The sequence below is a fragment of the Novosphingobium sp. PhB57 genome (assembly GCF_004342985.1).
GTDB lineage: Bacteria > Pseudomonadota > Alphaproteobacteria > Sphingomonadales > Sphingomonadaceae > Novosphingobium.
The window spans coordinates 1-56830 of sequence record NZ_SMBO01000015.1; the positions used below are offsets into that span (position 1 = coordinate 1).

Sequence of the window (56830 nt, forward strand, 5' to 3'; positions counted from 1 at the left end):
CGCCTGCGCACCTCCAACCCGATCGAGCGCGCCGTCCAGCAGGAACTCAAGCGCCGTACCGTCAAGGTCAGGGTCTTCCCCAACGACGAGGCGCTTCTGCGCCTCGTCTCCGCTGTTCTCGTCGAAATCGACGAAACATGGGCCTGCGACAACAAGGCCTACATCAAATGGGAATGCCGGGATGCGTGATCCCAACCCGATTCAATTTCCATACGTGAGGTTGCTCAATCACTTCTCGCCTCGGCGCGGCCTGGGCGCCAGAGACGCTCTACGATCCCAAGGCCCGCAAGATGATGGTCTATTACACCACGCGCGACGGAGCCGGGACGGAGCACATGGTCTATTCCTATGCCGACGACGCGTTCACGACGCTTACCCAGCCACCGCGTCCGCTGTTCACGTACCCGAAGGCCAATGTCGGCTCAATCGATGGAGACATCAGCCGCGTCGGAAAAAAGTATCGCCTGTTCTATGTCGCTCACGAGAAGCCCGGCCATCTTCGCCAGGCCGTCTCCGACAGGATCGACGGCGGCTATCGTTTCGATCCCAAACCCGTCGATCCCGAGACCGTGGGAACCGAGGCACCCAATCTCTGGCGCCGGGCCGGAACGAACACCTATGTGCTGATGTACGACGTGTTTGGAGCCAGGCCGAACAACATGGGCTTCTCCGAAACGAGCGACTTCAAGCATTTCCGCAACCTCGGCCGGTTCAACGACGCCGGCTCGCCGATGAAGGCCACCAACTTCGCCGGTCCGAAGCACGGCGCGGTAATGCCGATCACGCCCGGCGAAGCCGCGCGCCTCGAGCGGCATTTTGCAGGGGGGTGATGGATAGAAGCGAGGTCGGCTCGCGGTATCTTTCCCATGGTCCTGTCAAGTCGGCAGCTTATTCAGGATCCGATTTTTTGCTCCAAGCGTGGACAGGCTGCCTTGGCTTCCTGAAAGGCGAGGACTGTCGCAAACCGGGCATCCATTCATCAATACTTGACTGATCGTTCCATAACGCCTATCTGGCACTTCATGGCAAGACCAAGGGAATTCGATCAGGACAAAGCGCTGAACGCAGCCATGGCGGTATTTCGCGAACATGGCTTCGAGGGCACGTCGGCCGGGATGCTGGTCGATGCCATGGGCATTGGGCGGCAGAGTCTTTACAACACCTTTGGCGATAAATGGCAGCTCTACCAGATGGCGCTGCGCCGCTATGCTGCCGATGAAACCGGCGAGCATATCGCCATGCTGCAAAGCAAGCCGCGCGCCATCGACGGTATCCAGACGATGGTCGACCGGGTGGTCGACAATGCCCGGGATGCCTGTCTCGGCGTCGGCTCGATCTGCGAATTCGGCCGTAGCCGGCCGGAACTGGTCGCCATCCGCGACGCTGCCGACGCTGCCATGCGGGCAATCCTGACCGATACTATAGCGCGCGCGCAGGCCGAGGGGGATGTTGCCCAGGATGTGTCTGCCGATACGATCGCTTCGTTCATCGTGATGAGCTTTTCCGGTTTGCGGATTGCCGCGCGGGCCGGTGCGGGAGACGAGGACTTGCGTGCTCTTGGCGATCTGGCCCTACGCGCTTTGCGATAGGCGCCGGGCGTCTTTTTATTTGCCTAATTATGGAACGATCATTCAACAAAAGGATACGGAAAATGAAAGCCATTGTGATGACCGGAGTGGGCGGGGCGGACGTGCTTGATCTTGCTGACGTTCCCGATCCGCCTGCCACACCCGGAGCGGGCGAGGTTCTCGTCGAGATTACCGCTGCCGGGGTCAATTTCATGGACATCGGCGTTCGCCAGGGCATGGCTTGGGCGGAAATGCCCAATCCCAAGATCCTGGGTGTGGAAGGTGCAGGCCGCATCGTCGCGGTGGGCGCGGGTGTTGCTATGGCTGTCGGCCAGCGCGTCGCCTGGGTCTACGCCCCGGGCAGCTATGCCGGGAAGATCATGCTGCCGGCGGAAGCGCTCGTGGCCATCCCCGATGGGCTGGATGACAGAACCGCAGCCGCGATCATGATGCAGGGGCTTACGGCCAGCCATTTCGCCACGGATTTCCACTCTGTGCAGGCAGGCGAGATCGCCCTTGTTCATGCGGCGGCGGGCGGACTGGGGTTGCTGCTGACCCAGATCGTGAAACTGCGGGGAGGAACCGTTATCGGCCGCGTGTCGAGCGCGGACAAAGTGGCCGCCGCCAGGGAAGCGGGCGCAGACCATGTCATCGTCGATGCCAAGGGGGATTTTGCCTCGCAAGTGCTGGCGCTGACCGGCGGCGAAGGCGTGCATGTGGTTTATGACGGCTCCGGGCCGACGACATTTCAGGGATCGATCGATTCTCTCCGGCGGAGCGGGACCTTCTGCTGGTACGGCCCCGTTCTGGGCGGCCCTGGCCCGATCGATCTCCTTGCCCTGCCCCGCAGCATCAAGCTCGGCTACGCAGTCTTCTCCGATCATATCCATAGCCCCGAACGGTTTCGGGAGCACGCCGCGCGCCTGTTCGATTGGGTCCTGAAAGGCGATCTCAAGGTGCGGTTCGGCGGCGTCTACCCGATGGCCGATGCGGCCCAGGCGCACCGCGACATGGAAAGCCGCGCGACCACCGGCAAGCTGCTGCTGATCCCCTGATTTTCCTTACCATCATTCTCAAGAAGGACTTGCCATGAATATCGAACCCGCGATCAGGACTGCGCTCGTCTTCGGCGGGATCACGCGGCATCGGCGCTGGAGCCGTCAAACGACTGGCGCAGGACGGTTATTCCGTTGGCTTTACTTACGTCAATAGCGAAGAACAGGCCGGGGCGCTGGCCGAGACGATCGCCGCGCAAGGCGGCGAGGCACTGGCAATTCGCGCCGATAGCGAAGACACGGCCGCGATCACTGCAGCCGTTGCTTGCTTCGTCGATCGTCTCGAAAAGATCGTTCTCGTCAAAGGCGGCTTGTTTCGCATGAACACGCTCGAGGCGGTGGCGCCCGATGAACTGGACGTCATGCTGGCAGTGAACGTCCGCGGCGTCTATGGCGGCGGCGCACATCGTCGGTGGCGGAGGCATCGTCATGATCAGCAGCGATGTCGGGATCTGCATCGTCATAACCATTTGCGACGTGCGCAAGCCGGACAAGGCCGCAGTGGAGCTCGTCGAGTCTATCATGGAACGGCTTGTCGACTTATCCGGCCATTCCCGATTCCAATCAGTTCACGTTCTTTCCCTTACGAGAGACGGGCCAGCGCGATCGATCGGTAGGTCCGCATAGGTCTACGTTTCAATCGCCTGTCGCTTAGACTTCTAATTGGCCTTTCGATGGTGCCGAAAAGACGGTAAGCGCAAGATCTGAGCGGGCGATCTGCGTTAACAGCTACCAGCAAAGCCTAGCCGGGCAAGCATGAACTGGATGTCGCAGCTGCCTCGTCGGTACAAGCGGGAGAAAGCGCATTTTTCCGCGCACATGCGGTGGCGTTGAGATCCTTGCCCTCTCGATGAGTTCGGTGAGGTAGGCGCGAACGCCAAGCTCGATCTCGGTAGCATAGATGGTCCGTGCAAATGCATTGATAGTTTCGCACTGCATGCGCAGCGCTTCCCACTTGCCCAATATCCCGCCCCCAGTTCCCCTGGGCGCCTTACAGGTCGAGAGGCAGGAGGTACCGGCGGACTAATGAGTGGATCAGACTATGGATGAGCCCGTATGGCTAAGGCTGGGCTGGGGTGGGGACAGCACTCCGCGGGCGTCATGTCGCAACTGGCTAGTCGTTTTCCGCAATTATGAAGGGCCACCAAGTGCCGTCGTCGTCGTAGGCATGCTCGGCCCAACTTTCCGTCAGATAGCCGTCGCCGATGTGGACGGGGGCGTATTCTGCTTGTTCCTCGTCTATTTCGTGAAGCACTACTGTGCCTCCGAACACGAATCCGCCGGGAGGCATGGATTTGAATTCGCAGGCGTTAGGATCGCAGACTTCGTCCACGAGGTGGATGAGGTCATCCGAGGAACAGGCAAAGATGCCGACAGATACTTTGTTGCGCTTCACGCGAACTATCCAGACGCCGTTAGCCAATCATCCGCTCCCTCTGATCCTCACGGTCTTATCAAAACCCGCGGAGATTGAATGTCAAATCCTTGGGCAGAGGGTTATGGACAATTCGATGATCAGGCCCTCGTGCAATGGAGGAGTACGGTCATGGAACCCTGCCGACTGACCGCGCCGTCCGCGCCGATCTCCGCGCTGGAAACGGCGCAGGGATTTCTTCCCGTGCAGCAACGCTGCGGTTGTTCTTGATCCAAAGTTGACTAGTATCAGGCGACTATGAAGACCGATCTCGACCATCTTCCTGAAGACAAGCGCACCGACCTGAAGCGCGTGGTGAAGATTATCTTCTCCGAATTCGAGGACGTTTTGGCTCTCGCAATGCAGGGCTGGAAGAAGCAGGGGCGGATCATGAAGATCATCCTCTACGGCTCGTACGCGCGCGGCGACTGGGTTGCGGACCCTGTAGGTCGATACTATTCGGACTACGATATTCTTGTGGTGGTGAATGACGAACGCCTTGCCGACGAAGCCGAATACTGGGGCAAGGCCAAGGATCATCTGAACCGGGCCTACGATATAGCCCATGTGATCTCCGCTCCGGTAGGACTGACGGTCCATTCGATGGCGGACGCCAACTTTCAGCTTTCGCGCGGACGGCCTTTCTTCGTCGACGTCGTGCGCGAGGGTATAGTGCTGTATGAACTAGAAGCGCAGCAATTCGAGTTGCCGAGGCTCCTTGATACTGGCCTCGCGCACGTAGAGGCGGAGAACCATTTCAAACAGTGGTTCGAAAGCGCGAGCGCCTTCCTTCGGGCCGCTAAATTTCTCATTTCCGATGGCGCCGGAAACCAGGCGGCGTTCCTGCTTCATCAGGCGACCGAGAACTTTTACCACACCGTGCTTCTTGTGCTGAAACTGTACAGCCCCAAGTCGCACAACCTCAAATTCCTGCGGGGTCGAGGAGAGGATATCGCTCGCGACCTGATCCCCATTTGGCCTCGCAATACCAAGTTCGCAAACCGGTGCTGGGAACTGCTCTATCAGGCCTATGTCAAGGGTCGCTACTCGCCCCACTACGTCATTCGGGACGTTGAATTGGAGTGGCTTGTGGAGCGCATCGAACTGCTGGAAACCGAAGTGAAGGCGATCTGCAAAGAACGTCTCGGCAAGATGTCTGATTGACATCCAGCCGCATGCGTTCGGTGTGCTTCAATCACGAATGCATCTCCATATCGCTGTCGTTGTCAGAAAACGCCGGTTTCGCGCGGGTTTCCGGGTTCCGGCGGGGCTCGCTATAGCCGTGATGGCGCACAAAAGGAACCCTTTGTTCCCCCTCTGTCCGCCATTCGTGAGCAAATAGCCATATGCAGGGTCCGAACTGCGTAAGAGCACATGGCGTGTTTGGACCACGTTCGGGTCGCTGGGGAATGCTCCCATGTCTCCGCTTGGTTACCATCCACGATAGGCGACGAGGCCGCGCTAGCGATCGCGGTTGGCGCGGTCACGCGGATAGGCGAGGGGCGAGATGGTCCCTTGGTCCCGCTTTTAACGGTCCCGTGCAAAGGGCTCCCAGCACAAATTCGGATGCTTCCGTCCGCCGTCTAGGTGATAGCGCCTGCCCGCCTTTCGCGGACCGTCCACCACGACGCCATCATCATTTCCACGGACACCAATTCCCAGATGCTAACGACGAATAAAAACCCCGGTGAATACTCCAATACCGCAGTCAAAAAGCCAGGCCCAAAGCCCCGTCCCGTCATCCAAAGTCCTGTTCCCTCCGCTACGGATTGGATCGAGCCCGCGACCTTCGCAGAGGCCCTCCGTCTGCACATGAGCCGGCATGCGGAATCCTTCCTCGCTTTACACCGCTCGATCATCCGTCCGGGTGAAGATTTCCATCCCGCTACGATCAAAGCCTGGGCGGCAGGCCGGCGGGTTCCTCGCAACGCGGGTAGCATGGAGATACTCGCTCGTATCGAGGCGCGGTACTCGCTGCCGACCGGATATTTTAAAGCCAAGTTGCCGCATCCTGGAAGAGCCTGCGCGGGCCATGATTTGCCCGGCATCCACCGCGCAGAGCAGCGGCGTTTGGCTTGGCACCTCCCTGACGATTTCAACAGGCGTTCGGCGGCTGAGAGGGCTGAGATTTTGCAATGGGTCCGCACCGTGATCATCACGGGTTCGACCGAGTATCGACGATTTCAGGCTGAAGCCATTAAGCTTCGTTACGGCCTGCGATTTCCTGCGCTGACTGGCCGCAGTGCGCCGCGCAACTCCCGAGCCGAATTGAAGTCTGAAAGCCGCGCCGAGACGGAAGACACCGACTTTGTGTCTGCCGTCATCGATGCACCACCGCAGCTTGCCATGGAGATGGCAAATCTTGTCCGCTTCAAGACCGCCACCCTCACCGATATCGGCTTTCGCAGGAGCGGCAAATGGAACGAGGAAACGGTTGCTCAAAAGGCGGAACACATCGGCCTCATGTTCGGGTCGATGGCATCAGCGCCAGGCGGGGCGGTGGCGGGCCTCGGCGTTCCGCTATCTAATCTGACCTTAGCGCTGCTGGTGTTTCCCCGTATCTGGGACTGGTACGTCCAGTGGCGTGAACGGCGTCGTGGCTTTTTTACACGCTGGGAAGTCGATATGCTTCGCCTTGGCATGTCGCTCGTAAAGCAGGAAACCGGCTGGCTTCGGCAGATGCCGGGGCTCGCCGAAAGGCTCGTACCGATCGAAGGAATAGTAGACCAATCTGAGGTCGACAGCGCTCGGATAGATTGGGCGGGAGCATGCGACCGTCTACACGGCCATGCCGCTGCCCGTGCCAAGGAAATTGAGCGTGTGGCACGCGTTCACAGGGACCCCTTCGAACCAATCCTGCCGATACTCGAAGCCGACAGCCCGGTTGGTGAATACCGCAAGATTGCGCAGGAGATTTTGCGCCTCTCACCAGATCCAGATCGGCATCCGCGAGCGGCGGCCGAGGCCGCGCGATCGTTCCTCCTGATCCGGCTCGGACTGCACCTCGGCCTGCGCCAGAAAAACCTCCGGCAACTTCTCCTTTGCAGTCGTCATCAGGTACCGCGAACCGAACGCCAGTTGGAAGGCCTCAAACGCGGCGAGATCCGGTGGAGCGAACGAGACCGGGGATGGGAGGTTTTCATCCCTGCCGTCGCATTCAAAAACGCCGGGTCGTCCTTCTTTGAGGGGCGGCCATTTCGCCTCATTCTGCCCGACTTAGATGGCCTCTATGGGAAAATCAGGGAGTATGTCGATCGCCACCGCCCTGTGCTTCTCAACGGAGCCTCAGACCCATTCACGTTCTTCGTCAAAACGGCCAAGGCCACGAGCCGTGATGCGGCATACGATCAAAACACTTTTTACGAGGCGTGGCGCCTTGTCATCCAGCGATATGGTGTCTTCAATCCCTACACGGGCAATGGCGTGATCAAAGGGCTGCTGCCGCACGGTCCTCACAACATCCGAGACGTCCTGGCGACGCATATTTTGAAGCAAACCGGCTCGTATGAACGCGCCAGCTACGCGATCCAGGATACGCCCGAGATGGTCGCGAAGCACTACGGTCGATTTCTGCCTCAGGATAAATCCGCTCTCGCGGCTCAAATTTTGAACCAGGTTTGGATGGCCGCTTAATTGAACCGAATAAGGCCGGTATGGGGGCGGCTTTGCCCATAGCAGATGAGCCCCCCGATCGACGCACTAGCGTCATCTACCCCAACTCAGTCCGACAGTTTCAGATAAATCAAAAAGGCATATTGCTGATCTCGATTTTCATCGATCGGCTACCTGAGTTCCTTTAAGTGCCCTCGAACGATTCCGAATACCTTGAGAGCCTGACGCGGAAGTTTTCAAGCGCAGGAATATTTGGCGGTCCTGCGGGTGAGCGTGCGAATGGAAGGCTATAGTGGGCCAAGCGGTGGACGATGCGATGGTGGTTTCCGAATCTTCTGCGGGGCGGCGGCATTGCCTGAGCAAACCGCTTGCCGCAATATAAGGCAGAGCGTTCAGGACTTCGCGCATCTCCGTCGTACGGCGGCAACCTCCGCGTTTAGCCGGTGGGATGAATGGTGCCGTAAGTTCCCACCCTCGGTCTGTCATATCACTGGAATAGCGCAACCCCTTTCGGCTATACACCGCTCGGACAATACCCGTCCATGTTATTGATCAATCCAATCTTTCGCAGCGCGGCGTGACGCATAAACAGCTGGTATTCCTTGAGAGCTCTCGGAGTCACGCTCTGATATGCGAAACCGCTTTCCGGCGTTCAGCTCCAGCCCACAGCCTGTCACAACGATTTTGACAATTCTTTATAATAAGTTCTTTGCAGGGCCGCGGCCGCCGGTAAAGCAAGCATGTTGGTGAGCCGACCGATGGGGTGGGCAGTTTAGGAAACGATATCCGCATGAGAGTCCTGCGCCTCCGGAAAGACGACTTTTACGTCCCGATACTCCGCCTGTTGGACTCGTTGGGCGGTTCTGCCTCGATTGAAGAGATGGAACAGAGGCTTGTGGAGGAGTTTGCTTTTAAAGACGCAGATTTAGCCATCGTGCACGAAAAAAGCGGGGCGCCCATAATTCCTAATAAGATCGCGTGGTCCCGGAGCTATCTCAAGCAAGCAAACCTTGTAGCAAATGAACGGCGCGGAGTCTGGGTCCTCACCGAACAAGGACGGAATGCCCTTTCCTACGGCGAAGAGGCTGTTCGTGAGCGTGTCTCCAGCGCTATGCGGGTGTATAACGCGCGCCGGAAGGCGGTGGCTGAGGCTGCTACTCTTGAAGAGGCCTCGCCGGAAGAACTTCTTTCCGATGATGTTGGGGGACCCGAACAGCCAGTCGAATGGCGCGAACAATTGCTCACCGCCCTCAAAAAGATGGAGCCATCTTCATTCGAACGGCTTTGCCAGCGACTCTTGCGCGAGAGCGGATTCGTAAAGGTCGAGGTGACCGGCAAATCGGGCGATGGTGGTATAGATGGAGTCGGAGTACTCCGCATGAACCTGATTTCTTTCCAGGTCCTTTTCCAATGCAAGCGCTACGCAGGTGCGGTTTCCTCACCGACGGTGCGCGATTTTAGGGGGGCGATGCAAGGCCGCGCAGATAAGGGTCTCATCATCACGACTGGCAATTTTACATCAGATGCCCGCCGTGAAGCGACGAGAGACGGCGCCCCCGCAATCGATTTGGTCGATGGAGAACTTCTCTGTCAGTTGCTACTTGAGCGCCGCCTCGGGGTGGTTGTTCGCGAAGTCCGCACTGAAGAAGTGAGCCTCGACGAGACCTTCTTGGCCTCGATTTAGGCCAACTCCGGTGCGGGAAAGCTATATGCCTCGAATACTCAAGCTTTTGAGGTATATATCCGATCTACCTAGCCGGCGATGTGGCGGAGGCGTGGTGATAGGGCAGCCGGGTTTTTCGATTTTTCTGTCAGGGGCGCTGAGCGTGGCGGGAGATCCATTGGAACGATTGGCGGCTGTTGTGAATATCGAGATTTTGCATAGACCGTTGGTGGTAGCCTTGCTCCGCAGTATTTGGAAGATCGAGCGCCCGCCGTTCGAACCAATGTCGATGTTCAAGATCTTGATGGGTTTCTACCAATGCGGCGAGCATAGAAATACTGTCCCGCATTAAGGTGCAGCACTAGCTTAGCACCACATCGTTACAAGTTAAGTTGGCGCATGCCGGAAAAACTAGCGCCGGACATGATATGGCCTACACACCCGGCGCAAAGCGGCCTTCGCTTTACTCGTATTTTGTGATCTCAATCACTTCGACCCCAAGGCTGTTTCGGAGCGCTTGAAGGGCAGGCGGAAAATCCTTGCCGACGACCAAGACGGCATCAACCTCGTACTGCCCACCTGTGAACCCGCGTTCCGCTTCCATCACCGAGCGATACTTGACACACTGAAACAGGCCTCGGGTCATGTCCACGTCGTTCGAGATGTTCGACTTCACTTCCACTGCCAAATGTCGTTGACGGCTTTTGAACAGAACATCGATCCTGTCACCCGATAGAAGTGGGGCCTCGGACGCACCCACCGGCGTCCCTTTTGGTAGGTCTACCACCTGTGGATTTAGCCTGACATGCTCTTTCAATTTGCGGTGCTCCTCGCCTTCTCCTCCGCCCCCACCGCGCCCGGCCTTCGCTCTTTCAATGATCTGGGAAGCGTCCATGGTGGCCGGTTTTAGATTGCAGGCCTTGAGCACTTCCGTCCAATAGGGAAAGGCATAAATGTTATGCCAGTATCCTTCTAGAAACGCGCGCCGCTCAGCGAGCGACAAGCTTTGATATTCGCGCACTCGGTCCGCCAGAAAGCCTTCAAATCCGCTTCCAGGGAGCCGACGGTTCTGATTAATAACGAGCGACTGAATGTGAGGAATTTGCCCCCATTTCTTTTTGCGGGACATCTCGTCGAGGGTGGCGCCAACACTACCGAGAACCCAGTTAAGATTTCTCGGATTTGGCATTCCCATTTCGTTCGCGAGCGCTTCATAGAATATAGGTTTTCGCGTGCTCGCTTGGCGCACAAGAATGGGCAAAGCCTGACGGGCTCTTTGTTGATACAATTTATCGCCGAACATGTTTTCTGTTTGCGATGCCGTTTCGCCCATTTCCTGAAATTCCAGTGACTGATTTTTCCGTTGGAATCATACTTTATACCGGTGAATTTTTCGTTTATTCTCTGCGCAGGGGTGCCATCGGAAGTGATCAGGGATGTAATGAGGCGGTGGTGGCTCAGCTGACTGCCGACGAAAGAGCACCATCAAAGTCCGCAGTATTATTCAGGAAGCGTGCCGATGAGTGCGAATAATATATCTATACCGTTTTTCATTTTTGATATGTTGAGGGGTTATACGGAAAATCTCTTGATTTTAAGTGATGTAAATCCATATGCGTTCCGCCTTAACGGCAGAATGTATTCAATGCATGCATCGGAGATTCACGATTCCGGCGAAGGGCGAATCAATCACGATGAGTGGCGGATTCAATTGCAAAGCTCTATTAAACGCAAGCAGGTCGAGCGTGTCGGTCAGGGCTATTCTATTCTTTTTATAGGCTTCTTCCCTGATGGAAAAACATTTTCAGCATGGGAGCCCGAACGCATAGCTAGTTTGAGTTTAAACGGGACAGGATCAATATATATTCCGTTTTCTCATAAGGCACGTGTGGCGCAAGTTGGAGGTGCTGTTCATACTGTAAACGCGAGAAACTTGGGGCGGCCCTCAGTCGAACTCACGCTGCCTTCCGAAGCCCTTGGCTTCTACATAGAAAACTACCTGCTGCTTCACCAAGTGAGTACTGAAGAAGAACTTCTACAAATTATCGCCGGAAGTCAAAGTGCCGTGTTCTCAGATGTCTTCACGGGAACTGAGGTGACCGAAGTGGTGCTGCATGGCCAGCGCCGACGTGTCACGGTCACGCGTACGGCGTACGCTCGAAACCCAAAATTCCGAGAAGCGGTTTTGACCGCGTACGGACATAGGTGCTGCGTATGCAACCGTCAGCTCGGCCTTGTGCAGGCAGCCCACATCGTACCTCATCAGCATGTCGAATCTTCCGATGATGTGTCAAATGGGTTGGCGCTGTGCATTGAACACCACAAGCTTTACGACGACGCTCTCCTTTTGCCACGAGCGGGGCAAGTCTTCCACCTGAACCTGCACCGGGTTGAACATCTCAAAAACATTGGACAGGTTGAAGGCCTGGATCAAATAGAAGCTCTAGCCGCCACCAATTATAGGATACCGGTTCGCGCGTCGGATAGACCAAGCGACGGCAACTTGGAGCGAGGAATGCGAATCCGATTAGGAACAGACATTTGAACGTGCTTTGGACATGTTCCGGGTCCTCTATCGGCGTGAACTACAGATCCAAACTCAGAATTTATGCATGATCGCAAGATACTCACGCTCAGGCAGTGGGTGAACGCGCAAAAACAGACGAAAAATCGTAGGATTTCACCTTTTTTCCGGAATTTAGTTTAATTTTCGCAAATTCTTCGCGACTAGCCCATGTTTGGGCCGCCGAGTTTAGGTTTTTTTCGCATGCGAAAGTCAGTTTTTTCGAAATCGGGAATCGGTCGATGAGGTCGTTAGTGACGTGGAACCCATCGCCAAAGCTACGCCAATACTTATAGAAGATATCTGAAGCAAGCACCTGCAGTAGGATAAGTGATGTGTCCTCATCATTGGTCTTGACGGGGATCACGCCGGGCGCTTTCCCCTCGTACTCTCGAATGCCAATGAAGTTTCGAGCGACTGCGCCAACTGCGAACGCTCCTCGCCCGATCCTCGACATGAACTCCCGCACAGTCTTGCCACTAGACGCTTCCTCTAGGTAGCACGCGAGACTCTGATCCACCGGACGGGGAATTTGTCGCTCAAGATCAAATCCACGACAGTCATAAAATTGGGGCGTGGACGCCATGAATGTGGCACGCTCCGTCGACGACCACCGCAGAAGTGCGCTGGACTCGACGATACCGTCCCTCGGACCGCCGAGATTGAGGATCGTGCAGCGCTGACTATTGGCCTTGTTGGTATTTCCGCTTTCAGGCTTTCCGGCCTTAAAGAGGTAGTCCGGCATATTGTCATAGCTGGACGCGCTCAACGGCAAAGCAGAGTCACGAATTATGCGACGGAGATCGACGAAATCCCGGCTGAAGCACACGGACACTGGGAGGATCAGCCCGACACGTGCACCATCGCCGTGCAAAAGCATATTATCTAAAAAGTCGGCATAGAGGTTCTTCCATCGACTGCCGCGCTCATTAGTGACGAAAGGCGGATTTCCGACGAAAGCGGCGTCCACGAATGTTCGCGCCTGAACCCACTTGAGGAAGTCAGCCTGCTCAAGGTTCACGGTCTTGAATCCGATCTCGAATATTCGCTCGAGGTCGGCGATCTGTGCAGCAACAAAATCAAGTGCGGCGCGGTTTAGGTCCACCCCATCGAACTTAAGGTGACGGGCTTCGGTGGGTCCGATCCCGAAGTTCGAAAGGCTGCGCAACAGGCTAAAGAAAAACATGCCTGCACCGATTGATGGCTCAACGAAGGTCGTGCGGTCGACAAATGCCACCGCAGACGCTTTATCAGTCACCTGATGGTGGCGCCAGAAAAGACGCCAAAAGTGATCAGCGACGTCAGCCGGCGTGTAGTAGGATCCGCTCGATTTGCGGCCAGCTCCTTCATTCGAAAGCGCAATCTCAGCGCCCTCGAGGTTCTCGAGCACATCGTCTAGCGCGTCCGTCCAAGTTACCAGTTTCTGCAATTCATTCGTCATTTTTCGTTCCATACTGGAATCATGCCCGGTCCGGAGCGTTCTGTAAACGTTCTGGGATCACGCCTATCCTCTTTTCCGTCTAGCCTGATGCTAGGGCAGCATTCGCAGGACGATGGAGAGGCGTTCACGCCATTTTTGCGGGATGTGCGGCTTGTCGCCGGAATAGATCGCCAGCGCGTCGAGGAAGGGTACGGCCACCGCGTCAATCCGTTCCCCCCCCGCAGGAAGTTCGACGTGCCCCAAAAGCGACATCTGCTCAACGTCGCGCGGGAAGAGGAATACGTTCTGGATTATTGAATAACTGCGTCGCTGGGCTTCGCTCTTCAAGCAGTCCTTATACCAGATCTGCTTCGCAACATCATTCACGCCGGGCACATCGCGGAGCGCTGGCGGCATCGCCGGCCTATAGTACTTTGCATCCCCGATCAGTAGTTCGTGATCATTTAGTTCGGCGACCAGATCGGGGATAAATGTGTCGCTTTCCGTCCTTTGCCCGCCCGCCGAAATCCATCGAGGTTTGGGGATGAAAGGCTTCCAAATTTCGACTTCATTTCCGAAGACGCGACCGCACGCGACTTCCCAGATGTGGTAGAACGAGGATGTGCCGAAAAGACTTAAGCCAAGTTCCGTTTCAATCTCGAGAGATTCGATAGTCGCCAGCATCATGGCTAGCAGGTCCATGCCTCTCTGGGAGTATGTCACGCGCTGTTCGATGGCAAGGCGCGCTTTACATTCCTCGATGGAGGGCAATGCCTCAAGGCGTTCCACGGCTTCATGATCAAGGACTATCGGCTCTAGATCGAGTAGCGGCGCATACTCTCTCGATAGACGTTCTAGTAGGTAGCAATGAAGACGAGTTGCGAAATTGCTGTTGTCGGACTCCGAGCGTCGGGTAATCGTATCCAGATATACCGGACGCCCACGAGACATGACGACATCGGTGGATTCGATTGTGCGACGCCAATTTATCTGACCGCCACCGTTGACTTCGTGGGAGATTTCCGTCCGTCGGAGGAGCCCATGCGCTGCGAAGTCCCGGATCAGCCAGTCCGCAGCGGCCAATGTGCTCACCGGGCCTTTATCAGGGCTTTCGTTCAGATATGGTGACGGTTCGTGGTGTGTTGGTGCCCATTGGCGATAGCGCCGCATGGCACGAAGCGCATGTCGATGAACGTCCTCGGGAGATCTCGACGCGTGAACCTTGGGGAGCGCGGCCATGGTCCGCCCCCTGAACACGATCGCGCCGACGAACCGAACCCGAAGTCCGCTTTGGCCAGGACCAATCGCCCCGTTTTCGAGCAGACGCGTTCGCAATTCGTCGTCCTCAGTATCCGGCCAGATATCCCCCTCGCGGAGCCATTCAACCTGCTTATCAGTCGTCACCGAACTTGATGTCCTGGACAAAAATATTCTCGCCGCGCCGGTAGGCGCTAACCAACGCACCGAATGACTTTGCCTCTCCGGCGAACAGCTTACCTGGCGCAGTCCGCATGACGTCGTCGCGAAGATACTGAATTATCTTATCCTCGAAAGCCTTGGGTTTAGCCAAGTCTTTCCTCGTCATGAAGAACGGGCCGATCAAACGGTCCTCGGCGATACCCTGCCTTGCCAGATGGATATTGATGGCTTTCCGGAACTTATTCCATTTGATCGGGCCAGTAGTGATGAACGGAAGGCTCATTTCCCAGTCCTTCACCACCTCTTCGCCGTCATCGATACCAAGATATTCCATCGACCACCGGCGTTTGAACGCGGAATCCATCGGGAACACCCCTTGGTCTGCGCTGTTCATAGTGGCCCAGATATACATGTTGGATGGGATCCACACGGGGCCCAGGTGACCATGTGTCGCCAGATAATCCTGTGCCTCCTGAGGGAGGGTTACCTCATATTTTCCAGTCCCATCATCATCTCTGTCCAACATCTGGAATGCGTCGGCGAACACCGCACTCGCATTTGCACGATTGAGTTCTTCGATCACCAGACAGAAGTTATGTTCCGGGTGGCTGAGCGCCTTTGCTAGGAGCCGGAGAAACGGGCCCGGCATATGCCGATAATCGATGATGGGCTCCAAGCTGGGTGCTGGCTGCTTCTGATCAGCCTGGAAGAACTGACCTTCGGCAGCTCGATAGATCGGAGTTGGCCGATACGCCCCCATGAACATGCCGCTGGTATATTCCGGGAAGAAGGTGGTCCGCTCGAACAGCTCCTTGTCCGGAAAATACCGTTCCAGGCCGGACTTCAAGTTGTGGCTTTTCCCGGTTCCGGGCGCGCCGTAGAAGATGCGGTTGTGCGGCAGATCGTCCTGGATGGCATTGATAGGTGCCGTGAACTCATTGTCCGCCGAAATCTCCGCCTCAAGGTCGCTTGGTTCTTCTTCGGTTTCAGTACCCCACTTAAAAATGAAGGGCATGTTGTGAAGAAACGAAGCCAACATTTCGGGCACGAACGCGCAGCGAATATAACCGTTTTTTGTCCGATCGGCGGCGAAGCCGGTCCTAGCCCCATCCGCCATTAGCGTGCTGGATACCCACACTCGAGGATTTTTAACGACGTTGGTTCGAGTTGAAGCATCCCATGCACAAAATAGAGTTAGGTCATCGCGCTGATAGATGCCCAACAACGCGCACCTGGGGCTGCCACTAGGCGAACGGGAAAAATCATCAATATATTGATGATCTCCTAGCTGAATACTTTTTTCGGCGGGATTTTTACGACCTACTTTAATCGGACTAAAAACATATAATAGCGATTCTATGGTCTCACCACTTTTTTCAATCACGATGTGGTGCAGTTTTTTGCCGCGCACCTCTTCATATGATTTTATATTCCAGCCGGACCCCGCGAAAGCTGACCGTATAATGGCGACCTGATCATCATATGAAATGCCAGCAGGATCATTGCCTACCTCAATCGAGCCATCGGCATTAATTTGACTGAGGTTGTCCACGTTCTCTCCCGAATTAGACATGGTTCATCAGGTGTTTGACCATTGCCTCGCCAAGAAGGCAAGGAACTGCATTGCCGATCTGCTTCTGAACCGACCGCCGGGTGCCATGGAACTTGTAGTCGGCGGGGAAGGTTTGGATCGCCGCCGCCTCGGGCGCCCGGAGGCGGCGATTGTTCCAATGGAATGGTCCTACCCACGGCCCTGGCTGTGCAGCGATCGTGATCGAAGGTTCGTCCGGGTGGAGCTTGTAGAGGAAGTTCCAGAAACGACCTCCACGACGGAAGGTGCGACCGGAGTAGCCCGTCAATTCATCCAGCGCCATGTAGTTGCGCCCAGGGGGCACGTTTCGCAATTCGTGCTCGTAAGTTCCGCCGCAAACCATTTCCGAGGGTTCGAAATAGCGAGAAGAGTTGAACGGCTTGAGGAAATCCTTCACGCCAAGATGCGGCGGAAATCCGTCGGCAGGATCCGAAGACCTCAGTCGTTCCGGATTCGGGATAGCCGTTTTGCTACCGCGCGTCCCGAAGATGAAGACGCGCTTCCGCTTCTGGGGGACACCATAGTCAGCCGCGTTCGCAAGCGCGACCGTGCATGTGTATCCTAACACTTCAGCGGCGGCAACAAAAGCATCGAGCGCCTGTTTGTTGGTTGGGTGACGTAGGCTTTCCACGTTTTCGAGCAGGAAGCCTTTCGGATTGGCCTCGCTGACTACCCGCAGAAATTGGGAGAGCATGTTGCGAGGATCGGCTTCGACCAAACGATTTTCGTTTCGGACCCAGTAGCCGTTCTTTGAGAATGGCTGGCAGGGAGGGCCGCCGATCACGATCGTGTCGCCAGTGTCATTTCTATGTTGATGAAAGTCAAGGGTCGCAACATCAGCACACTCAATGAGCGTGCTGGCGTCGGAGTTTAGGCGGAGCGTCGTTGCCGCATCCTTATCGAACTCCACCGCACGGATGATCCGCGCTCCTGCGGCCTTGGCACCAACATCGAGCCCTCCGGCCCCCGAAAACAGGCTAATACACTTCAAAATTTTAGACTCTCTTGGCCGACGTCATAATGTCCGGGCTTATAGGGTTAAACGTGGGTTACCGCCAACGATCCTGGTAGAGAGTTTTGCAGTTTTTACCGGTATCCCCGAGAATCTTAGCCCCCAGGCATGGTATTGAAAGAATCCATGAGCACAGCACCTCCGGCTTGTGATTCGGCGTCAAGGCCGAACCCCGGTTTAAATCGGCACAAGTGTTTGAAAACGCTTTGAGGAGAAGGAGAATGATCGGTCCCCGATCGGCGCTTATCGGGACCTTGCCTCTTGCTATTGCTCGTTGCAATTCAGTGGTGTGAGCGAAATTGAATAGGGTCGTACTTCAGCACCGATCGAGGCCGTATCGGAAATCCGCTCTTTCAGAGCGAACCGCTCAAACGATCTATTTTTCAGGACACGGTTCACGCCGTTCTCGTATCGAAAGGATCAATGAAACTGAGTGTTATGGGGGAAGTGTGTTGCGCTTGGGCATTTCGCCCATACGCAGTGTCAGCCTTTTAGGCTTAGTTGGCCGCCGCAGCTGCCAAGCTGGCGATGCGCTCCTGACAAATGCTGGCAACGATGCTTGTGAGCACCTCGACCCGCTCCACCAGCCAGTCCAGGTCATCCGCTTCGATCTGATAGTGCTTCGAGTAGCGAGCTTTGATGTAGGCGTCTTTCAGCTTTTCGAACCGCTTCCGGTCCTCACGGTGCTCCCGTGGCCAAGCTTCAATCAATCGCTCGTCCAGCTGCTCCGCCATCGATCGAAGGGCAGACAGACGATGGGTGTGCGGCGTGTACAACGTAAGTGTGAGGAGGACGCCGTGGTAAAGCCGCTCAGCGGCTTGATGCAGTTCGAATGCCGCCTTTTTTGCCCAACCTCGCGCTGCCGCTTCCCGACCTTGGATGAGGAATTCATCAGCGCTCGGCAACCAGTCCTCCGCATACTCGCGGGCAAGCGCCAATGCATCGCTAGGCGATTTTGGCTTGGGTTGGGCCAGTTCATCATCGTCCGCCTGATAGATAACGACGCCCTCACGGGCGATGTCGGTAAAAAAGTAGCGGCCTTGGGAAAGGGCATCATTCACCTCGCCCAACGTATGGACAATGAAATTCACGGGCGTGCGCAGAACGCCGGTCACGTCCCGTTCCCGAATCAGCCTCTCGTCCGCATGGCTCCAATAAGTGCCAGTATCGACGAGCTTTTCGTGACTGACGATAATCAGCAAGTCGAAATCGGATCGGTATCCTTTGGCCGTGTGCGGCTCCTCGACCCAGCCACCGCGCGCGTAGCTGCCGAACAGAATGATCTTGAGAATCCGCGCCTGCTTCTTCCAGGTCTGCTGGGCGAGCGCGACGGCGTCGCCAAATTCCTCGAAGATGAGCTTTACCACAAGCTCCAGTTCGCGGCGTTTTGCCGAGGGTAGATGATCGAGATCGGTTCTCACGCTGTTCCCATAGCAAGCCAAACCGGGCGATGCACCCTTTCGCATGCATCGCCCGGCGAAGGCTTACCCTTTCCTGTTGTCGAATTGCTCAAGGGCGAGGGCGATCTGCCGAATAGCGATGCCCATGTGCCGGCGGAACGTGCGCCGCGAAATATGCAGCCTCCTGCATATGCGGTCCGTGCTCCAGCCTCGGCCGACCCGCAACCTAAGAAGGATGATGGAAAGCCGGGTCATGCGAGGCGCGGCAATCAGCCAAATCTCGCGACTTTCCTCCCTTTCCGCGTCCAAGAGATTCTGTCGGATCTCGTAATCATCGAACATAGCCGGCCCCCTTCGCCGAGAGGGCCGGCGGTGCCGCGCCGAGCCCCGCCGAACACAAGGCGTGAATCAGATTGCCTATGTCCTCGGTCGTCTCTTGCAGGTCACGGTCATCCAAATGAGCGTACCGGCTCGTCGATTGTATCGACCTATGGCCGAGCAGTTGCCCAATCATCGGCAACGTTTCCGACATTGCAGCGGCGTGGCTGGCGAAACTGTGCCGCAGATCGTGGATGCGCAGGCCTTCGAAGCCGGCCCTCTTGCAGAAGGCGGGCCAGAAATTTTTGATATCGAGGGGCTTTTGAGATCGCTCGTTCCAGAAGACATGGGACCGCCCCTCCACGCGTGGCAGGCCATGCAAAAGCTTTTGAGCCTCCGCACCTAACCAAACCGTTCGAGGTCCGGTCTTGGTGTCAGTGAGTTTCAGCCGGGCCCCCACAATTTCCGGCCATAGCAGCCCGGTTATTTCGCGGCGTCGGCACCCGGTGACCAAAAGCAGATGTATCGCGGCGACATGCATAGGGGCGCGCGCTTCCTCCAGCTCGAGGGTGGCACCGAGAGCGCGAAGTTCTTCTGGCCGGAGAAAGCGAGCGAACCGCATTTGTCCGTAACGCTGAATGCTGACCGTGGGATTGGTGGACGCAGGACGTATTCCCCATTCTTCAGCTTTGTTGAACACCGTCCTGAGCACGTCCAGCGCGCGGTTAGCTCCGCCTCTCCCAGCACGCTCGGCAACATCCGCAAACCAGAGCGCGACATCCGCCCGGGTAACCTGGTCCACCGCACGCTGCCCGAACGCGCCGTCGAGATATCGGCGACGGTAAGTGTTATGTGTTTTTAAGGTGGAGGCCTTCCATGTCGGAGCCATGCGTTCCCAATACTCCTGAAGAAACGCGTCAAAAGGTGGGATGCGCCTGGCTTGCTGGCGGTCCCCAGCAGGGTCCTGACCGGACCGCGCCCGCAGCAGGATTTGCCTGGCAATATCCTTAGCCTTGGCCTGTGACAGAAGCCGAACGTTGCATAAGGTTACGGTGCGCAGACGCCCCGCCATTTTCGTCTGGACGATGTAGACCTGTCTTCCAGACGCGTAAGTTCGAATGCCAAATCCCGGCAGTTTCTCGGCCCAGACGGTAGTTCGGTGTTTGCCAGCAGGCCGCCGTCCTGCGAGTTTAACGCCAACGTCGGCGAGGCTGTCGCTGACGATCTTTTGCAAGGTAAGGGCGGTCATATCGCCACCCCCAGCGCGCGCGCCATCGAGTGAGAGACGCGTGCCGCCGCCTCGTGAACCAGTTCATCGGCAAGATGGGCATAGCGGGCGGTCGTTTCCGGAAGCTCATGGCCCAGGATTCCGCCGAGCTTCGCAAGGGAGATCCCGCGCCCGATGGCGACTGATGCAAAACTGTGCCGAAGGTCATGCAGGCGAACATCCCTCAAGCCGGCTCTTTCTCGTATGAGTTGCCAGTGTTTATCCAGGCGCGCCCGGCTCAGACGATCGCCGAAGACCGCGCCGCTAGTCTCCCGACCGAGCCGGTCAAGAACATCGATCGCTGGCCTATTCAGATAAAGACGCTTTGGCCCCGTCTTGCTGTCGGGCAAGTCGGCAAAGTGAGTTCCGATCCACTCCCACCGCAAAGCCGCAACCTCGGATCGTCGTGCGCCGGTATAGAGGAGAATCCTGACAGCGGCCGTAGCATCGGGCAGGGCTGCTTGCGTCTCGCAGAGGGCCGTAGCAAGCTGCGCATACTCCCGTGCGGACAGATAACGCTCCATCGGCTTGCGCTTGAATCTCGGCACACCGCGACATGGGTTGCTTCCGATTTCGCGATATCCGAGGGTTTCGGCGTAACCCAGCATCACCGATAAAATGGGGATCGCTCGGTTGAACGCCCCCGTAAGGCGCGACATACTGTCTCTCCACTGGATGACATCGGACCTCTCGATGGCTCTCAGACGAAGATCGCCGAATGTCGCAACCAGCCGGTTCGCAATGTAATATCTGTTGGCGCGTTGCGTGGTGGGCTTCCACCGAGGCGAAAAGTGATTCCAGAAAAGCTGGGCGAAGGCATGAAATTCAATGTCATCGCCCGCGCGCTTACGCCCGCCGAAATCAGGCAAACCATCAAGAGCGGCGTCGGCCAGTAGGGCCTTGGCTGCCTTACGGGCATCTGTGGCCGACAGTTCGCCGACCTTACCGAGTACGGCTCGACGGGTGCTGCTGCGATAGCGGTACTGGACGATCCACCTCTTTGCGCCCGAGGGGCTGTGGCGCATCCCGAAGCCGGCGAGATCGGTATCCCAAATAATGCCCGCCACCCGAGATTTTCGGCGCGCGACATTCCCGTTGAGGTGGGCCCTTTCAGCCTCCGAATCGGCACCGAGATCATCGGTTGTGAGGGCGAGCAAATGGCCATTTGGAGCCTGCGGACTGCTCCCGCTTGACCCTCGGAAGGCCAGGGAACAAGTCCCTGGTTCTTCGTAAGTTGTTGTTTTTACTGCAGGCGAAGCCTGCGTTCGGTGTGCTTAAGACACGATGATGCCACCGTACTGCTGTAGACGGATAAAGTATCGATTTCGCGCGGATTTCCCGGCTCCGGCCGTGCTGGCGACCCGAGGGCGTCCGCTAGGCGAGCAGCTGCTTGCGCGGAAACGGTGGCTCGGATCTGCCCGATGGATATCTGCCGAGGAAGCGAGATCAAGTGCTAACCGAAGGGTCAGTGGGTGAGCGCGTCTGGTGTGTTCCACGCAGCGCTTCGATCACCTGGCGCATCGTTTCGGTGTCGCGCACGTTGAGATCGCGCTGCGGGTAGGGGACTTCGATGCCTTGCTCGCGCATGAGGCGCCAGAGCGCCTTCAAGACGTCGGACCGCACATTTCCGACGCCTTCCTCGGGATCGGTGATCCAGACGTGGATCACGAAGCTGACGCCGCGCTCCGCGAAACTGTCGAGCCAGACGGTAGGCGGCGGAGCGGCCAGGACGCGCCTTACCGACTTGGCGGCGTCCAACATGAGATGTTCCACGCGTTCGATATCGCAGGCGTAGGGCATGACCACGGGAACCTGGATACGCACGTTCTTGCTCGAATAGGACCAGTTCTCGACCTGATTGATCATCAGGTTCTCGTTCGGGATCAGGTACTCCTTCTGATCGCGCGTGGTCAGCGATACGGCGCGGATGCCGATGCGGCGGATCTGGCCGAAAGTGGACATTCCGGCGGCATCCGTGATGGTGATGACGTCGCCGGGCTTGATCGACTTGTCCATCAGGAGGATGATTCCGGCGATCAGGTTGCCGAACGTCTTCTGCAGGCCGAAGCCGATGGCAAGGCCGAAGGCGCCGGAGAACACCGTCAGTGCGGTGAGGTCTATGCCCAGAACGTCGATGCCGACGAGGATCGCGATCGTCCAGATCAGCAGGCTGACCAGCTTTTCCGCCAGCAGGCGCTGGGTCTGGTCGAGCCCTGTTGCCGAGCGGAGCACACGGCTGGAAAGGCGGCTGGCACCCCAGGCGATGGAGATGACCAGCCCCAGCACGAAGAGCAGGACGACGAGATCCCAGACCGAAATCCTGCTGGAGCCGACCTGCACCGCCAGCCGGTCCAGCGTGTCCACCAGATCGCTGAGAAAGCCGCCGTGCGAGGTGACTGCGTTCTTGAGGCCGTCCGCTCCCGCCAGCGGCTGGTCTGCCCCCGTACGGCCTGCCGCATGGGTCGCAGCCTCAGCCGTGCCGCTGGGCGACGGCGTCGGGCTGGGCATCACCATGCGGACGACCGGGTTGGTCATGTCGCCGAGCCGGTCCGCTTCATGGCCGCGAGCGCCTGTTCGAGATCGGCAATGAGATCGTCCGTGTCTTCCAGCCCGACGGCGAGGCGCACGCCGTAGTGGTCGGACGGCTCGTGCTGGCCCGGAGGCCAGGGCATGATCTCGCGGTGCCGGGTCGGTTCGATCGGCACGACCAGGCTTTCGAATCCGCCCCAGGAATAGCCGATGGCGAAGAGGTTCAGGGCGTCGATGAAGCGGTTGCGGTCGGCCATGGTGCCGCCGTTGAACACGAAGCTGAAGAGGCCGCAGCCGCCAGTGAAGTCACGCCTCCAGATGTCGTGGCCGGGCGAGCCGGGCAGCATCGGACAGAGCACTTGCGCCACTTCCGGGCGAGCTTCCAGCCAGCGCGCTATCTTCAGCGCGGATTCGGCTTCCTGGCGCAAACGCACGCCCAGGGTGCGCAGCCCGCGAAGGGCCAGTGCCGCATCGTCGGGCGAGACGACGATGCCGAGATCCTGCGCGCGTTTGCGGAGCTTCTCATAGAGTTCCTCGCCCGCGCTGGCGCTGCCCATCATCAGGTCCGAATGGCCGCCGACATGCTTGGTGAGCGCCATGACGGTCACGTCCACGCCCTTTTCCAGTCCGGCAAAACCGAGCGGGCTGGCCCAGGTGTTGTCCAGAACGGAGACGGCGCCTTTCGCGCGCGCGATGCGGGCCAGTTCGGGAACGTCGCAAACTTCCATCGACAGGCTGCCCGGCGCCTCGATCAGGACGGCGCGGGTCCGTTCGCAGAACAAGTCTTCGTAGGCGGGAATGTTGAGCGGATCGTAGAAACGGGTCTCGATCCCGAAGTCGGCAAGCATGCCGGTGCCCATCGAGCGGGTGGGATCGTAGGCATTGTCAGTGATGAGCACGACGTCGCCCGGACGGAGCAGCGCGAGCATGACTCCGGCGATCGCGGCGACGCCCGAGGGATAGATGACCGTACCGTGGGCACCGGGCTCGATCTTGGTCAGGGCCTCGCAAAGCGCCCATTGCGTGGGAGCGCCGCGGCGACCGTAGAAGAACCGGCCGTCTTCGTTCCGGCGCGGGCCTTCCGCGAGTGCGGCGGTGTTTTCGTAGAGATGCGTGCTCGCGCGCCAGACCGGCGGGTTGACGACTGCGCCGGTCCACTCCTTGCGGCGGCCTCCGCCGACCAGCTTGGTGAATGGGGCGAGGTCGTCGAAATTGTCCAAATCGCTCAAAGTGCTCTCCGCTCTTGCGCTTCCAGCACTACCGCCCCGCGGGGCGGGGGTCGAGAGGCAAGACGGCCAGCGGACGCCGTGATGGCGCCGGCTGCTTCATGGCGGCAGGTGGCCGAAGCGGTAATTGGCCCGCTCAGGCCCCGGCATGCCTGAGAATCAGGCGAGGCGGCGCATCGGGGAATTGGGATCCTGCCCGATGTCGCGGGCGGCTTCGACTTCACGGGCGGCGATCGTGGCATGGTCGCGCGGGCCGGTGTCGAGGCGGATGGGGGCGAGCCGGACAGTCGCGGGATCCGGACCTTCGCCCGGAACGCCCAGCGAGAACACGCGGCGCTCGGCATGGCCATGCTCGTCCACGAGGCACAGGCGCACGAGCGGCACGAAGAGGCTGGCCTGTCCCTGGCGCATCACGCGAATCGCGTTGAGCGGCAATTGCAGTTCGCCCTTGAACGTGCGCGTTTCGCCGGGGGCGAGCGCTTCGAGGGTGTGGCGCAGCGGCAAGGCGGCAGGTTCGGGCGCGAGCTGCTCTACTTGCGATAGCGAGGCGTGGGCGGAGATCATGTCGCCTAGCACGCGCCAGGGCTCGGCAAGGCCGCTTTCCGGCGCGGCCAAGGTCAGGCGATATTGCAGCGTGGCGTAGACGAGCGACAGGCGCAGCGTCACCGGTTCGAAATCGACTGCGATCACGCCCGGACCGGACGGCGCCGGGGCCCTTGCCGGCGCCGGATTAGGGGTCGGTATCGCAGCTGGTGCCGGCTGCGACGGCGATTGCGGCCCGGGATTGCGCAGCGGCTGCACGCGGGGGGCCGGCGAAACGGGGGCTACGGGGTCGAGCGCGGCGATGGCGGCGGCTGCGACGGGGGCATCGGCCGTCTCCTGGACGATTTCGTCCTCGGGCTCGGCTTCAGGTTCGAGACCGGCTTCTTCCCAGGCCGTGGCAGGTGCGCGGCGGCGGCGAAGGAGCAGGAAGACGCCGACCCCGGCCGCGACCAAGGCAGCGGGGATGGCCAGCCACCACTCCGGCCAATGCGGCGTGGCTGCGGGCGGGCCTGCGAGGTCCGCTTCCGGCGCGGCGGAAGGCTGGGCCGGCAGAGCGGCGCTTTCGCTCGCTGTCGGCGTGGGGGCGGGTGCCAGCGCCGGAGCCGGAGCCGGCAACTGGGCCGAGGGGGTGACGGCGGGTGAGGGCGCGGCGGCGGCGGGTTCCGTGCGCGATGGCTCCGCCGGACGAGCGGGCGTGGCCGTGGCGGCTGGCTGGGTCGCACGCGGCTGCGGGCGGTCGCTGGCGCGCGCGGCGGGCGGCGGCGGGGCGGCGATGGTCGGCACCGGTGTCGGCCGCGAAGTGGGCGCTGCGGCGGGGGCTGCGGCCGGTACATCGGGAGCGGTGTCGCGCGGAGTGACGGTGGGGTTCTGCGGGTCCACCGGACCTTGCGGGCGCGGCGCGCCCTGGCCTTCCTGCTGGCCGGGCGGCAAGCTCCAGGTCGATTGCGCGAAAGCCGTCGTCGGTCCCGCCATGAGGCCGAGCGCAAGTGCCGCGCGTGAAAGTGGTGTCGCGAATTTAGTCACATCGGCCCCGCATCAAACTCCCAGCCCCACATTAGACCATGCGCTGAACCCGCGGTTAATGCTCCGCTCCAGCGCGGCGAGACGTGAGCGATCATAGCCCAATGCGGGGCGCGCGGGCAATCGCGCCCTTGGCGCATTTCCCCGCCGCACTTGCGGCGGCCCGCATTGCAGGGTCGGATGTCCGTCACGGTTCCGGTCCCGGTCCCCGTCGCCGTCTCGGTCGCATGGCTTGAAGCGCAGCGCCGGGGCACCTATCAATGGCATCATGACTGACACCACCATGACCCCGCTGCATCTGGGCCAGAACAGTGCGCTGCCGACGTCTCCCGAAGACGCCGTGCTGGACTACGTGCCGAACCCGCGCCAGGGCAGCCTCTATCTGGTGCGCTTCGCCGCGCCGGAATTCACCTCGCTCTGCCCGGTTACCGGCCAGCCCGATTTCGCGCACCTGGTGATCGACTATGCACCGGGGGAAACCATCGTCGAATCCAAGAGCCTCAAGCTGTTCCTCGGCGCGTTCCGCAACCACAACGGCTTCCACGAGGACGTCACTGTCGGTATCGGCCAGCGCCTGTTCGACGAGATGAAGCCCCATTGGCTGCGCATCGGCGGCTACTGGTATCCGCGCGGCGGCATTCCCATCGACGTGTTCTGGCAATCCGGCGCGGCGCCGGAAGGGCTCTGGGTTCCCGACCAGGGCGTGCAGGGCTACCGCGGTCGCGGCTGACCGGCTCTGTCAGTCCATGCCGGGCACCGGTTTTTGGTTCCGGTATGATGAGCAGGGGCACCGGCTTGTGCCGACGCCCCTATGCCCCGAGCTTCCCCTCAGGGTTTCGCGAGAAGTTGCCCCCACGCTTCCCAAGGTCCGTGCCGGGTTACGTAACGCTATCTGGCGGCGAACTGGACGCCGTTCACGCGCCTAAGATCGACAGTTCCCTTGCCAAGCGAGGCCATCTGGCGGTTGCTCAGGCACTGGGCGTAAACCGTGGGCGCTTCCGCCTTCAACGCGGCTTCCGTAGCCAGGGCGTCATCGAGGCGTGCGGTACATTCGGCGCGCGATTCGTAAGTTTGCACAGGCGTCGATAGCCTCTCGCAAGCTGATCCGTCATCGCTGCAGCCAAACAGGGCGAGGGCAATGAGTGTAGCGCTCATTCGTCTCTCCTTTCGAAGGGGATAACGGGCGCCCGGCCGAAAATATCCCGCAAGCGACGGGAAAAGAGTCATTTTCGAGGCTGGAACCTCTGCCGGTCTCATGCGTAGGAAACGCCTTCATGGACCAGACAAAAGCCAAGCTCATCATCCGCCCCGCCACTGTAGCCGATGCACCCGCGATCGCGCGGCTCTCGGTGAAAGTCTACGGCAAGGCCGATGCCTTCACCCGCGCCGAGATCCGGGGCCAGGTCATCAATTTTCCGGAAGGACAGTTCGTTGCCGAATATGACGGCAAGGTCGTCGGCCACTGCGCGACGATGATCGTCACCGCCGCCCAGGCCTTCCGCCCGCATACCTGGGAGGAGATCAGCAACGGCGGTTATGGCCGTCCGCCGTCGGACGATGGCGACGTGCTCTACGGTTTCGAGGTTTGCGTGGACCCCGATTACCGCCGCCTGCGCATCGGCCAGCGGCTCTATCGCAAGCGCAAGGAAGTCTGCCAGTATTTCGAGCTGAAGGGCATCGCCTTCGCCGGGCGCATGCCGGGCTATTCGCGGCGCATGCGCCAATATCCCGACCCGGCCGACTACCTCCAGGCCGTGCGCGACAAGAAAGTGCGCGACCAGGTGATCCAGTTCCAGATGAACGAGGGTTATGAGCCGCGCGAAATTCTGCCGGACTACATCCCGAACGACAAGGAAAGCGGCGGCAACGCGGTCCTGATGTACTGGACCAACCCGCTCGCCCCGCGCGATACGGGCAAGGCGGTGCCCGGCTTCAAGGAGCGCGTGCCTTCGACCGTGCGGGTGGCCACCGTCCAGTTCATGATGCGCAAGATCGAACAGATCGACCAGTTCGAGGAGCAGGTGGAATACTGGATCGACGTGGCCGCCGATTACGAGAGCGATTTCGTGGTCTTCCCCGAGCTGTTCACGCTGGAGCTGCTGTCGATCGAAGAGACCAAGCTGGAACCCGCGGCTGCGATCGAGAAGATCGCGGACTACACCGGGCGTTTCGTGGAATTCATGCAGCGCATGGCGGTGAGCTACAACATCAACATCATCGGCGGTTCGCATCCCACCCGCGTTAAGCTGGGCCAGGGCAAGAGCGAGATCCGCAATATCGCCTATACCTTCCTGCGCGACGGTGCGGTGCACGAGACGCAGAAGCTGCATCCCACCCCGTCCGAGCGGCGCTGGTGGAACATCAAGGGCGGCTACGGCGCCAACGTGATCCCCACCGATTGCGGCCCGATCGGCGTGATGATCTGCTATGACAGCGAGTTCCCCGAGCTTTCCCGCCACCTCGTGAACCAGGGGGCGCTGATGCTGTTCGTGCCGTTCTGCACCGACGAGCGCCGCGGCTTCCTGCGCGTGCGGTATTGCTGCCAGGCCCGCGCGGTGGAGAACCAGTGCTACGTCGTGACCTCGGGCGTGGTCGGCAACCTGCCCAACGTGGAGAACATGGACGTCCACTACGCGGAAAGCGCGATCCTTACTCCGTCCGATTTCCCCTTCGCGCGCGACGGAGTGGCGGCGGACACCGCGGCCAATACCGAGACGATCGCCATCGCCGACCTCAGCCTGGATGCGCTGCTGACGGCCCGTCAGTCAGGCGCGGTGCAGAACCTGAAGGACCGGCGCTTCGACCTCTACCGGGTGGAGTGGACGCAGCAGTAGACAACGGAAGCGCGGGATCGGGCGGCGCGGGTCATTTCCCGGCCGTGAGGCCCTGCGCTGCCGCCGCCACGCGCAGGCGCGTCTCGGCGATCAGTTCGTCGAGGCTGGTCACCTGCTTCACGCCGTATCGCGCGCCGGTGATGTCGACATTGCCCTTGCGCCAGAAACCCGGCGGGCAGAGCAGCACGACTTTGCCGGAGCGTGCATGCAGCCCCAGTTCCAGCAGGCTCACCGGGCTTTGCGATCCGGGCGCGAGGTAGAGCACGATCACGTCGGCACTGTCGAGCGCGGCCAGTTCCCATTCGACCTGGCGGCGGAACTCCGGCTCGCTGGCCTCGGGCTTCCAGGCTGGGTTCCAGTCCGGGCGGCGCGGATTGAGCAGGACCACGTCCTCGCCGCGAAGCGCCTCGATCACCTGCTTCTGCCAGTCCGGCGCGGAGCCCATGTCGATGCTGCCTCCCAGGAACACCCGCGGGCGATCGTGCCGGGGCGGAAGCGGCTCGGGCGAAGTCACCACGGCGGTTTCCGCCAGGGCTGCAGCGGGAGCCGCGGAAAGCAGGAGCGCGGAGAGCAGCAGGGCAAGGGAAGGCGCTTTGATCATGCCGGCCCTCTAGACAATGCGCAGCCGTGCCAGCCAGCGAAATCGTTGGTCGGCGCGTGCCAGGAAGGGCGGCCGCGGCGGTTCTTCGCGCCCCTTATCGGGCCTTCACCCAGAGCACGCCGTAAGGCGGGAGGGCAGCTGGCGTCGCCCCGTTGATGGCAAGAACGATATCGCCCTGCACCGCAAGGGCCTGGAGTGCGGGGCTGGGCGCCAGCGGCTCGGGCGAGAGATTGAACAGGCAGAGCAGGCGCTCCTCCCCTTCCACGCGCAGGAAGGACAGCAGTTCGCCGTCGCAGGCGAGATCCTCCAGCGCGCCGTGCCGCAGCACCGGTCTCGCCTGGCGCAGGGCCAGCAGCTTGCGCGTGAAATGGAGCAGCGAGGCGGGATCGCTCTCCTGGATGGCGACTGCGCGGGTGAGATTCTCGGCGGAAAGCGGCAGCCAGGGCGACACCGGCGTGAAGCCGCCGAGGGGGAGGTCCTCCCAGGGCAGCGGCGTGCGGGCACCGTCGCGCGAGAGGGTCAGCGGCCAGTTGGCGATGGCTTCGGGGTCCTGCAACTGTTCGAAGGCGATCTCGTCCTGAAGCAGCCCCAGCTCCTCGCCCTGGTAGAGGATCACATTGCCGCGCAGGGCCATGAGCAGAGCCATCTTCGTCCGGGCGAAGATGCCCCGGTGTTCGGGCGCGCACCAGCGGGAGAGGGCGCGGGGGGCATCGTGATTCTCGAAGGCCCAGCTCGGCCAGCCGCCGTTCTCGTCCGGGGCAAGCTCCCAGCGCTGCAAGGTCTCGGCCACGAAGCGGGCGGTGAGGGCGGGGGCGTAGAGGAAATCGAAACCATAGGCGCTGTTCAGCCGGTGTTCCCCGGCGGTATAGGCGCGCCGGTCCGCCTGCGGATGGTCTCCTCCGATCTCGGCCACGGTGTGGATGACGCCATATTCGTCGCAGACCGCCCGCAACCGCTCGACGAAGCCGATCATGTCCGGGTGGGACTGGCTGTAGGTCTTGAGCTGGAAGTCGAAGGGGCGGGTGCGGAGGCGGCCGTCGGCCGGGGCGGGAGGATTGTCGCGCAGCAGCGGATCGTGCATCGCATGGTTGAGCGCGTCCAGCCGGAAGCCGTCCACGCCGCGCTCCAGCCAGAACCGGGCCGCCTGCAGTACCGCGTCCTGCACCGCGGGATTGTGCATGTTGAGCTGCGGCTGCTCCTTCAGGAAAGTATGCATGTAATATTGGCGGCGGCGGCCATCCCAGGTCCAGGCCGGGCCGCCGAACACCGATTGCCAGTTGCAGGGCGGGGTGCCGTCTTCGCGGGGATCGTGCCAGACGTACCAGTCCGCCCTGGGATTACCGCGGTCCGAGCGGCTTTCTGCGAACCAGAGATGGAGGTCCGAGGTATGGGCATAGACCTGGTCGATGATGACCCTGAGGCCCAGGTCGTGAGCGTGGGCAACCAGCGCGTCGAAATCGGCCATTGTGCCGAAGACCGGGTCGATCCCGCAATAGTCCGCAACGTCGTAGCCGAAGTCGCGCATCGGAGAAGTGAAGAAGGGCGAAATCCAGATCGCGTCCACGCCCAGCCGGGCGACATGGTGCAGGCGGCGGGCGATGCCGGGAAGATCCCCCACGCCGTCGCCGTTGGAGTCCTGGAAGCTGCGCGGATAGATCTGGTAGATCGCCGCGCCTTGCCACCAGGGGGAACGGGACGAATCGAGGGCTGGAGAAGCGGAGGGAAGGCCGGAAGCGGCGCCAGGAATAAAAGGGGTTGGGGCGACGTCGGATTCGATCAGGCTCATGAGCACCTTTCGCGGGTATTTGCGGGCGATCATATCACCAGCGGGGCAGCCCGGCGCGAATTTTTTGCGGCACTGCACAATGCCCCTTGCCGCAAGCGGGCGCTGTGCTAGCCATGATCGGGAAGCGCGGGAAAGTGCAGCGGTCCGCTTTTGCTTGCCTGACGCTAAACCATACGGATTGCAGGATTTTTCAAAGGGTCCTGCACGTCCAATACCAGGAGTGTGCCCGTGGCGACCGAACCTGTTTCCAACAGCAAGGCCGAAGCGCCCTCGGAAATGGACAAGCACATCGTCAGGGTGCTTCGCCAGCGCGTCGGCAAGGACGAGCGGGCGGCCAAGCAGCATGACTGGTACACCGCCTCGATCCTCGCTCTGCGCGACGAAATCATCGAGAAGTGGATCGATTCCACCCGCCGCACTTACGATTCCCAGGGCAAGCGGGTCTATTATCTCTCGATGGAGTTCCTGATCGGTCGCTTGCTGCGCGACGCGCTCTCGAACATGGGCATGACCCGCGAGTTCGAAGCCGCGTTGAAGGCCCACGGCCTTGACCTTGCGGCTCTGGAGGAACTGGAACCCGATGCGGCGCTCGGCAACGGCGGTCTCGGCCGGCTGGCAGCCTGCTTCATGGAGAGCCTCGCCACGCTGGATATTCCGGCTTACGGCTATGGCATCCGCTACGTGAACGGCATGTTCCGCCAGCGCGTGGACGACGGCTGGCAGGTGGAGCTGCCGGAAACCTGGCTGGCCCACGGCAATCCCTGGGAGTTCGAGCGGCTTGAGAGCACTTACCGCATCGGTTTCGGCGGCGAGGTCGTGGCCGAAGGGGACGGCGTGTTCTGGCACCCGGCCGAGCAGGTCGAGGCCACGGCGATCGACACGCCGGTGGTCGGCTGGCGCGGCAAGCGCGTGAACACCCTGCGCCTCTGGACAGCCAGCCCGCTCGATCCGATCAAGCTCGACGCTTTCAACGCCGGCGACCACTTCGGCGCCCTGGCCGAGCAGGTCCGCGCCGACAGCCTCGTGCGGGTGCTCTATCCCGCGGATTCCAGCCCGGCCGGACAGGAATTGCGGCTGCGGCAGGAGTATTTCTTCACCGCCGCCTCGATCCAGGACATCGTGCGCCGTCACGTCCAGTACCTGGGCGATATCCGCACCCTGCCGGAGCAGGCGGCTATCCAGCTCAACGATACCCATCCCTCGGTGGCCGTCGCCGAGCTGATGCGCCTGCTGGTCGATGAAAACGGCCTTGAATTCAACGAAGCCTGGGACATCTGCCGCCGCACGGTATCCTATACCAATCACACGCTCCTGCCGGAGGCGCTGGAATCCTGGCCGCTGCCGCTGTTCGAGCGCCTGCTGCCGCGCCACATGCAGATCATCTACGCGATCAACAGCCGTGTCCTGCGCGAAGCACGCAAGGCCGGTTGCAGCGATGCCGAAATCTCGGCGATCTCGCTGATCGACGAGAACGGAGAGCGCCGCGTACGCATGGCCAACCTGGCCTTCGTGGGGGCCCATTCGGTCAACGGCGTGGCCGCGCTTCATACCGACCTGATGAAGAAGACGGTCTTCGCGGACCTTCACAAGCTCTATCCCGACCGGATCAACAACAAGACCAACGGCGTCACGCCGCGCCGCTGGCTGCAGCAGTGCAATCCGGGGCTCACCTCGGTGATCCGCGAGGCGATCGGGGACGGCTTCCTCGACGATGCGGAAAAGCTCTCCGATCTCAACGCTTTCGCGGCCGATGCGCAGTTCGGCGCGCGGGTGGCCGACGTGAAGCGCGCCAACAAGATGGCGCTGTCGGACTACATCAAGAAGACGATGGGCATCCGGCTCGATCCCGACGCTCTGTTCGACGTGCAGATCAAGCGCATCCACGAATACAAGCGCCAGCTGCTGAACCTGATCGAGACGGTGGCGCTCTATGACCAGATCCGCAGCCATCCCGAACGGGACTGGGTGCCGCGCGTGAAGATCTTCGCGGGCAAGGCCGCGCCGAGCTACCACAACGCCAAGCTGGTCATCAAACTGGCCAATGACATCGCCCGGCGCGTTAATGCCGATCCCTCGGTCGGCGGGCTGCTGAAAGTGGTCTTCGTGCCCAATTACAACGTCAGCCTGGGGGAGCGCATCTTCCCGGCGGCTGACTTGTCCGAACAGATCTCGACCGCGGGCATGGAAGCTTCCGGCACCGGCAACATGAAGTTTGCGCTCAACGGCGCTCTCACCATCGGCACGCTCGACGGCGCCAATGTCGAGATCAAGGACCATGTGGGAGACGACAATATTGTTATCTTCGGCCTCACGGCGGAAGAAGTGGCAGCCAAGCGCGCGAGCGGCTACAACCCGCGCGAAGTGATCGACGGATCGCGCGAACTGCGCCAGGCGCTCTCGGCGATTTCCTCGGGCGTGTTCTCGCCCGACGACCCGGATCGCTACAAGGACCTCATCGGCGGCATCTACGACCACGACTGGTTCATGTGCGCTGCCGATTTCGACAGCTATGCCGCCGCCCAGCGCTCGATCGACGCCCGGTGGGAAGACATGGCGGGCTGGCATTCGGCAACTATCAGGAACATCGCCAATGTCGGTTGGTTCTCCTCGGATCGGACTATCTCCGAGTATGCCAAAGACATCTGGAAGGTCCTGTGAAGCCACCCGAAAGCGCTATCGAGTCCCTGCTGCAAGGCGTCCACGCCGACCCGTTCTCGCTTCTCGGCCTCCATCCCGGGCCTGACGGGTGTTACGCACGCGCCATCCTGCCTGGCGCGGAGACGGTCGAGGCCTTCAGCCTGGACGGCCGCCGGCTCGGCATGCTGGGCAAAGTGGACGACCGCTTCCTGTTCGAGGGCAAGCTGCTCGGCAATCCGCAGCCTGTCCGCTATCGCTGCACCGCCGGCGACAGCGACTGGCTGGTCACCGATCCCTACACGTTCGGGCCGGTGCTGGGCCCCATCGACGACCTGCTGATCGCGCAGGGCACGCATTTTCGCCTGTTCGATAAGCTCGGCGCGCATATCATGCGGCACGAGGGCGCCAACGGGGTCCATTTCGCCGTCTGGGCACCCAACGCCCGCCTAGTGAGCGTGGTGGGTGATTTCAACGACTGGGATCACCGCCGCCACCTCATGCGCAGCCGCAAGGACATCGGCGTCTGGGAGATATTCATCCCCGACATCGCTGATTACCGTGCCTACAAGTATCATATCGTCGGCGCGGACGGCAGCGTGCAACCGCTCAAGGCCGATCCATTCGCCTTCATGTCGGAAATCCGTCCGGCCACCGCGTCGATGACCGCTCACCCCGCCAAGCTCGAATGGGGTGACGAGGCCCATCGCGATCACTGGGAATCGGTCGATCCGCGCAAGGTGCCGGTCTCGATCTACGAGGTCCACGCCGGGTCCTGGCAGCGCGACCGCTTCAACTGGTTCCTCAATTGGGACGACATGGCGGACAAGCTCATCCCCTATGTCGTGGAGATGGGCTTCACCCATATCGAATTCCTGCCCATCAGCGAGCACCCCTACGATCCGTCCTGGGGCTACCAGACGACCGGGCTCTATGCCCCCAGCGCCCGCTTCGGCGAACCCGCGGGGTTTGCGCGTTTCGTGGACGGCGCGCATAGGGCGGGGATCGGTGTCATCCTGGACTGGGTGCCGGCGCATTTTCCCAAAGACGATCACGGGTTGGTCCGCTTCGACGGCACCGCACTCTACGAGCACCAGGACCCGCGGCTGGGCTTCCAACCGGACTGGAACACCCTGATCTACAACTTCGGGCGGCGCGAGGTGCAGAGCTTCCTCGTCAACAACGCGCTGTTCTGGGCCGATCGCTATCACGTCGACGGGCTGCGCGTTGATGCCGTCGCCTCGATGCTCTACCGCGATTATTCGCGCAAGGCCGGCGAGTGGATCCCGAACGAGCAGGGTGGGCGCGAGAACTGGGAAGCGGTGGATTTCCTGCGCGCCACCAACCGCGCGCTTTATGGCCAGTATCCCGGAGTCTTCACCATCGCCGAGGAATCGACCGCATGGCCCGGCGTCACCCAGCCGGCCTATGACGTGTCGGAAGGCGAGCATGCTTCCGCGCTGGGCTTCGGCTTCAAGTGGAACATGGGCTTCATGCACGACACGCTGCGCTACATGGCCCGTGATCCGGTGCACCGGCGCTATCACCACAACGACATCACTTTCGGCCTGGTCTACGCGTTTTCCGAAAATTACGTCCTGCCGCTCAGCCATGACGAAGTGGTCCATGGCAAGGGCTCGCTGCTGAACAAGATGAGCGGGGACGATTGGCAGAAATTCGCCAACTTGCGCGCCTATTACGGCATGATGTGGGGCTATCCGGGCAAGAAGCTGCTGTTCATGGGCCAGGAGTTCGCCCAGCGCCGCGAATGGAGCGAGGAACGCGCGCTCGACTGGGACTTGCGCGACGCCCCTGCACATGAAGGCATCCGCAACCTGGTGAAGGACCTCAACCACCTCTACCGCGACAAGCCCGCGCTTCACTGCGGCGATTGCGATGGCGACGGCTTCGAATGGCTGGTGGTCGACGATGCGGCCAATTCTGTCTTCGCCTGGCTGCGCAAGGCGCCCGGTGCGCCGCCGATCGCGATCATCTCGAATATGACCCCGGCCATGCACACGGATTATAGACTGCCGCTGCCTTGCGGCGGCACATGGAACGAGATCTTGAACAGCGATTCTCCCCATTACGGGGGAACCGGCAAGGGTAACCTGGGCCAAGTCGAAGCCGCAGACGGTCATGCCTTGGTCACACTGCCGCCGTTGGCAACCATTATGCTCGAATACGCCGGTTGAAAACGGCGACACGAAGGAGAGTGAGTGCAATGAGGACGCCGACCGGATCGCCACTCGCGCGCGATGCCATGGCCTATGTGCTGGCAGGGGGGCGAGGCAGCCGACTTGCGGAATTGACCGACAACCGCGCCAAGCCTGCGGTCTATTTCGGGGGAATGAGCCGCATCATCGACTTTGCCCTGTCGAACGCGATCAATTCCGGCATTCGCCGCATCGGCGTGGCCACGCAGTACAAGGCGCATAGCCTGATCCGGCACATGAACCGCGCCTGGAACTTCATGCGGCCCGAACGCAACGAAAGCTTCGACATCCTGCCCGCCAGCCAGCGTATATCCGAGCTGCTCTGGTACGAAGGCACGGCTGACGCGGTGTTCCAGAACATCGACATCATCGCCTCCTACACGCCGAAGTACATGGTCATCCTGGCCGGCGATCACATCTACAAGATGGATTACGAATTGATGCTGCAGCAGCACGTCAATTCGGGCGCGGACGTGACGGTGGGCTGCCTGGTGGTGCCGCGCAAGGATGCGAGGGCTTTTGGCGTGATGCATGTCGACGAGAACGACGTGATCACCTCGTTCCTGGAAAAGCCCAAGGATCCCCCCTCGATTCCGGGCGATCCCGCCCACGCCCTGGCATCCATGGGCATCTACGTGTTCGACACCGAGTTCCTGTTCGAGCAATTGCGCCGCGACGCTGCCGACCCGGATTCCAAGCGCGATTTCGGCGGGGACATCATTCCCTACATCGTCAAGCACGGAAAGGCGCAGGCGCACCGCTTCACCAATTCCTGCATCCGCGTTAGTGAGGAAATCGAGGAATATTGGCGCGACGTCGGCACCGTCGACGCCTATTTCGAGGCCAATCTCGACCTGACCGACACCGTGCCCAAGCTCGACATGTACGACCGCGATTGGCCGATCTGGACCGATACCGTCGTGGCCGCCCCCGCCAAGTTCGTCCATGACGAGGAAGGACGGCGCGGCCAGGCGATTTCCTCGCTGATTAGCCAGGATTGCATCGTCTCCGGCTCGCTCGCGCGGCGCTCGCTGCTGTTCACAGGCGTGAAGATGGGGAGCTTTTCCTCGGTGAACGAGGCGGTGATCCTGCCCTATTGCAACATCGGCCGCCATGCCCGCCTTTCGCGCGTGGTGATCGATTCCGGAGTGCGCATCCCGGAAGGACTGGTGGTGGGCGAGGATCCTGAACTCGACGGCCGCCGCTTCCGCCGGACGGACAATGGCGTCTGCCTCATTACCAAGCCCATGATCGATCGCCTGAATCTGTGAAAGTGATGTCTGTGAGGGTCATGTCTGCGATCGCGGCCTGCGGGGAATCCACTTGAAAGTCCTGTCCGTAGCTTCCGAGGCCGTGCCGCTGGTTAAGACCGGAGGTCTCGCGGATGTCGTCGGCGCACTCCCCGCCGCGCTGGCGGGCCACGGGGTGGAAATGACGACGCTTCTGCCGGGCTACCCCTCAGTGCTGAAGGCGATCGGCCGCGCCCGTTCCGTACATGCCTGGGATTTGCTGCTTGGCGTTCCCGCGCGGCTGCTGTCGGGCAAGATCGACGGATATCCTTTGCTCGTCCTCGATGCTCCCGCGCTCTATGCCCGTGACGGTGCGCCCTATGCCGATGTTGCCGGGCAGGACTGGGGCGATAACTGGCAGCGTTTTTCGGCGCTGGGCCGCGCCGCTGCCGATATTGCCGGCGGGGCCATGGTGGCCCGCGGCAAGCCCCGGCGCTTCGATCTCGTCCATGCGCATGACTGGCAGGCCGCCATGGCGCCGGCCTATCTCCACTTCGCACCTTTCGGCGGCGAGGCGGGCCGCGTGCCCTCGATCGTGACCATCCACAACATGGCGTTCCAGGGCTGGTTCGGCGCTGAAGTCTTCCCGCGCCTTGGCCTCCCGCGCGAGGCCTGGTCGATCGACGGGGTCGAGTATCACGGCGGCCTCGGCATGCTGAAAGCCGGTCTCGCTTGCGCCGATGCCGTGACGACGGTCAGCCCCACTTACGCCCGCGAAATCCGCTCCGCTGCTTTCGGCATGGGGCTGGAAGGCCTGATCGTAGCGCGGGGCCGGGCAGTGTCCGGCATTCTCAACGGCATCGACACCGGCCTCTGGGACCCGTCGCGTGACCCGACTTTGGCCGCCCCTTACGAGGCGAAGAAGCTGGAGCGGCGCACGGCCAACAAACGCGCGCTGGAAGCTGAATTCGGCCTGGAGATCGACGAGGGGCCGCTGTTCATCGTTGTCACCCGGCTGACCTGGCAGAAGGGCATGGACGTCCTGCTGGAAGTGCTCGACCACCTCGTCGGCCTTGGCGGACGCCTGGCCCTGCTGGGTTCGGGCGACAGCGCCATCGAACAGGCCCTGCATCAGGCCGCCGCGCGTCATCCCGGGCGCATCGCTGTGCGGATCGGCTACGACGAAGCGCTCTCGCACCGAATGCAGGGCGGCGGCGACGCCATCCTGGTGCCATCGCGGTTCGAGCCCTGCGGCCTGACGCAGCTCTATGGTCTCGCTTATGGCTGTGTGCCGGTGGTGGCGCGCACGGGCGGCCTGGCCGATACCGTGATCGATGCCAATCCGGCGGCTTTGGCCGCGGGCGTGGCCACTGGCGTCCAATTCGACGGCATCCATTACGATGCTTTTGCAGCCGCACTGACCCGTACGGTGGACCTCTATAACCGCGCTGAGCAGTGGCGCACGATCCAGAAGAACGCGATGAAGTGCGACTTCTCATGGAAGGCCAGCGGCCAGGCCTATGCCGACCTCTACCGCGCCCTGACAGCATGATTCCGCTCGGCGTGTCGGTCTGCGAAGGCATGACCCGTTTCGCCTTGCGCAGTCCCCTTGCGTCGGCAGTCTGGCTCTGCCTCTTCGACGGCGAGGGGGAACGACGTTACGCCATGGTGCGAAACGGCCCGAACTGGGTGCTGGAAATGCCGGGCGACCTCACCGGCGCGCGCTATGGCTATCGGGCGGAGGGGGAATGGGCGCCCGATCGCGGGCTCTGGTTCGATCCCGCAAAACTGCTCGTCGATCCCTACGCCGTGGAACTGGACCGCCGCTTCGTCCAAAGCCCCAGGCTCGCTACATTCGGCGACGATACCGCCGATATCGTCCCGCGCGCGCTCGTGCCTCCCCTCGTCGAACCTGCGTTGGTTGAGCCCCCGCGTTTCGTCGTCGGCGGACTGGTTTACGAACTCAACGTCCGGGCTTTCACGCGTCTGCATCCCGAAGTGCCCGCACCCTTGCGTGGAACCGTAGCAGCGCTCGCTCATCCCGCCGTGATCGCGCATTTGAAGAAGCTGCACGTCACGGCCGTCGAACTCATGCCGATCGTCGCCTGGATCGACGAGCGCCACCTGCCGCCGCTCGGGCTCGTCAACGCCTGGGGCTATAATCCGGTGGCGATGATGGCGCTCGATCCCGGCCTTTGCCCCGGCGGAACTGCCGAACTGCAATCGACGGTAGCGGCCCTCCACGCTGAAGGCATCGGTGTCCTGCTGGACCTGGTGTTCAACCATAGCGGCGAAAGCGACGTGGAGGGCGGCGTCCTGTCCCTGCGCGGCCTCGACAATGCAGCTTATGCCCATGCGCCGGACGGATCGCTGATCAACGACACCGGCTGCGGCAATACTCTCGATTTCGCCAATCCGGCGGTGCGCCGCCTGACCCGCGATGCCATGCGGCACTTCGCGGGAACCTGCGGCGTCGACGGGTTCCGCTTCGACCTTGCCCCCATCCTCGCCCGTGGCCCTGGTTTCGATCCTGCAGCGCCGATCTTTGCGGAGATTGCGGCCGATCCGATCCTGTCCACCCGTGTCATGATCGCAGAGCCTTGGGACATCGGGCCTTCCGGTTACCAACTCGGTCAGTTCCCGCCAAACTGGCTGGAATGGAACGATCGGTTCCGTGACGACGTACGCCGTTTCTGGAAGCATGAGGAGGGCATTGGAAAACTGGCAACGCGGCTTGCAGGCTCGTCCGATCTGTTCGGACCGATGGAAGATAGCTGCCGTTCGATCAATTTCCTGGCCGCTCATGACGGCTTCACGTTGGCCGATACGGTATCTTACCTGGAACGCCACAACTGGGCCAATGGCGAGCAAAACCGCGACGGGCACGGTGAGAATTTTAGCTGGAACAACGGTGCGGAGGGTGCGACATCCGTGCCCGGTGTAGTGGCGGCACGCCGCGCAGACATGAAGGCAATGCTCGGCACGCTTTTCGCCTCCACAGGCACCATCATGTTGACCGCCGGCGATGAATTCGGCCGAACCCAGCAAGGCAACAACAATGCCTATTGCCAGGATAATGCCATCGGCTGGGTTGACTGGGAAAGCCGCGACCGGGAGCTGGAAGATCACGTCGCCGAACTTTCCGCCATTCGAGCCGCCCGTCCGGGGCAGTTCGCTCGTCTCGCCCCGAACCTCCGGTGGCTGAACGCACAGGACGCCGAGATGTCCCTGCAGGATTGGGAGGCGCCGGGCGCAGACTGGCTGGCCTGGCAGGCAGACGACTTGCGAGTCACGGTGAACCGGGCCGGCCGCGACGTTCAGACGGAGGTTCTTCCCGAAGTATGCTCGAGATGATCGTGTGAAGCCGCTCGCCGGCATGGTCCCAGGTCAATTGGCCGGCGCGGATACGCCCGTGTAAGGAGAGTGCCTAGCCTAAGGCGGGACCTTCCAGAACGGCCAGGATCGCCTCTTTGAATGAACCGGCCGAGTCAGCATCGACGAGAAGGGCGGCATCCCCGCAAACTTCCGGCATGGCGCCTGCCCGCGCCGCGACAACCGGCGCGCCGCAATGCATGGCTTCGATCGGGAGAAGACCGAAGCCCTCGGACAAGGATGGAAAAACGAAAATGGCCTCGGCTTCGTAGAGCGCGCGTAGCTCCGCATCGGACACGAACCGGTGAATGTCGTGCCTCGCGGCGAGCGCTAACCCTTAGTAATATGCATTTCTGCAATTGCTCAATGTTCTGTCGGGTGAAGTGAGCCTGGCAGGACCCAGGCCGATCGTCGGGCAGGAAATCCAGAAATACAGGTCCTATTTCAAGCATTATTGCCGCGTCAGGCCCAGTCTCACGGGCATTTACCAGTGGCAGAAGCGACACTTCCTATCAGCAACGCGTCACCATGGATGTGGCTTACGTGAGCAGTAAAAGAGTGGCGTTCGCTCGTGGTTGATGGCCAAGACGTTGCCAGGGGTTCTGGCGGCGAAGGGGTCTTATTGAAAGAATAAACACGGTTGCGCTGGCCGTGAATTTGCAGCCGCATCGTAGGTGGCAGAGGGCGAAATTACTTGGTACGATTTTGGCAGCGTTTGTACGTGATCGGGCGGGGAACGAATGGATATTTATAAGTATCGTGTCGATATGGGATCATTGCGACTTATGTGAGCACTCTGTATCTGCGTCGAGGGTGCGGAAGTGGCGGCGCACGCAAATCTTGGCGCTGCCATTTCCCCCCAGCTGCTTGACGCTAAGTCCGGCGCGGGTCGTGGTGTGATAAAAATGGCATGTGCGCTTCTGATGCACTTCGGGCGCGATATCCGTGATTGCGGGCATTGCCATAGCTGCAAGGCCAGCGGTGCTTGTGATTTCTACGTACCGCGATTGCTAGCCGTTTTGCTGTTGAACGCCAATGACAGGCGCCGTCGGTGGCTATGTTGTAGGGAGGATCAAGCGAGTGGACGGCGAAGTTAGGAGGCCAACAATCTGGTGCCCGGTCTCAGTTAGAGCACGCCCAGGATCGGCTCGCCCGTGCGGTAATCGACGATCGCGGCGGCGTTGTTCTGGAGGGTGATGAGGTTTTGCGCGGCGATCCTGGCGGGGGCGGGCTTGCCGAACTGATAGCCCTGGGCGAAATCGCATCCCCATTGGCGCAGGGTGGCGGCTTCCGCGATTTCCTCGATGCCCTCTGCGACAACGTCGATATTCAGCTTGTGGCAGATGTCGATCACGCCCTGGATCAGCGTGGCGCTGCGCATCTCGATCAGGCGGCCGCCGCGAACGAAGCTCTGGTCCAGTTTCAGTCGGTGAATTTCGAATTCGGAGAGGTAGCTGAGTGATGAGTATCCCGTGCCGAAGTCATCAAGAGCGATCACGTAACCGCGGTCGCGCAGACCCTGGAGGTTGTCGTGAACGGTGGGCGACTTGTTCAGGAGGACGCCTTCGGTGATCTCGAATCCGATCGATTTTGGGGAAACGTCGAACCGGGCGCGGTTGAAGTCGATCTGATCGAGCAGCGCCGGGTTCTCGAGCTGGAGCGGGGAGAGATTGATCGAGGTCCGCAGGTCCGGCCAGCGACGGCTATCGCGGAAGGCTTGCTGGATGATCCAAGCGCCGAGTTGCGGCATGAGACCGAGCTTTTCGATCACCGGGACGAAAACGGCGGGCGTGTCCTTGGCGCCGCGCTTCAGCCGCAACAGCGCCTCCACCCCGGCTGGCTTCATGGTGCGCAGGCTGATGATCGGCTGATAGAACAGCTCGAAGCCTTCGTCATCGATGGCCTTCTTCATCCGCGCTTCCAGGCCCTTGCGGCTCTTGAAGGCCTCCCCAAGTGCGGGATCGTAGACGACGTGGCGTTCCGGTCCTGCCGTCTTGGCAGCGCCGAGGGCGATGTCGGCATGGCGCATCAGGTCGCTGGCGGTATGACCATGTTCCGGAGCAGCGGCGATGCCCGCTGAGATCGTGACGGCGACGGTTGTTCCGTCGCGCGTTTCGCGTGTGATGGCGATGCCGGTGGCACGGGGGCCGAGCGTGAAGATGTCCGAATTGCCGACGATCAGCACGGCGAACTCATCCCCGTCGAGCCGCGAGACGAGGCACTGGGAACCCTGGAATTCCTTGAGCAACTGCTTGCCGAAGTCGAGGATGACTTGATCCCCGGCGCGATGGCCCAGTTCTTCGTTGATGGCGCTGAAATCGTCGATGTCCAGCAGGATGAGCTGGCAGGCCTGAGAGCCGGCGATCTGCTCAAGCTGCTTGATGAACGTCGTGCGGTTCACCAGCCCCGTGATGGGGTCGAAAAGTTCGAGATAGCGCGCGCGCTGCGAGTTCGTTTCGGCCTCGTCCTTCAGGTTGCTCGCACGATAGGCTACCATGAGGAACAGGCCGAGCACGGCTGCGCCGATCGCCAGGGTGGCCGGGATAACGTATTCTCGGATTGCTTCCCCCGGCATGGCCGGCCGCCATGCGAGGCGGCCCAGCGAGGTGCCGTCCGAGGCTGACAACTGGACGCTTCGCATGTTGGACGGCGCAGCGGTGCGCGGGCCAAGGGCCGTGAACCCATCCAGCATTAGCGTGCTGGACCAACGATTGAGCAGGGGATCGTCGAGGTACGTGATGGTCACCAGCGACAAAGGCTCTCCCGCCGCGGGAATGCGGGACGCAGCGACGACGACGGGAACGCCGCGAACCGAGGCGAGATCAGCCTTGGCATCCGGCGCTGCCTTGGCGGCTGTTCCTTCCGAGGCAGGCGATGCGTGGAGCGAGCTGGCGAGATCCTTGGCCGTGTCCTGGATTTCCTCCAGATCGGCCTCGTCGGCCCGGCCGCCGCGGGTATAGCCGTAGATCGCGCCGGAACGGGAGAGGATGGCCACGGTCCGGGTGGTTTCAGCGCTGACGGTCGGCCGTCCCAGCTCATTGTCCAGCCAGTTGGCGGCTTCGTCCGGGCCGAGCGCTGCGATTCGCTGCGCAGGTTCCATGCGTGCGCTGGTGGCCGCGGCCTGGGCTGCAGCACCGGAAAGTGTGCGCGCGATGGTCTTTTCGACTTGCTGCTGCTGTCGGTTTGCCGCGATTCGGTCCATGGACTGCGAGGTCACGAAAAGTGCCGCCGAACCGCCCAGCGTCAGCCCGAGAAGACCAACTATCGCTGCCACCCCCCGGTGACCCGCTAATTTATGGCCGTTAAGCATTCGCGATCCCTACTTGGTCCCCGACTTTCTGGGTCCTTCGAAGCGATTGCATTAACCTGCTTTCGTCAACAAATCGCAACCAGACAGTCGGGTGCCGGAAATATCTTCGCTACCCTGGGACAGCGGCTGTCTCGCCCCGCGCGCCCTTTTTCCTATTATAGGCGAAAAATTCAGGCGCAGGCGCGCAGCATTGTCAGGCTGCTCTCATCTTCGATCAGGCGAAGCCCCGGCTGGCCGGCGACGATGTCCCGGAAGCTTGAGAAACGGGGCGACTTGAGCAGATATCCCGCCGCGCCGAGTTCGACCGAGCGCCGCTGGTCCGGCCCATAGTCGGAGCCGCTGCACATGATGACTAGCATGTCCCTCAATCGCTTGTCTGTTGCTCGCTGATGCGCCGCTGCTGTTCCTGGAGGCGATGCACCACGCCCTGAAGGCGGGTGTAGTGTTCGGCGTTTTCCAGCGTGACCGAGGTGGTGTCGGCCAAGGCCTGGAGAATGGCCAGTTCCTCGGCCGTCGTCGCGCGGCGGGACGACCAGTAGTTGCCGATGGCGCCGATGGGCGAGGTGCGGCGGATCGGCACCATCGCCATGCTCTTCACGAACGTGGGGCGATAGGCTTCGACCGGGACGCGCGGATCGGCGTAGATATCCTCGATCACCGCGCTCTGTGCATTGATCATCACCCAGCCGCTGACACATGTGCTCATCGGGAAGCGGCGGCCCTTCCACAAGGGCGCTATGGCGTTCTCCTCCGCGTAGTAGCACATGTCGCCGTCCCGCAGGACGAACGTGGCGCCATCAGCTCCGGTCAGGTTGCGCGCGGCGTCCCGGACGATGGCGGTGACGGCGTCCAGATCGCGCGCGTGGGACAAGTCCTGCACCGCGGCGACGAGGCGCTCCATGGCCGAAATGTACCACGACGAGGGCTCGGCGGGCGATCCCGGGGCACTGGGGGGAGAAAACAGGATGGCGTCCATGGCAAGCGCCTTCGGTTTCGATCGTGACTGCACCGCACGCGGGTCTAGCGCGCGAAACCTTCCGCAAGCCTAACTCGGCGATATGTATTCTTTCGGGGGTGCCGGAAAGGCGCGGTCAGGGGCAGGCGTTCAGGCCGGTGCTTCGGGGCCGGCGCAGGATGCGGCTTCGAATACCGCGCGCTGGTCGGCAAAGGCGCGTTGGTAGGCGGGGCGTGCTTCGGCGCGGGCGATATAGGCCAGCAGTGGGGGCCAGGCGTCGAGGAGGTTGGAACTGACCAGTCGGCGCAGCACGGTCACCATCATTAGGTCTCCCGCGCTGAAGGCACCGTCCAGCCATTCGGCGCTCCCAAGCGAGGCGGTCAGTTGCTGGAGGCGGGCCTGCACGCGCTTTTCGAGCATCGGCTGCCGCGCTGCGAACCAGGCCTGCTCCCGCTCGAATATCATCGCCATGGTGCATTCGACGATGGGTGGCTCCACCGTGTTGAGCGCCGCGACGAGCCAGGCGACGGCGCGGGCACGGGCATGGGCATCCTCGGGCAGGAGACCGGGGTGTGTGCCGGCGAGGTGGAGGACGATGGCGCCGGATTCGAACAGCACGAGATCGCCGTCTTCCAGGCTGGGGATCTGCCCGAAGGGCTGGTGCGCGAGATGTTCGGGCCTCTTGAGCGCTTCGAACGAAAGCAACCGCACTTCGTAAGGCAGGCCCAGTTCCTCCAGCGCCCAGCGTACCCGCATGTCCCGCGCGAGGCCCCGCCCCCGGTCGGGCGAGTTTTCGAAAGCGGTGATGGTGATCGTCATGGCGAGGCTCCCGGCAATGCGGGATCCTACCATGCAGCGAAGCGACAGGCGATCCGGGTTCGTGTGGGCGGGCGGGTTGCCGAAGAGTGCTGTGTCAGGCCGTGCCGTCCACGGCCGCACGTCCGAGGCCCGGATCGTCGGTGAAGAAGGAATCGACACCCGCCGCGATGAAGCGGCGCATGAATTCGATGCAGGCCTTGTCCTGACGCGCCGAATCGCCGCCCGGGCCGCGGAAGTCCGTGGGCAGGAAGCTGTTTTCCGGCCGCACCGTCCAGGTCGAGACGAGCAGGCCGGCCGCATGGGCATCGCGCACCAGCGTGCTCGGCTTGCCCAGCGGGCCGGACTTGCCCGTGGCATCGCCGAAGGGGATGATCCCCTGGAGCACGGGGGCGATCCAGTCGGCATAAGTCCTGACTTCGGCCAGACCGGCGGGCGTGAGCATCTGCTTGAACGTGAGGCTGCCCCCGGAGGCGGCGACATCGGCGGGGTGCATGTCCAGAGGCACGGTCAGTTGCAGGAGTTGCAGGCTGCGATAGGTTGCGATGCGCGGGCGCAGCCACTTGAGATTGGCCACCTCGAAGCTCTGGACGATCACCGGGGCGGTCGAGAGATAATGGCTAGCGGCCACGCGGTCGAGGAAGCGCTGTTCTTGCGGCAGGCCGATCCCGGCGAAATAGGTGGAGTGCTTGATCTCGGGAATGAGGCCGATCTTGCGGCCGCGTGCGGCGGATTCCGCGGCCACGAAGTCCGCGATTTCCTCAAGCGTGAGCAGTTGGAACTGGCCGTCGTAGCTCTTGCTTTCGGGGCGCATGGCGCCGAGCCGTTCGACTGCGCGCAGGGTCTTGATCTCTGCGAGGGTGAAATCCTCGGTGAACCAGCCGGTGACCTTTTCCCCGTCGATCACCTTGGTCGTGCGGCGCTGGGCGAATTCGGGATGGTCCGCGACATTGGTAGTTTCGGCGATGTTGTTCTCATGCCGGGCGATCAGGGCACCGTCCTTGGTCGAGACGAGATCCGGCTCCACGAAGTCCGCGCCCTGGTCGATGGCCTTGGCGTAGGACGCCAGGGTGTGCTCTGGCCGCAGCGCCGAGCAGCCGCGGTGGCCGATCACCAGCGGCTTCTTGCGCGCGCCTCCAGTATGCGCGACCGAATTCTGCGGCGCCGCCAGTGCGGGGCCCTGGCCGAGAAGCGTGGCGGCGCCTGCCCCAGCGCCGGCAAGGAGCATGCCGCGGCGGGACAGGGTGGTTTCGGCCGGGTGGTGGTTCATCGCGGTAATCTCCGGGCTCAAGGCAGGGATCGCGGGCAGCGTACCCCGTGCAGAAGCGCGGCGCTGCGGCCATGATCCCGCCTCCTGGCGGGGCGGCAGGGTGTGTCCCTTGCGCGACTAGCCCCGGATCATGACAGCACGGGGTCGGAATATCGCCTTGCGTCAGGGGCTTGCCGCGTTGCCGGAAGGGGGCGGCGATTTGCCGCTCCTTTGCGCGAACTCATGCCTTCGTTCGGGCGTTCAGGCTGCGAGCGTCAGGGGAGCAACCGGAGGGAGGAGCCCGATCATGGAACATCTCAGTTTTCCCAACGAAAGCGCCGAATACCGCCGCGCGCGCAACGAACTGCTCGATGCCGAAATGGACCTGCGCCGCCAGACGGAAACGGTTGCGGCGATGCGCCGGGCGCTGCCCCCCGGCGGGACGATCAAGGAGGACTACGTCTTCGAACGCGTCGGGGACCATCAGCGCCCGGAGCAGGTGCGGCTCTCGGAACTGTTCGCGGGGAAGCCCAGCCTGATCCTCTACAGCTACATGTTCGGTCCCGAGCGCGACGAGCCTTGCACCGGTTGCACGCATCTGCTCGACGGGCTGGACGGGGCCGCACGGCATGTCCCGCAGGCTGCGGCGTTCTACGTCGTCGCCCGTTCGCCTTTGGCCCGTCTGGTGGCCTGGGCGCGTGAGCGCCGCTGGCCGCATCTCCGGTTCCTCTCGGCCGAAGGCAGCAGCTACACACGGGACTATTTCGGCAACACGGCCGGCGTAACCCCCGCCATGCGCCAGGAGCGCGGGTACGAGGACGGAAAGGACTGGGACGAGCCGATGATCAATGTCTTCCGTAAGGACGGCGGCGAGGTTCGGCATTTTTGGGGCGGCGAACTGCTCTACGCCCCGGAGGAGCCGGACCAGCACCATCGCTCGCTGGATGCTTTGGACCCGGTCTGGGGCTTGCTGGACCTGCTGCCCGAGGGGCGCGGAGATTTCTTCCCGAAGCTGAGCTACCGCTGACCGGGGGTCTCTAACCACGTTCCCGGCGCGCGTCCCTGTTTGGACGTGGCTCCATGAGACTTGCGGATCGGCATTTCCTGCGTTAGCGCCCCGGTGCCCGCCCGATCCGTCAGGATCGGCGGGCAAGATCGCGCCGGTGCCTCGAACGAGGCTTAATAGGGAACGCGGTGAGAGGGTTCGTCCCTCGAATCCGCGGCTGTCCCTGCAACTGTGAGCGGTGAGCAAGATGCCGTGGCTTCCCCCGGGGAGCCGGCCACTGGATCGCGGGCGCCCGGCGCCACGGACCGGGAAGGCCGAGCATCGCGCTTTGACCCGCAAGCCAGGAGACCTGCCGGCGCATCGGTCGCTCTTGCCCTGGCCCAGGGATAGGCCAAGGCTCGGTACTCCGCGTGAGCGACGAAGCCGTGCGGCTGGGGCTGCATCGGCGCGCAGGACGGGCGTTCATCGCGCCCGCCCGTCGTTGCGTGCGGACCGACGCCCGTCGGCAAGCCCCGGTCATCGTCGCTGCGCGCGAGAGGATGATGCCGTGGGGCAGGATGAAACGCGCGTCCCGATGACAGGCTTCGCCTTGCGCGGCTGGTGCCCGGATGCCTGGCGTCCGATGATGGCCGGAGACGGGCTGATCGTGCGCGTGAAGCCCCGGCTGGCGCGCCTGACCGCGGCCGAGATCGCGGTGCTTGCTGATCTGGCGCGCCGTTTCGGCAGCGGTGCGATAGACATCACCAATCGCGCCAATCTCCAGATCCGCGGTGTCCGCGAGCAGGGCTGGCAGGATCTGCTGCGCGCCCTGGTCGACCGGGGCCTGGTCGATTCCGACGCTGCTCTGGAGGGGCGGCGCAACCTCCTTGTCGCACCCGGCTGGGATCGCGGGGACGATACCGCGCGGATCGCGGAAGAACTCCTGGGCCGTCTGGGCGAGTTGCCCGAATTGCCCGGAAAGATGGGCATCGCGGTCGATGCCGGCCCCGTCGCCACGCTGCTGGACAGCCCTGCGGATTTCCGCATCGAGCGCGCGGAAGCCGGCGGCCTGCTGCTCCGCCTCGACGGGCGCGAGAGCGGGGTTTCCATCCTGCCGGAAGAGGCCACAGACCGCCTGATCGCGCTCGCGCACTGGTTCGTGGAGACAGGCGGCGCCGCTGCCCGCCGGGCCTCGCGCCACACGGCCGCTCTTCCACAATGGGCGCGGGGGGATGGCCGTCCCGCCGTCGGAGCCGCTGCGCCGCATGGCTACGGGGTGCCGTTCGGGCGGATCGAGGGGGAGGCAATGGTGCGGCTGATGGCAGCGACCGGCGCTGCGGCGCTTCGCGTTACGTCTTGGCGGCAGCTTCTGGCCGAATCCGAGGTGCGAGAGCCGGTGGAGGGCTTCGTTCGCGATCCCGGCGACCCGCTGCTGCGCGCCGATGCCTGTCCGGGCGCGCCGACATGCCCGCAGGCGACGGTCGAAACGCGCGAACTGGCGCGCCGGTTGGCGCCGCATGTGTCCGGGCGCCTGCACGTTTCCGGCTGCGCGAAAGGCTGCGCGCGCGCACGGCCGAGCGACGTGGTCCTGACCGGGCGCGACGGCGCCTTCGACCTCGCCCTCCGTGGCCGCGCGGGCGATCCGCCGACGCGGGCCGGCCTTTCTCCCGACCATGTCCTTGCCCATTTCGGAGCCTCATGAATGGCGCATATCTACGAAAAGGATGGCGCGGCCATCTATCGCCAGTCGTTTGCGACGATCCGCGCTGAGGCGGACCTCGCGGCCTTTTCCGCTGACGAGGAGCGCATCGCGGTCCGCATGATCCACGCCTCGGGGCTGGTGGAGCTGGCGCGGCACATCCGCTTCTCGCCCGGATTCGCCCGCGAGGCGATGGCGGCGCTGGAGGCGGGTGCGCCGATCCTGTGCGATGCGCGCATGGTGGGCGAAGGGATCACCCGCGCCCGGCTTCCCGCGGACAATTCGGTGATCTGCACGCTCCAGGATCCGCAAGTCCCGCAAATGGCGCAGGCGATGGCCAATACCCGCTCAGCGGCGGCGCTCGAACTCTGGCGGCCGCACCTTGGCGGGGCGGTGGTGGCCATCGGCAATGCGCCCACCGCGCTGTTCCACTTGCTCGACATGCTGGAGGACCCCGATTGCCCGCGCCCGGCAGCGATCATTGGCTGTCCGGTCGGCTTCGTGGGGGCGGCCGAGTCCAAGGCTGCCCTCTGGGATGCCTGCCCGGTGCCCTGCTGCATCGTCGAAGGAAGGCTGGGCGGCAGCGCGATCACCGTGGCCGCGGTCAACGCCATCGCGAGCAGCGCGGAATGAGCGTGGGAACCGTGCACGGCGTCGGACTGGGCCCCGGTGCGCAGGACCTGCTGAGTGTTCGCGCCGACCGATTGGTGCGCGGAGCCAGGCATGTCGCCTACTTCCGCAAGGCCGGCCGGCCCGGTCAGGCCCGGCGGATCGTCGAGGGCATGCTCCGCGCCGATGTTGTCGAGCATGCGATGGAATATCCGGTGACCACGGAGATTCCGTTGGGAGACCCGCGCTACAACGCCTGCCTTTCCCGCTTCTACGCAAGCTGGACCGAGCAACTGGCGAAGCTTGTCCGCGAGGGCGAGGATGTCGTGGTGCTCTGTGAGGGCGACCCCTTCTTCTACGGCTCGTTCATGCACCTCTATACCCGCCTGGCCGAAGCAGGGGGCCATGCAGGGCCGGCACCGGTGCCGGTCGCCGTCGTGCCGGGGATCACCGGAATGTCGGGCGCCTGGACGGCATGCGGCGCGCCGATGACCTGGGGCGACGATGTCCTCACCATCCTTACCGCCACGCTACCGGAGGCAGATTTGGCGCGGCGCATTCGCGATACCGACGCGCTCGTAGTCATGAAGATCGGCCGCAACCTGGCCAAGCTGCGCCGCGCCGTCATCGCTGCCGGGCGCGAGGGGGAGGCCTGGCTTGTGGAGCATGCCGCGATGGCCGAGCAGCGGGTGACGCCGCTCGCCGAGGCGGAAGCCGTGACGCCCTACTTCTCGATACTGCTGATCCACGGACAGGGGCGCCGGCCATGAGCGGCTGGCTGGCCATCGCCGGGCTGGGGCCGGGCGACGAGGCGCTCGTCACGCCCGAGGCCTCTGCGGCCCTGGATGCCGCCACCGACGTGATCGGCTACGGCCCTTATGTCGCCCGTGTGGCGCCGCGCGCGGGCCTGCGCTTCCATGCCAGCGACAACCGCGTCGAATTGGAGCGCGCTGCCCATGCGCTTTCGCTCGCGGCCGAGGGGCGGCGCGTGGTGGTGGTCTCCTCCGGGGATCCGGGCGTCTTCGCCATGGCGGCGGCGGTGTTCGAGGCCTGGGAGCAGGGCCCCGCCGACTGGCGCGAACTCGATATCCGGGTCTTGCCGGGCATCACCGCCATGCTGGCGGCGAGCGCGCGGGCGGGCGCGCCGCTGGGCCATGACTTCTGCGCCATCAACCTTTCCGATAATCTCAAGCCCTGGGCACTCATTGAGCGCCGATTGCGGCTGGCGGCGGAAGCGGACTTCGCCATGGCCTTCTACAACCCGCGCTCGAAGGCGCGGCCGGAAGGTTTCGCGCGCGTCCTTGAGATCCTGCGCGAGGCTTGCGGGCCAGAGCGCCCGATCCTTTTCGCCCGCGCCGTCTCCACGCCCGAGGAAGTCCTGACCTTCGTGCCGCTGGCCGAGGCGCGGGCGGAGATGGCGGACATGCGCACCATGGTCATCGTCGGATCGAGCCGCACCCGGCTGGTGGCGCGAGACCGGGGCCCGGTGCTCTACACGCCGCGGTGGGCGGAATGAGCGAGCCAGTCCAGCACTTGCTCCACCCGTTCCAGCGCGCGGCGGGGCGGGATCGCGGGGCGGTCTATCATCGTCACGGCAAGCCCCAGCTCCCGCGCGGCATCGAGCTTGGCCGACGCGCCGGAGCCGCCCGCGTTCTTGCAGACCAGCAGGTCGATCCGGTGCGCACGCAGCAAGTCCGTGTCGCGCTCCGGCGTGAAGGGTCCGCGGTCGATCACGAGGTCGTGATGCGGCAGGGACGGCGCTTCGGTGGGTGCATCCACGAAGCGCAGCAGATAGCGGTGCTGGGGCTGGGCCGCGAAAGCCTCGACGTGCATCCGGCCGAGCGCCAGCATCACCCGGCGCGGCGGACCCTCCAGGCTGGCGACGGCGGCGGCAAGGTCTGGGACCCGGTGCCAGCGATCCCCGCCGCGCGGTGCCCAGGGCGCCCGCGTCAGCGCCGCCAGCGCAATGCCGGCGGCCTTGGCAGCGACAATGGCATGAGCGCTCATCGTGGCCGCGAAGGGATGGGTAGCGTCGACCAGATGGGTGACGGCGGTTTCGCGCAGATAGCGCTCCAGCCCGGCAATGCCGCCGAAGCCGCCCACGCGGACCGGCACCGGCTGGCTTCGCGGGCTGGCCACCCGTCCGGCATAGCTCAGCACGGCTTCGATCTCGCGCTCGGCCAATGCCGCGGCTAGGGCGCTCGCCTCGGTGGTGCCGCCCAGAATGAGGACGCGGGTCATGTCTGAAGCTCCCCAAAAGCCATGGCTGACGATCGTCGGTATCGGCGAGGACGGTCTGTCCGGCCTCGGCGAGGCGGCGCGCGCCGCCCTTGCGGCGGCCGAAGTGGTGACCGGCGCCGCCCGCCACCTCGGCCTGCTGGCGGGGCTTAGTGCGGAATGTCGGACATGGCCAGTGCCGTTCGAGAGCGGGCTGGCCGCGCTGCTGGCGCTGCGGGGGCGGCAGGTGGTCATGCTGGCTTCCGGCGATCCGTTCTGGTTCGGCGCGGGTTCGGTGGTGACACGGGCGCTCGACTGCTGGGAATGGACCGCGCACCCGGTGCCCTCGACTTTCGCCCTCGCGGCCTCGCGGCTGGGCTGGCCGGTCGAGGCGACACCGTGTCTGGGGCTCCACGCGGCGCCGCTGTCGCGGTTGCGTCCGCACCTTGCGCCGGGGCAGCGGGCCTTGGTGCTGCTGCGTGAGGGGGCGGCTGCCGCGGAACTGGCCGATTATCTCGCGGCGGAAGGGTTCGGGGCATCGCAGCTCACGGTGCTCGAAGCGCTGGGCGGCCCGCGCGAACGGATCCGGCAGGCGGCGGCCGAGGGCTTCGATCTGACCGACGTGGCTCATCCCGTCGCCGTGGGCGTGCTCTGTGCGGGGGAAGGCCGCGTCCTGCCCCGGACGTCCGGACGCGGCGATGACTGGTTCGCGAACGACGGGCAGATCAGCAAGCGCCCGCTGCGCGCCCTGGCGCTCTCGGCGCTCGCGCCCCGGCCCGGCGAGATGCTTTGGGACATCGGCACGGGATCGGGCTCGATCGCGATAGAATGGCTGCTCACTCACCGCGACATGCGGGCCGTGGGCTTCGAGGTCGATCGCGAGCGCGCGGCGCGGGCGCGGGGCAATGCCCTGGCGCTGGGCGTCGATCATCTGCGCGTGGTGGAAGGACGCGCCCCTGAGGTGCTGGAAAACCAGCCCCTGCCGGATGCCGTCTTCGTGGGCGGCGGGCTGGGGACGCCCCTGCTGGAGCGGCTCTGCGGTCTCCCCGCTGGCACCCGGCTGGTGGCCCATGCCGTCACGCTGGAAAGCGAGGCTCTGCTGGCCAGGGTCCATGGCGAGGTGGGCGGCACGCTGCTGCGCATCGAACTGGCGCAGGCCGCGCCGCTGGGCACGCGGCGCGGCTGGAAAGCCCACTATCCCGTCGTACAATGGAGCGTGACCTTGTGATCGTGGCCGGCTTCGGATTTCGCGCAGGCGCATCCCTCTCCTCCTTGCGTGACGCTCTGGCGCGGGCCTGTGCGGATGGCGCCGAACCGGACGTTCTGACCGCGCCTGCCGACAAGATCGCGCCGCTGCGCTTGCTTGCTCAGGAGCGACAGGTTCCGGCAGTCCCCGTCGCTGGCGAAGCGCTGGAAGCGGCGGCGACGGTGACTCTGTCCGCCGCCAGCCTTGCCGCTCGCCGTACCGGCAGCGTTGCCGAAGCCTCGGCCCTGGCGGCGGCCGGTCCCGGCGCCCGGTTGCTGACGGCCCGCCATATCTCGTCCGATCGCATGGCCACTTGCGCCATGGCCCAGGGAGCCAGTTCATGACCGTACACTTCATCGGCGCCGGTCCGGGCGCGCCAGACCTGCTGACCTTGCGCGGCCGCGACCTGATCGCGTCGAGCCCGGTGTGCCTCTATGCGGGCTCGCTGGTGCCCGCTGCCGTGCTGGAGCATTGCCCGCCCGGCGCGCGGATCGTGAACACCGCGTCCCTGGATCTCGACGCGATCCTCGCGGAGATCGCGCAGGCCCATGCCGAGGGCCATGACGTGGCCCGTCTCCATTCCGGCGACCCCTCGATCTGGTCCGCCATGGGCGAGCAGATCCGCCGCCTTCGCGCGCTGCGCATCCCCATCAGCGTGACGCCGGGCGTACCGGCCTTCGCCGCCGCTGCGGCGGCGCTGGAGACCGAGTTGACGGTGCCGCGTCTGGCGCAGTCGCTGGTGCTGACGCGGACACCGGGCCGGGCCAGCGCGATGCCGGAGCGCGAAAGCCTTTCCGCCTTCGCCGCGACCGGCAGCACTCTGGCGATCCACCTTTCGATCCACAACCTTGCCGCGGTGGTCGCGGATCTCGTGCCACACTACGGCGCGGATTGCCCGGTGGCGGTGGTCTGGCGGGCGAGCTGGCCGGACGAGAAAGTCGTGCGGGCGCGGCTGGACGGTGTGGAGCAAGCCGTGGCGGGAACGATGGAGCGCACCGCCCTCATCCTGGTGGGACGGGCTCTGGACGTGGAAGAGGGCGTGGCGGCGGAAAGCAGCCTCTATGCCCCCGACTACGATCGCCGCTTCCGGCCGCAATCGGCGCAATCGCCTTTCGCTTCCTCGGGCTTGGCCGGGGAGCTGGAGCCATGACCGGCACGGTGGATCTTCACCTGATCGGCATCGGCACCGGCAACACGGACCACCTGACGCTTGCGGCCATCCGCGCGATGAACGGGGCGGACCTGATCCTGCTGCCCCGCAAGGGCGAGGCGAAGTCCGATCTGCTCGATCTGCGCCGGTCGATCTGCGACAGCGTGCTGACGGAAGAGACGCGGGTCGTGGAGTTCGATCTCCCCGTCCGTTCGGAAAACCCGCCCTACCTCGAAGCCGTGGATGCCTGGCACGCCGCGATTGCCGAGGTCTGGGCGAGTCAGATCGACCGGCACCTGCCGGAAGGCGGCACGCTGGCGCTGCTGGTCTGGGGCGACCCCTCGCTATACGACAGCACCCTTCGGATCGCGGAGCGGCTGCAGCGCGGGGGGCGGGCGCTGAGGGTTCATGTCGTGCCGGGCATCACCAGCATCCAGGTCCTCACGGCGGCTCACGGCATTGCGCTGAACGGTCTGGGAGCGCCCGTGACGATCACGACGGGACGGCGCCTGCGCGACGGCGGATGGCCAGCCGACGCGGAAACCCTGGTGGTCATGCTCGACGGCACTTGCGCCTTCGCCGCGCTGCCGCCGGAGGGCCTGTCGATCTGGTGGGGCGCTTACCTCGGCATGCCGCAACAATGCCTGATCGCGGGCGACCTAACGCAAATCGGCCCGCAGATCGTGCGTCGCCGTGCCGCGCTTCGTGCGGAGCATGGCTGGATCATGGATGTCTACTTGCTGCGAAAGTCCGGTTCAGACGCCTAGCCCGGAAGAAGCTGCCCCTTGCCCGAACTCGTCGGCTTGCATATGAACCATTTATGATTCGTATATGTTTCATATGATAAAGGTCGGTTGCATGGGTATCGTCAATATCGAGGATGAGCTGCACGACCAGCTCCGCAAGGCCAGCAAGGCGTCCTATCGTTCGATCAACGCGCAGGCGGCTTTCTGGATCAGGATCGGCATGCTCTGCGAGTTGAGCCCCCAGCTCACGTTCCAGCAGATCGTCATTCGCGAACTCAGGGAGGCGGGGGTCGACCCTGACGATCTGGCCTGCGGAGCGCGCGTGCCATGATCAAGACGCCCGACGAAATCGAACTCATGGCCGAATCCGGCCGTCTTCTGGCATCGGTGTTCACGTTCCTAGATGGACAGCCGCTCGCCGGGCGGACGACGATGGAGATCAACGACCTGGTGGAGGACATGATCGTCCACCAACTGGCGGCGCGGCCCGCCAGCAAGGGGCAGTACGGCTATGGCTATGTGCTGAACTGCTCCCGCAACGATGTCGTGTGCCACGGGGTCCCTTCTGAAACCGAGACGTTGCGGGCGGGAGATATCGTCAATTTCGACATCACCCTCGAAAAGAACGGCTTCATTGCCGATTCCAGCAAGACTTATGCCGTCGGCGAGATCGCGCCTGCGGCCGCGCGTCTGGTGAAGACGACATATGAGGCCATGTGGAAAGGCATCCAGGCGGTTCGGCCCGGTGCGCGGCTGGGCGATGTCGGCCACGCCATCGAACATCACGCCAAGAAAGCCGGCTATTCGATCGTACGGGAATATTGCGGACACGGCATCGGCCGGGAAATGCACGAGAAGCCCGAAGTGCTCCATTTCGGCCGGCCGGGTACCGGCGTGAGACTGGAAGAAGGCATGGTCTTCACGATCGAGCCGATGCTGAACCAGGGACGGCGCCTGGTCCGCACAGAGGATGACGGTTGGACGGTGGTGACGGTGGACGGCAAGCTGTCCGCCCAGTTCGAGCACACGGTGGCAGTCACCCGGAATGGCGTGCGCGTCCTCACCCTGCGGCCCGAGGAGAGGCTTCCGTCGCGCGGGAAGACCGCCTTGCGCCCGGCCCGGGCATAATCGCGATGACCTAGGTTAATTTCGGCGGATCGGCGGCAACTCCCCTTCGCGGGCGGGGTTATCGGGCACAGACACCGAGCATGCAGGTATGCCGAAGCGGCGGCCTGCGAGAGCATCGGTGCCATCTCATCCCAGCGAGGATAGCCCATGGCCAAGACCCCCACGAAAGCTTCCGCGAAGCGTGCACCTGCCCAGAAGAGCCCGTCGAAGACGCCATCGAAGAAGGCCCCATCCGACGTCACCGCCGCCGATATCGGCGGCGAAACGCCCGCCAAGGCCGACCCGGTTCCGGCTGACGCCGCGATCTCCCATAGCTACGCCGAGACGCAAGGATCCGGCGGAGAAACCCGCCAGAGCGCCGGGGAGGGCGTTGCGGCGCTGACGACCCAGCAGGGCGTGCCGGTTTCGGACGACCAGAACAGCCTGAA

General features: G+C 62.7%; 50 protein-coding genes, 3 pseudogenes and 1 riboswitch. Of the genes and pseudogenes, 28 read left to right on the top strand and 25 right to left on the bottom strand.

Annotated features, from left to right (window positions below; all coding sequences use genetic code 11):
* From EDF58_RS23625 to EDF58_RS23640, 4 genes are all read left to right on the top strand, one after another.
* A partial coding sequence (locus EDF58_RS23625) for a transposase (protein WP_207913139.1) occupies nt 1-189 on the top strand: 189 nt, incomplete at its 5' end.
* A 101-nt stretch (nt 190-290) separates the two neighbouring features.
* The gene (locus EDF58_RS23630) at nt 291-830 is read left to right on the top strand and encodes a hypothetical protein (RefSeq protein ID WP_243654471.1); all 540 of its coding nucleotides are present in this window, start codon (nt 291-293) and stop codon (nt 828-830) included.
* A gap of 240 nt (nt 831-1070) precedes the next feature.
* Nucleotides 1071-1589, top strand: a complete 519-nt coding sequence (locus EDF58_RS23635) for a TetR/AcrR family transcriptional regulator (protein WP_347812910.1) — start codon at nt 1071-1073, stop codon at nt 1587-1589.
* 62 nt (nt 1590-1651) lie between these two features.
* Nucleotides 1652-2623 carry a quinone oxidoreductase gene (locus EDF58_RS23640; RefSeq protein ID WP_132270006.1) on the top strand — a complete coding sequence of 324 codons (972 nt, stop codon included), beginning with the start codon at nt 1652-1654 and terminating at the stop codon, nt 2621-2623.
* Between the two features lie 80 nt (nt 2624-2703).
* Here the strand turns inward: EDF58_RS23640 and EDF58_RS26550 are convergent, their stop codons facing one another.
* On the bottom strand, nt 2704-3087 hold the full coding sequence (locus tag EDF58_RS26550; RefSeq protein ID WP_243654472.1) for a hypothetical protein: 384 nt from the start codon (nt 3085-3087) through the stop codon (nt 2704-2706).
* A gap of 650 nt (nt 3088-3737) precedes the next feature.
* On the bottom strand, nt 3738-4019 hold the full coding sequence (locus tag EDF58_RS23650) for a hypothetical protein (RefSeq protein WP_165921556.1): 282 nt from the start codon (nt 4017-4019) through the stop codon (nt 3738-3740).
* Between the two features lie 276 nt (nt 4020-4295).
* Here EDF58_RS23650 and EDF58_RS23655 point away from each other — a divergent pair, with 276 nt between their 5' ends.
* Nucleotides 4296-5201, top strand: coding sequence for a HEPN domain-containing protein (locus tag EDF58_RS23655; RefSeq protein ID WP_132270010.1), 906 nt, complete (start codon nt 4296-4298; stop codon nt 5199-5201).
* Nucleotides 5202-5849: 648 nt separating this feature from the next.
* A complete protein-coding gene (locus EDF58_RS23660) occupies nt 5850-7670 on the top strand; it encodes a hypothetical protein (RefSeq protein ID WP_243654473.1) in 1821 nt (606 codons plus the stop codon).
* A gap of 342 nt (nt 7671-8012) precedes the next feature.
* Here the strand turns inward: EDF58_RS23660 and EDF58_RS26195 are convergent.
* Nucleotides 8013-8198, bottom strand: a pseudogene (locus tag EDF58_RS26195) (IS5/IS1182 family transposase); the annotation flags it as partial.
* Nucleotides 8199-8439: 241 nt separating this feature from the next.
* Between EDF58_RS26195 and EDF58_RS23670 the strand changes: the two are divergent.
* Complete coding sequence (locus EDF58_RS23670) at nt 8440-9333, top strand: restriction endonuclease (protein WP_132270011.1); 894 nt, start codon at nt 8440-8442, stop codon at nt 9331-9333.
* 91 nt (nt 9334-9424) lie between these two features.
* A pseudogene (locus tag EDF58_RS26555) lies at nt 9425-9619 on the top strand (IS5/IS1182 family transposase); the annotation flags it as partial.
* Between the two features lie 156 nt (nt 9620-9775).
* Here the strand turns inward: EDF58_RS26555 and EDF58_RS23675 are convergent.
* Complete coding sequence (locus tag EDF58_RS23675) at nt 9776-10645, bottom strand: hypothetical protein (RefSeq protein WP_207913140.1); 870 nt, start codon at nt 10643-10645, stop codon at nt 9776-9778.
* Nucleotides 10646-10831: 186 nt separating this feature from the next.
* Here EDF58_RS23675 and EDF58_RS23680 point away from each other — a divergent pair, with 186 nt between their 5' ends.
* A complete protein-coding gene (locus EDF58_RS23680) occupies nt 10832-11857 on the top strand; it encodes an HNH endonuclease (protein WP_132270013.1) in 1026 nt (341 codons plus the stop codon).
* Nucleotides 11858-11945: 88 nt separating this feature from the next.
* On the opposite strand, the gene EDF58_RS23685 is transcribed toward EDF58_RS23680, so the two are convergent.
* From EDF58_RS23685 to EDF58_RS23735, 11 genes are all read right to left on the bottom strand, one after another.
* Nucleotides 11946-13316 (bottom strand): hypothetical protein, encoded by a 1371-nt coding sequence (locus EDF58_RS23685; RefSeq protein WP_132270015.1) that lies wholly within the window; start codon nt 13314-13316, stop codon nt 11946-11948.
* Between the two features lie 90 nt (nt 13317-13406).
* On the bottom strand, nt 13407-14699 hold the full coding sequence (locus EDF58_RS23690; protein WP_132270017.1) for an LlaJI family restriction endonuclease: 1293 nt from the start codon (nt 14697-14699) through the stop codon (nt 13407-13409).
* A complete protein-coding gene (locus tag EDF58_RS23695; protein WP_165921557.1) occupies nt 14689-16266 on the bottom strand; it encodes an AAA family ATPase in 1578 nt (525 codons plus the stop codon). Before EDF58_RS23695 ends, EDF58_RS23690 begins: the two co-directional genes overlap by 11 nt.
* A 13-nt stretch (nt 16267-16279) precedes the next feature.
* Nucleotides 16280-17296, bottom strand: a complete 1017-nt coding sequence (locus tag EDF58_RS23700; protein WP_207913142.1) for a DNA cytosine methyltransferase — start codon at nt 17294-17296, stop codon at nt 16280-16282.
* 518 nt (nt 17297-17814) lie between these two features.
* A complete protein-coding gene (locus tag EDF58_RS23705; RefSeq protein ID WP_132270023.1) occupies nt 17815-18738 on the bottom strand; it encodes a HEPN domain-containing protein in 924 nt (307 codons plus the stop codon).
* A 63-nt stretch (nt 18739-18801) separates the two neighbouring features.
* Complete coding sequence (locus EDF58_RS23710) at nt 18802-19059, bottom strand: helix-turn-helix domain-containing protein (protein WP_132270025.1); 258 nt, start codon at nt 19057-19059, stop codon at nt 18802-18804.
* Nucleotides 19049-20284, bottom strand: a complete 1236-nt coding sequence (locus EDF58_RS23715; protein WP_132270027.1) for a site-specific integrase — start codon at nt 20282-20284, stop codon at nt 19049-19051. The genes EDF58_RS23710 and EDF58_RS23715 overlap by 11 nt, the downstream gene beginning before the upstream one ends.
* Entirely contained in the window at nt 20281-21459 is a 1179-nt protein-coding gene (locus EDF58_RS23720; RefSeq protein ID WP_243654474.1) for a tyrosine-type recombinase/integrase, read from the bottom strand. The genes EDF58_RS23715 and EDF58_RS23720 overlap by 4 nt, the downstream gene beginning before the upstream one ends.
* 289 nt (nt 21460-21748) lie before the next feature.
* Nucleotides 21749-22837: a mechanosensitive ion channel domain-containing protein gene (locus EDF58_RS23725; RefSeq protein ID WP_132270029.1), complete on the bottom strand. Its 1089-nt coding sequence runs from the start codon at nt 22835-22837 to the stop codon at nt 21749-21751.
* Nucleotides 22834-24060, bottom strand: a complete 1227-nt coding sequence (gene metC / locus EDF58_RS23730; RefSeq protein WP_132270030.1) for a cystathionine beta-lyase — start codon at nt 24058-24060, stop codon at nt 22834-22836. The genes EDF58_RS23725 and metC overlap by 4 nt, the downstream gene beginning before the upstream one ends.
* Nucleotides 24061-24216: 156 nt before the next feature.
* Nucleotides 24217-25623, bottom strand: coding sequence for a hypothetical protein (locus tag EDF58_RS23735; protein ID WP_165921558.1), 1407 nt, complete (start codon nt 25621-25623; stop codon nt 24217-24219).
* A 265-nt stretch (nt 25624-25888) separates the two neighbouring features.
* Here EDF58_RS23735 and queF point away from each other — a divergent pair, with 265 nt between their 5' ends.
* On the top strand, nt 25889-26350 hold the full coding sequence (queF, locus tag EDF58_RS23740) for a preQ(1) synthase (protein ID WP_132270033.1): 462 nt from the start codon (nt 25889-25891) through the stop codon (nt 26348-26350).
* A 158-nt stretch (nt 26351-26508) separates the two neighbouring features.
* On the opposite strand, the gene EDF58_RS23745 is transcribed toward queF, so the two are convergent.
* On the bottom strand, nt 26509-26775 hold the full coding sequence (locus EDF58_RS23745) for a hypothetical protein (protein WP_132270035.1): 267 nt from the start codon (nt 26773-26775) through the stop codon (nt 26509-26511).
* 119 nt (nt 26776-26894) lie between these two features.
* Here EDF58_RS23745 and EDF58_RS23750 point away from each other — a divergent pair, with 119 nt between their 5' ends.
* The gene (locus tag EDF58_RS23750) at nt 26895-28454 is read left to right on the top strand and encodes a bifunctional GNAT family N-acetyltransferase/carbon-nitrogen hydrolase family protein (RefSeq protein WP_132270037.1); all 1560 of its coding nucleotides are present in this window, start codon (nt 26895-26897) and stop codon (nt 28452-28454) included.
* 31 nt (nt 28455-28485) lie between these two features.
* Here EDF58_RS23750 and EDF58_RS23755 read toward each other — a convergent pair whose 3' ends face one another.
* Both EDF58_RS23755 and EDF58_RS23760 read right to left on the bottom strand, forming a co-directional pair.
* Nucleotides 28486-29055: a nucleoside 2-deoxyribosyltransferase domain-containing protein gene (locus tag EDF58_RS23755; protein ID WP_132270039.1), complete on the bottom strand. Its 570-nt coding sequence runs from the start codon at nt 29053-29055 to the stop codon at nt 28486-28488.
* A gap of 94 nt (nt 29056-29149) precedes the next feature.
* Nucleotides 29150-30841, bottom strand: coding sequence for an alpha-amylase family glycosyl hydrolase (locus EDF58_RS23760; RefSeq protein WP_132270040.1), 1692 nt, complete (start codon nt 30839-30841; stop codon nt 29150-29152).
* Nucleotides 30842-31117: 276 nt separating this feature from the next.
* Here EDF58_RS23760 and EDF58_RS23765 point away from each other — a divergent pair, with 276 nt between their 5' ends.
* Genes EDF58_RS23765 through glgX form a run of 5 tightly spaced genes read left to right on the top strand, consistent with a single transcriptional unit; the run spans nt 31118 to nt 40274 of the window.
* The gene (locus EDF58_RS23765; RefSeq protein WP_207913143.1) at nt 31118-33499 is read left to right on the top strand and encodes a glycogen/starch/alpha-glucan phosphorylase; all 2382 of its coding nucleotides are present in this window, start codon (nt 31118-31120) and stop codon (nt 33497-33499) included.
* Nucleotides 33496-35670 (top strand): 1,4-alpha-glucan branching protein GlgB, encoded by a 2175-nt coding sequence (gene glgB, locus EDF58_RS23770; protein WP_132270044.1) that lies wholly within the window; start codon nt 33496-33498, stop codon nt 35668-35670. The genes EDF58_RS23765 and glgB overlap by 4 nt, the downstream gene beginning before the upstream one ends.
* A gap of 29 nt (nt 35671-35699) precedes the next feature.
* Nucleotides 35700-36962 carry a glucose-1-phosphate adenylyltransferase gene (glgC, locus tag EDF58_RS23775; protein WP_132270046.1) on the top strand — a complete coding sequence of 421 codons (1263 nt, stop codon included), beginning with the start codon at nt 35700-35702 and terminating at the stop codon, nt 36960-36962.
* Nucleotides 36963-37008: 46 nt separating this feature from the next.
* Complete coding sequence (gene glgA / locus EDF58_RS23780; RefSeq protein WP_132270048.1) at nt 37009-38472, top strand: glycogen synthase GlgA; 1464 nt, start codon at nt 37009-37011, stop codon at nt 38470-38472.
* Nucleotides 38469-40274, top strand: coding sequence for a glycogen debranching protein GlgX (glgX, locus tag EDF58_RS23785; RefSeq protein WP_132270050.1), 1806 nt, complete (start codon nt 38469-38471; stop codon nt 40272-40274). The genes glgA and glgX overlap by 4 nt, the downstream gene beginning before the upstream one ends.
* A 73-nt stretch (nt 40275-40347) precedes the next feature.
* On the opposite strand, the gene EDF58_RS23790 is transcribed toward glgX, so the two are convergent.
* The 6 genes from EDF58_RS23790 to EDF58_RS23820 form a co-directional block, all read right to left on the bottom strand.
* The gene (locus EDF58_RS23790; RefSeq protein WP_243654475.1) at nt 40348-40590 is read right to left on the bottom strand and encodes a glycosyltransferase; all 243 of its coding nucleotides are present in this window, start codon (nt 40588-40590) and stop codon (nt 40348-40350) included.
* Nucleotides 40591-41418: 828 nt separating this feature from the next.
* Nucleotides 41419-43566 (bottom strand): bifunctional diguanylate cyclase/phosphodiesterase, encoded by a 2148-nt coding sequence (locus EDF58_RS23800; protein WP_165921559.1) that lies wholly within the window; start codon nt 43564-43566, stop codon nt 41419-41421.
* A 206-nt stretch (nt 43567-43772) separates the two neighbouring features.
* On the bottom strand, nt 43773-43970 hold the full coding sequence (locus tag EDF58_RS23805; RefSeq protein WP_132270053.1) for a hypothetical protein: 198 nt from the start codon (nt 43968-43970) through the stop codon (nt 43773-43775).
* Nucleotides 43967-44578 carry a GAF domain-containing protein gene (locus EDF58_RS23810; protein ID WP_132270054.1) on the bottom strand — a complete coding sequence of 204 codons (612 nt, stop codon included), beginning with the start codon at nt 44576-44578 and terminating at the stop codon, nt 43967-43969. Before EDF58_RS23810 ends, EDF58_RS23805 begins: the two co-directional genes overlap by 4 nt.
* A 129-nt stretch (nt 44579-44707) precedes the next feature.
* The gene (locus tag EDF58_RS23815) at nt 44708-45376 is read right to left on the bottom strand and encodes a glutathione S-transferase family protein (RefSeq protein WP_132270055.1); all 669 of its coding nucleotides are present in this window, start codon (nt 45374-45376) and stop codon (nt 44708-44710) included.
* 94 nt (nt 45377-45470) lie between these two features.
* Complete coding sequence (locus EDF58_RS23820) at nt 45471-46643, bottom strand: glycerophosphodiester phosphodiesterase (RefSeq protein WP_132270056.1); 1173 nt, start codon at nt 46641-46643, stop codon at nt 45471-45473.
* Between the two features lie 286 nt (nt 46644-46929).
* Here EDF58_RS23820 and EDF58_RS23825 point away from each other — a divergent pair, with 286 nt between their 5' ends.
* The 5 genes from EDF58_RS23825 to cobJ all read left to right on the top strand — a co-directional run bounded on the left by EDF58_RS23825 (nt 46930) and on the right by cobJ (nt 51431).
* Entirely contained in the window at nt 46930-47649 is a 720-nt protein-coding gene (locus EDF58_RS23825; protein ID WP_132270057.1) for a DUF899 family protein, read from the top strand.
* A 117-nt stretch (nt 47650-47766) separates the two neighbouring features.
* A riboswitch (cobalamin riboswitch) is annotated at nt 47767-48000 on the top strand.
* A 175-nt stretch (nt 48001-48175) separates the two neighbouring features.
* The gene (locus tag EDF58_RS23830; protein WP_347812909.1) at nt 48176-49309 is read left to right on the top strand and encodes a cobalamin biosynthesis protein CobG; all 1134 of its coding nucleotides are present in this window, start codon (nt 48176-48178) and stop codon (nt 49307-49309) included.
* The gene (locus tag EDF58_RS23835; protein WP_132270058.1) at nt 49310-49939 is read left to right on the top strand and encodes a precorrin-8X methylmutase; all 630 of its coding nucleotides are present in this window, start codon (nt 49310-49312) and stop codon (nt 49937-49939) included.
* The gene (gene cobI, locus EDF58_RS23840; protein WP_132270059.1) at nt 49936-50685 is read left to right on the top strand and encodes a precorrin-2 C(20)-methyltransferase; all 750 of its coding nucleotides are present in this window, start codon (nt 49936-49938) and stop codon (nt 50683-50685) included. The genes EDF58_RS23835 and cobI overlap by 4 nt, the downstream gene beginning before the upstream one ends.
* Entirely contained in the window at nt 50682-51431 is a 750-nt protein-coding gene (gene cobJ / locus EDF58_RS23845; RefSeq protein WP_132270060.1) for a precorrin-3B C(17)-methyltransferase, read from the top strand. Before cobI ends, cobJ begins: the two co-directional genes overlap by 4 nt.
* Here the strand turns inward: cobJ and EDF58_RS23850 are convergent.
* Nucleotides 51407-52156, bottom strand: a complete 750-nt coding sequence (locus EDF58_RS23850; RefSeq protein WP_132270061.1) for a cobalt-precorrin-6A reductase — start codon at nt 52154-52156, stop codon at nt 51407-51409. The two genes, cobJ and EDF58_RS23850, sit on opposite strands and share 25 nt — an antisense overlap.
* Here EDF58_RS23850 and cbiE point away from each other — a divergent pair.
* The 7 genes and pseudogenes from cbiE to EDF58_RS23885 all read left to right on the top strand — a co-directional run.
* Complete coding sequence (cbiE, locus tag EDF58_RS23855) at nt 52155-53360, top strand: precorrin-6y C5,15-methyltransferase (decarboxylating) subunit CbiE (RefSeq protein WP_132270062.1); 1206 nt, start codon at nt 52155-52157, stop codon at nt 53358-53360. The genes EDF58_RS23850 and cbiE overlap by 2 nt on opposite strands.
* A complete protein-coding gene (locus tag EDF58_RS23860) occupies nt 53357-53722 on the top strand; it encodes a cobalamin biosynthesis protein (protein WP_132270080.1) in 366 nt (121 codons plus the stop codon). Before cbiE ends, EDF58_RS23860 begins: the two co-directional genes overlap by 4 nt.
* Entirely contained in the window at nt 53719-54528 is an 810-nt protein-coding gene (cobM, locus tag EDF58_RS23865; RefSeq protein ID WP_132270064.1) for a precorrin-4 C(11)-methyltransferase, read from the top strand. The genes EDF58_RS23860 and cobM overlap by 4 nt, the downstream gene beginning before the upstream one ends.
* Nucleotides 54525-55295 (top strand): precorrin-6A synthase (deacetylating), encoded by a 771-nt coding sequence (gene cobF, locus EDF58_RS23870; RefSeq protein WP_132270065.1) that lies wholly within the window; start codon nt 54525-54527, stop codon nt 55293-55295. The genes cobM and cobF overlap by 4 nt, the downstream gene beginning before the upstream one ends.
* Before the next feature lie 91 nt (nt 55296-55386).
* Entirely contained in the window at nt 55387-55605 is a 219-nt protein-coding gene (locus tag EDF58_RS23875; protein ID WP_132270067.1) for a ParD-like family protein, read from the top strand.
* Nucleotides 55602-56402, top strand: coding sequence for a type I methionyl aminopeptidase (gene map, locus EDF58_RS23880; RefSeq protein ID WP_132270069.1), 801 nt, complete (start codon nt 55602-55604; stop codon nt 56400-56402). Before EDF58_RS23875 ends, map begins: the two co-directional genes overlap by 4 nt.
* Nucleotides 56403-56549: 147 nt before the next feature.
* Nucleotides 56550-56830 (top strand): annotated as a pseudogene (locus tag EDF58_RS23885) (catalase HPII); the annotation flags it as partial.

Excerpts from the sequence above, each read along its gene's own strand:
- cobM (WP_132270064.1), top strand. The coding sequence starts at position 53,719 with ATGACCGTACACTTCATCGGCGCCGGTCCGGGCGCGCCAGACCTGCTG.
- EDF58_RS23750 (WP_132270037.1), top strand. The coding sequence starts at position 26,895 with ATGGACCAGACAAAAGCCAAGCTCATCATCCGCCCCGCCACTGTAGCC.
- EDF58_RS23685 (WP_132270015.1), bottom strand. The coding sequence starts at position 13,316 with ATGACGAATGAATTGCAGAAACTGGTAACTTGGACGGACGCGCTAGAC.
- EDF58_RS23630 (WP_243654471.1), top strand. The coding sequence starts at position 291 with ATGATGGTCTATTACACCACGCGCGACGGAGCCGGGACGGAGCACATG.
- EDF58_RS23815 (WP_132270055.1), bottom strand. The coding sequence starts at position 45,376 with ATGACGATCACCATCACCGCTTTCGAAAACTCGCCCGACCGGGGGCGG.
- EDF58_RS23680 (WP_132270013.1), top strand. The coding sequence starts at position 10,832 with ATGAGTGCGAATAATATATCTATACCGTTTTTCATTTTTGATATGTTG.
- EDF58_RS23640 (WP_132270006.1), top strand. The coding sequence starts at position 1,652 with ATGAAAGCCATTGTGATGACCGGAGTGGGCGGGGCGGACGTGCTTGAT.
- EDF58_RS23675 (WP_207913140.1), bottom strand. The coding sequence starts at position 10,645 with ATGGGCGAAACGGCATCGCAAACAGAAAACATGTTCGGCGATAAATTG.
- EDF58_RS23755 (WP_132270039.1), bottom strand. The coding sequence starts at position 29,055 with ATGATCAAAGCGCCTTCCCTTGCCCTGCTGCTCTCCGCGCTCCTGCTT.
- EDF58_RS23660 (WP_243654473.1), top strand. The coding sequence starts at position 5,850 with ATGAGCCGGCATGCGGAATCCTTCCTCGCTTTACACCGCTCGATCATC.
- EDF58_RS23715 (WP_132270027.1), bottom strand. The coding sequence starts at position 20,284 with ATGACCGCCCTTACCTTGCAAAAGATCGTCAGCGACAGCCTCGCCGAC.
- EDF58_RS23765 (WP_207913143.1), top strand. The coding sequence starts at position 31,118 with ATGGACAAGCACATCGTCAGGGTGCTTCGCCAGCGCGTCGGCAAGGAC.
- cobF (WP_132270065.1), top strand. The coding sequence starts at position 54,525 with ATGACCGGCACGGTGGATCTTCACCTGATCGGCATCGGCACCGGCAAC.
- EDF58_RS23710 (WP_132270025.1), bottom strand. The coding sequence starts at position 19,059 with ATGTTCGATGATTACGAGATCCGACAGAATCTCTTGGACGCGGAAAGG.
- EDF58_RS26550 (WP_243654472.1), bottom strand. The coding sequence starts at position 3,087 with ATGACGATGCAGATCCCGACATCGCTGCTGATCATGACGATGCCTCCG.
- cobI (WP_132270059.1), top strand. The coding sequence starts at position 49,936 with ATGAGCGTGGGAACCGTGCACGGCGTCGGACTGGGCCCCGGTGCGCAG.
- EDF58_RS23745 (WP_132270035.1), bottom strand. The coding sequence starts at position 26,775 with ATGAGCGCTACACTCATTGCCCTCGCCCTGTTTGGCTGCAGCGATGAC.
- EDF58_RS23635 (WP_347812910.1), top strand. The coding sequence starts at position 1,071 with ATGGCGGTATTTCGCGAACATGGCTTCGAGGGCACGTCGGCCGGGATG.
- EDF58_RS23810 (WP_132270054.1), bottom strand. The coding sequence starts at position 44,578 with ATGGACGCCATCCTGTTTTCTCCCCCCAGTGCCCCGGGATCGCCCGCC.
- EDF58_RS23655 (WP_132270010.1), top strand. The coding sequence starts at position 4,296 with ATGAAGACCGATCTCGACCATCTTCCTGAAGACAAGCGCACCGACCTG.
- map (WP_132270069.1), top strand. The coding sequence starts at position 55,602 with ATGATCAAGACGCCCGACGAAATCGAACTCATGGCCGAATCCGGCCGT.
- EDF58_RS23850 (WP_132270061.1), bottom strand. The coding sequence starts at position 52,156 with ATGACCCGCGTCCTCATTCTGGGCGGCACCACCGAGGCGAGCGCCCTA.
- cbiE (WP_132270062.1), top strand. The coding sequence starts at position 52,155 with ATGTCTGAAGCTCCCCAAAAGCCATGGCTGACGATCGTCGGTATCGGC.
- EDF58_RS23820 (WP_132270056.1), bottom strand. The coding sequence starts at position 46,643 with ATGAACCACCACCCGGCCGAAACCACCCTGTCCCGCCGCGGCATGCTC.
- EDF58_RS23725 (WP_132270029.1), bottom strand. The coding sequence starts at position 22,837 with ATGACCAACCCGGTCGTCCGCATGGTGATGCCCAGCCCGACGCCGTCG.
- queF (WP_132270033.1), top strand. The coding sequence starts at position 25,889 with ATGACTGACACCACCATGACCCCGCTGCATCTGGGCCAGAACAGTGCG.
- glgC (WP_132270046.1), top strand. The coding sequence starts at position 35,700 with ATGAGGACGCCGACCGGATCGCCACTCGCGCGCGATGCCATGGCCTAT.
- cobJ (WP_132270060.1), top strand. The coding sequence starts at position 50,682 with ATGAGCGGCTGGCTGGCCATCGCCGGGCTGGGGCCGGGCGACGAGGCG.
- EDF58_RS23670 (WP_132270011.1), top strand. The coding sequence starts at position 8,440 with ATGAGAGTCCTGCGCCTCCGGAAAGACGACTTTTACGTCCCGATACTC.
- glgX (WP_132270050.1), top strand. The coding sequence starts at position 38,469 with ATGATTCCGCTCGGCGTGTCGGTCTGCGAAGGCATGACCCGTTTCGCC.
- EDF58_RS23825 (WP_132270057.1), top strand. The coding sequence starts at position 46,930 with ATGGAACATCTCAGTTTTCCCAACGAAAGCGCCGAATACCGCCGCGCG.
- EDF58_RS23875 (WP_132270067.1), top strand. The coding sequence starts at position 55,387 with ATGGGTATCGTCAATATCGAGGATGAGCTGCACGACCAGCTCCGCAAG.
- EDF58_RS23760 (WP_132270040.1), bottom strand. The coding sequence starts at position 30,841 with ATGAGCCTGATCGAATCCGACGTCGCCCCAACCCCTTTTATTCCTGGC.
- EDF58_RS23835 (WP_132270058.1), top strand. The coding sequence starts at position 49,310 with ATGGCGCATATCTACGAAAAGGATGGCGCGGCCATCTATCGCCAGTCG.